We start from the raw sequence: 56,927 nt of genomic DNA on the forward strand, positions 1-56,927 counted from the left end.
CAGTCGCCGCCCTGCGCTCCGAACCGCTCGTAGCCGAGCCGCCGCATCAGCTCGGCCCAGGCGTCGGCGACCCGGCCCGCCTCCCAGCCGGTGTCCGCCGCAGGCCCGGACAGCCCGAACCCGGGGATGCTCGGTACGACGAGGTGGAAGGCGTCGGCCGGGTCGCCGCCGTGCGCCGCGGGGTGGGTGAGCGGCCCGATCACGTCCAGGAACTCCACGATCGAACCGGGCCAGCCGTGCGTGATGATCAGCGGGGTGGCGTCGGGCTCGGGGGAGCGGATGTGGGCGAAGTGGATGTTCGAGCCGTCGATGGTGGTGGTGAACTGCGGCAGCCGGTTGAGCTCCGCCTCGGCGGACCGCCAGTCGTAGGAGTGACGCCAGTACGTGACGAGTTCACGCAGATAGTCGCCGGGCACACCGTACGACCACCCCGTGCCGGGCAACTCGTCGGGCAGGCGGGTGCGGTCGAGGCGGTGGTGAAGGTCGTCGAGGGTGCTCTGCGGGATGTCGAGGCGGAAGGGCCGGATGCCGGCGGAGGGCTCTGCGTTCTCTGCTGTGTCGGCAGGCGAAGACGTCATGTGCGGAGCGTAGTTCCGGTAGGTGCCACGGCCATCCGCATTAACCGGACGTCCCACCGATGAGTTCCGTGGCAAGGATCAGTCGGTACAGGTGACCGCGTTCGGCGCCCCAGGAGGAGAACACATGACCACCGACGGATTCACCACGTGTCTCTGGTTCGACGGCCAGGCCGAGGAGGCCGCCCACTTCTACGTCTCGGTCTTCAAGAACTCCAGCATCGGCAGGGTGTCCCACTACACCGAGGGCGCCATGCAGCCGGCCGGCACGGTGCTGACCGTCGAGTTCACCGTCAACGGCCACAGGTTCGTCGCCCTGAACGGCGGCCCCCAGTTCAAGTTCACCGAGGCGATCTCCTTCCAGATGTTCTGCCAGAACCAGGAGGAGATCGACTACTACTGGGCCAAGCTCACGGAGGGCGGCGGCGAGCCCGGCCCCTGCGGCTGGCTCAAGGACCGCTACGGCGTGTCCTGGCAGGTCATCCCGGAGCGCCTCGACGAGATGATCAGCGACCCCGACACGGCGAAGTCGGCGCGCGCGATGCAGGCGATGCTCTCCATGGGCAAGCTCGACATCGCCGCCCTGGAGAAGGCTTACACGGGCGAGTGACGCCCTGCCCCCACCTCCGGGGCGTCGCCGACGGGAACCGGCTCATCGCGCGCGAACTCGTTCCGCGATCGTCTCCGTGATCGCGCGGGCGATCCGCTCGATGCCGGGGGAGCGCGCCGGGCACGGCTTCGGCGTGGGAGTCGTGGGCGCCAGGCAGAAGTGCAGGTAGTCCTTGCCGAAGTGGAGTGCGGTGCGGTCGCGGCCCGGATCGGTGCAGTAGCCGGCGTGTTCGTGCTCGTAGGCGGTGCACGGCAGGTCCTGGCTCCAGGTGTAGCGGGCCCCGGCGGGGCTCACCGTGGCGCCCGCGTCGGAGACGATGTCGCCCGAGGCGGCGGCCTGTCGCTCGTACATCTCGTTCACGCGCCGGACCCGGTCGGGCGTGATCGGGTCCGGTCCCTGGAGCACCCACACGATCTTCGGACGCCGGCTGCCGCCCGCGTCGGCGATCTGCTCGGTGAGCCTGCGCAGGTCGGCGCGGTAGCGCGTGAAGTACCGCTGCTGCGAGGCGTTGTAGGTGATCCCGTCCATGCACCAGGTGTAGCCCCACGCGTTGCCCCAGAACTGGAGCACCACGTAGTCCGGGTGCCGGGCGCGCACCAGCGCGGCGGCCTTGTCCGCGTCCGGCACGAGGGAACGCTTCCCGGTGCCTTCGAGGTAGTCGCACAGAGTGGTTCCCGAGTAGGGGGCGCTCGTGTACGTCGCCGCCAGGTGCGTGCGGAGCTGGTCTCCGAGGACGTTCTGCGCCTCCATCGCCAGCGAGTCCCCGAGATACAGCACCCGGGGCTTCACCGCCGGCACACCGGGGGAGGCGGGGGCCCGCTGGTGGGTCGTCGTGGCCGACACCTGAGGCAGCGCGGGGGAGGGCGGCGCCTCCTCCGGCCCGGACGACGGGTCGTCGCAGGCGCCCAGCAGCAGCACACCGGCCAGCAGCGACCCCACGATCCACGGCTTCCGCATACGGCGACTCCTGCACCGGCGACCGAAAACGGCTCACCAGGCAAGCACAGGTGAGCCCAACGCGGAAGACACAGAAGTGAGTTCAGGACTTGTCCAGCCGCTCCAGGAGCTCCAGCAGATCCGTCAGGGGCAGCGGTTTGGCCAGAAGGGCGTCGAACCCGGCCGCCCGGGCCAGGGCGCGGTCGGTGCCCTGGATGAACCCCGACACGGCGATCAGCCGCAGCGTGTCACCCTCCGGCCGGGCACGGATCGCACGCGCGACCGCGTACCCGTCGATGTCCGGAGGACCACGTACACCTGCACGTGCACTGCCCGCCGAAGGTCCAGCTTTCCAAGCTGGTCAACTCCCTCAGGGGCGTCTCCGCCCGACTGCTCCGCAAGGAGTACGACACGTACCTGCGCCGGTACCTGTGGGGCGGACGCTTCTGGTCCGGCTCCTACTTAGCCGGCTCATGCGGCGGGGCCCCCTGACCGTCGTGAAGCAGTACATCGACAACCAGAAGCGCCCCGTGGGCTGAGGCCAGCAGCGCGGACCCGAAAGGCCCACGGTCCAAGGGGGAGCCGCCAGGGGGAGTTCCGGCACGGGCTCGTGCGATGCGGGGATGCCACATCCATCGCGCAAGCCCGTGCCGGAACGCGCTTCACCTGGACGCGTAGGCGCCTCCGGTGTGATCCCGGTGGATCAGATCCGGTCGGCGACGATCAGCAGGTACTGGAAGCTGCCGTTCTTGTACGCCGTGAGGAACGTGTCCTCGATGCCCGTGACCAGATGCTCGGCCTGCCGGCGCAGCTCCCAGTAGGGGATGGCTTCGGCGGTGAGGTCCTGGACGTGGACGGGGACGAGGCGGTTGCGGGCCATCGCCCGGAAGTACTCCGAGCGCGGATGGATGTCGCAGATGTAGTGGGCGTTGATGAGGGACACCTCGCGGGACGCCCGGCCGTAGGCGTCGTTGTAGCAGCCGGTGATCACCGCGTAGCGTCCGCCGCGGCGCAGCAGCCGGGCGTGCTCGGCGAACAGCAGCTCCAGCTCGACGTACATGGTCGACTCGTTGTTCCACGAGGCGGCGTAGGCGCCTGTCTCGAAGCCGGTGTCGAGCATGTTGCGGTGGTGGTAGCGCACCTGGCCGTCGATGCCCCGCTTGCGGGCCTGCTCGTTGGCGAACGCGGCCTGCTTGGCCGAGATGGTCACGCCGTCCGCCTGGCAGCCGTGGCGCAGATGGGCCACGACGCTGCCGCCGCCGCGCCCGCAGCCGGCGTCGAAGACGCGGTCGGCGGGGGAGAGCGGACCGAGCCGGTCGGCGAGAAGCTCGGCCTGGGCGTGTTCCAGGCGGTGCAGTTCGGTGGTGATCCGCTCCCGCCGCCGTACGGGGTCGGCCTCGTCGAGCACGGAGCGGTCGGCGTCGCCGATGCCGTAGTGGTGGTGGTAGAGGTCGTCGAGCCTGCCGAGCTCGAGGTTGACCGGATTCTCCTCGGCGTTCCAGTAGTCGGCGACGCGGTTCTGGTACCTGGACTGGGTCGGCACCGGTGCCGCCGTGGTGTCGGCGTCGGGGGCGATGGTCAACAGATGACTCCTCGTTGTGCGTCTGACATGACGTCAGCAGTGCGGCTATTACCAGTAGTTGGGCAGGGAGTAGCGGTGGGTGTTGGTGGCGTGCCACTCGTGGTTGCCGGCCACCCAGTCGGACAGGCCCTGGGCGTAGCGCTCCACGAGCGGTGAGGTGGCGGAGAGGAGGGCGGACTCCTCCTCGAAGGCCTCCATGATCTCGTTGTGGATGTCGACGGCCTTCAGATAGGCGGCCTTCAACCCGCACCGCTCGTTGGCGGCGACGACCTGCGGCAGGTTGAGATGGGTGGGGTCGCTGGCCAGCTCCTTGGTGAAGGAGTACAGGTCGTTGACGATGGTGGTGGCGTTGCAGGCGAGGGCGGTGATGCGCTGGATCTCCGGACGGGCGTAGACCGGCTCGGGCAGTTCGTAGCCGTCCACGGCGTCGACGATCGACAGACAGGGGCGGAAGTTGTTGAACTGCCGCATCACCAGGTACTCCCACACCTGCGGCACATGCCGGGTCTCCGCCCAGGCCGCCTCGGCGAGATAGCCGAGGTGCAGCCGCGCGATGTCGTGCACGAAGCGGTCGGTCTGGCTGGGCGTGGCGACGGCGCCGTAGTCCTTGAGCGCCCAGTGGTACGAGCGCAGCGGACCGTCGGCCTGCACGCCCTGTGCCCACTGCTCCTGCAGCAGCGGCGTGCCGTGGAACGGGTCGAGTGCCGACTGGGCCAGGATCAGCCGGCCGCCGAGGCCGCTGCGGGCGCCGCCCCGGCCCTCGTCCTCCTCGCAGTAGCAGCTGTCGACCAGGTTCTCGGCCAGCAGCAGCTTGCCCGCGGCGGTCAGCCGCTCCATGTCGGCCGCCCCGGGATGCTGCAGTACGACGGCCCGGCCGAACTGGAAGCCCGAGAAGTCCCCCGACCACGCCTTCGGGAAGAGGTCCAGGCCGTGGGCCCAGGCCTCCAGCCTGTGGTCGACCTCCTCGGCCCTGGCCGGGTCGGCGGGGGCGACTGCCCGGTACCGCAGGCCGGGGATCGCCCCGGTGCGGCGTGCGCGCACGGTCCGGGCCAGGTTGGGCGGTCCCGGCAGCGAGGTCGGGTAAGCGGGCGTACTCATTGCGTGCTCCACCCTCAGTCGGCCGTCCGGCCGAGCTGGACGTTCTCCAGAATCCCCGCGGCGTCCGGCACGAGGATGGCCAGTGAGTAGTAGGCGGTCACCAGGTAGCGGATGATCGCGGCGGTGTCGATGCCCATGAACCGCACGTTCAGGCCCGGTTGGTACTCCTCCGGGATGCCCGTCTGGTACAGGCCGATCACTCCCTGGTCGCTCTCCCCGGTGCGCAGGGCGATGATGCTGCTGGTGTGCTGGGGGCTGATCGGGATCTTGTTGCAGGGGAAGATCGGGACCCCGCGCCAGGCCGGGATCTCGTGCCCCTCGACGGTGGCCGTGCCCGGCACCAGACCGCGCCGGTTGCACTGCCGGAAGAACGCGGCGATCGCCTTCGGATGGGCGAGGAACACCTTGGTCTTGCGGCGCATGGTGAGCAGTTCGTCCATGTCGTCCGGGGTGGGCGGCCCGGTGAAGGTGCTGACGCGCTGGCTGTAGTCGACGTTGGCCAGCAGCCCGAACTCCCGGTTGTTGACCAGCTCCCACTCCTGGCGCTCGCGGATCTCCTCGATGGTCAGGCGCAGTTGCTGCTCGGTCTGGTTCATCGGGTCGTTGTAGAGGTCGGCCACCCGGGTGTGCACCCGCAGCACGGTCTGGGTGAGCGACAACTCGTACTCGCGCGGGGCGAGTTCGTAGTTCACGAAGCCGCCGTCGAGCGTGTGCTCGCCGACATGGCCGGCCTGCACGGGCACGTCGGCCTCGCCCTTGCGGTTCATCGGCAGCTTCTGCCGCTCCGCGAACGCCGCCAGGTGCGCGGCGAGCGACGGCACGCGGTCGGTGAGCTCCCTGACCACGTCCCAGGGCAGCACCAGCACCACGCCGGCCGTCTCCGCGCGCACCGAGCTGAGCCACAGCGGGTCGGGCTGCCCGATGGCCTCGTCGCCCATCTGGTCGCCGTCGGCGACGACCCCGATGATCTCCTCCTCCCCGTACTTGCCGGCGGCGTAGCGGGTGAACCTGCCGTGCACGACGAGATAGGCCTCGGTGACCGGCTGCCCGGCCTCGAACAGCACCTGCCCGGCCCGCACTTCGCGCACCCGGAAGCGGGTGGCGACCTCCTTGAGGACGTCGGTCTCGGAGTAGCCGCGCAGCACCGGCAGTTCGGTGAGCGTCTCCGGGATGACCCTGATGTCGTCGGCGCCGTTCTGCTCGAACTGCACGCGCCCGCGACCGACGCGCAGTTGCAGCCGACGGTTGACCCGGTAGGTGCCGCCCTTGACGTCCACCCAGGGCAGGGACCGCAGCAGCCAGCGCGAGCTGATGGCCTGCATCTGCGGTTCGGACTTGGTCGTCGTCGTGAGCTGGCGCGCCGCCTGGGTGCTGAGACTGGTGAGCTGCGCCTGGCCGTCGGGTTCGGGGACGGGTTCCTCGGTGGCGGGACCGGAGGAGCTTACGGGGGCGGACACATTCCCTCCCTGGGGATGCACATGGCGACGTACAGGGGTGAACGCAGTGGTCGGAGAGGAAGACGGCTTCGTGGCGGCCGACGGGTACGAACCGCATGTAAAAGCCAAACAGTTGTGATCGCGACGCGGTACGGCGCGAGGGGGGCGGCTTCACGGCCCGGAGGCGCAAACTCCGCGGACGAGGCGGGGGAGGGTCGGCGAAGTGATCTCGCGCCGGTGATCTTCCCTCTCCACTCCGGCGTACAGGGCGCACGACCGCCCCACGGGCACCGCGCATCGCGCGCTCCCCCTCCGGCGCTGCGGCGCGCTCACACCAGGTCGTTCACCAGTACCGCGGCCCCGTCGAAGCGCCCTCCCTTGAGGTCCCGCAGCGCCTCGTCGGCCCGCGACAGGGGATAGGTGTGCGTGGTGGCGCGCACGCCGTGCCGGGCCGCCAGGGCCAGGAACTCCCGGGCGTCCGCACGGGTGTTGGAGGTGACGCTGCGGATCTGCTTCTCGTAGAAGAGCTCGCTCTCGTAGTGCAGCGGCGGCGTGTCGCTGAGGTGGATGCCGGCGACCGCGAGCGTCCCGCCGCGGTCCAGGGCGCGCAGCGCGACCGGCACCAGGTCGCCGACCGGCGCGAACAGGATCGCGCTGTCCAGCGGCTCGGGTGGCGTCGCGTACGCGTCCCGTGCCGAGGCCGCGCCCAGGTCGAGCGCCAGCCGCTGGGCCGCGGCCCCGCGGGTGAGGACGTGCACCGTGGCGCCCTCGGCCAGTGCCACCTGCGCGCACAGGTGCGCGCTGCCCCCGAACCCGTACAGACCGAGCCGTCCGCCCGGCGGCAGCGCCGCCCGCCGCAGCGCCCGGTATCCGATGATCCCGGCGCACAGCAACGGCGCGAGCGCCACGTCGCCGAGGGAGCCGGGCAGACGGTGGGCGAAGTCCGCGGGCACGGTCGTGTACTCCGCGTAGCCGCCGTCGGCGTCCCAGCCGGTGTACCGCGAGGACGGGCACAGGTTCTCGGCCCCGCGTGAGCAGTAGGCGCACGTGCCGTCCGTGCGCCGCAGCCATGCCACCCCCACCCGGTCACCGGTCTCGAAACCCCGTACCCCGGCCCCGAACCCGGCCACCACGCCCACCACCTCGTGTCCCGGCGTCACACCCGCCCGGCGCACCGGCAGGTCGCCCTCGGTGACATGCAGATCGGTCCGGCACACCCCGCAGGCGCGCACGTGCACGAGCAGTTCGTCGTCCGCGGGCCGCGGAACCGGCTTCTCCATGAACCGGAGCCCGCCCCTCTCCACCGGCCCGGTCGTCTGCACCGACCACGCCCGCATGGTCCCGTCCGTCATCGCGCACCCCGTCCCGTCGCCGTCCGTTTCCCACGCCGTCCGTCGCCGTCCGTTTCCCACGCCGTGGGGGCCCGTGTCCCGTGCTGCGAGGGCCCTCACCCCAGTCTGAGACGGACCACGGCGTTCGGCGCGCGCTTCGGCGGCGGGATGGCTAGCGTGAGGAAACGGACCAGATTCCACCTATTCGGGAGAGGGCCGAGTCATGGCCGTACAACCTGAGGGAACCCCCTGCTGGGCCGACGCGATGTTCGGCGACGTCGAGGGCGCCAAGACCTTCTACGGCGAGGTCCTGGGCTGGACCTTCGGCGAGTCGTTGTCGGAGTACGGCAACTACACCCAGGCCTACGCGGACGGCAAGGCGGCGGCCGCCGTCGTACCGCCGATGTCCGGGCAGGAAGGACACTCGCAGTGGTGCCTGTACTTCGCGTCGGCGGACGCCGCCGCCACCGCCGCCAAGATCCGTGACAACGGCGGCGAGGTGCTGATGGAGCCGATGCAGGTCGGCGAGTTCGGCACCATGTGCCTGAGCCGGGACCCCAGCGGCGTCGCCTTCGGCCTCTGGCAGGCGGGCACCCACGAAGGGTTCGAGGCATCGCCGCAGCAGCCCGGGGCGTACTGCTGGGCCGAGGTCTTCACCCGTGAGCCGGAGAAGTCCGACGGTTTCTTCACCTCGGTCTTCGGCTACGAGGCCAAGCAGTTGCAGGACGACGCGATCGACTTCCGCATGTTCGACCTCGGCGGGAACACCGTGCTCGGCCGGATGCGGATGACGGAGGACTTCCCTCCCGAGGTGCCGCCTTACATCAACGTGTACTTCACCGTCCCCAACTGCGACGACGCCGTCGCGGCGGCGACCAAGCTCGGCGGCGTGCTGCGGTTCGGGCCGATGGACAGCCCCTTCGGCCGGTTCGCGGCGCTCAGCGACCCGCAGGGCGCCAGCTTCTCGGTCATCGACATCACGACGACGGCCGGGGAGATGCCGCAGACCACCGACGTCTCCTGAACCCGGGCCGGGCGGCCCGCCGGTCCATGGCATGATCGGGCGCATGCGTGAACGTGTTGTGGCCGCGTGCGACGGGGCTTCGAAGGGAAATCCCGGTCCGGCGGGCTGGGCCTGGGTCGTCGCCGACGAGACGGAGACCCCGGCCCGCTGGGAGGCGGGGCCGCTCGGCAAGGCCACCAACAACGTCGCCGAACTCACCGCGCTGGAGCGGCTGCTGACGGCGACGGACCCGGGTGTCCCGCTCGAGGTCCGGATGGACTCGCAGTACGCCATGAAGGCGGTCACCACCTGGCTGCCCGGCTGGAAGCGCAACGGCTGGAAGACCTCCGCCGGCAAGCCCGTCGCCAACCAGGAACTGGTCGTGCGCATCGACGCGCTGCTGGACGGCCGCTCGGTCGACTTCCGCTACGTGCCCGCCCACCAGGTCGACGGCGACCGGCTCAACGACTTCGCCGACCGGGCCGCCAGCCAGGCGGCGAAGGCCCAGGAGCCCGCGGGCAGCGCTCTCGGATCGGCCGAGCCGCCCGCTTCCGAGGACAGCCCGAAGTCGGGCGCCGTGAAGTCGGGCGGCGCGCGCCGGCGGCCCGCCGCGTCCCGGCAGGGTGCGGGCTCCTCGCCCCGCACCATCAAGGCGAAGTTCCCCGGCCGTTGCCTGTGCGGCCGCTCGTACGGGGCGGGCGAGCCCATCGCCAAGAACGCGCAGGGCTGGGGACACCCGGAGTGCCGTACGGCGGAGGCCGCCGGCTAGGGCCCCGCCGTACACCGGAGTGCACGGCCGGGTGATCGCGCCGCGCCACTCGCCGGCTGATGTCCACGAGAACGGGAGGCACCCGCCGGTGCCCGGCAGCGGCGCGATGGCGGTCCGGTGCGCGGCGTCCCGGCGGACCGGGCCGGCCGGACGCTAGTACAGGTGCCGTTCCAGCCAGTCGGCGGCAGCCCGGCGGAACAGGCGCCGGTTCTCGGCACGCAGGAAGTCGTGGCCTTCGTCGCGCAGGGTGAGCAGTTCGGCGTCGATGCCCCGTTCACGTGCGGCGCGCACGAACTGCTGGGACTCCAACGGCGGCACGTTGGTGTCGTGTTCCCCGTGAACGGCGAGCAGCGGGACACCGAGCGCGTCGATACGGCTCATCGGGGACAGGGAGCGCAGCAGGTCCCGGTCGCGTTCCGGGTGGCCGTACTTGTGCGCCGCCGATTCGGCGATCCAGGGCTCGGTTCCGGCGAAGAAGGTGAGAAAGTCAGACATTCCGCAGACGGCGACTCCGGTGCGGAACAGTTCGGGGTGCCACACGGCGGAGGCGAACGTCAGATAGCCGCCGTAGGAGCGCCCCATGACGGCGAGACGTGTGGGGTCGGCGGGTCCTGCGACCACCGCGTGGGCCGCGCAGTCGGCGACGTCGTCGAACGCCGCGAAGCGGCCCGCGCCCAGGTCGGCGTCGACGAACGACCGGCCGTGCCCGAGGGAGCCCCGGACGTCGGGGGCGAAGATGTCCAGGCCGCGGCCGATCAGCTCGTGGTACAGCGGGTTGAAGACGGGCCGTTCCTGTTCTTCCGGACCGCCGTGCAGGTGGATCACGCACGGCGCCGGGTCGTCCGGACCCCGACCCGGGGCCCGGTAGTACCAGCCGCTCAGCGGCAGCCCGTCCCTCGCCGTGAGACGCAGGGGGACGGGCCGTACCGGTGGGCGGCCCGGCGGGACGGCGTCCTCGTCCGGGGAGGACCAGGGGGTGCGCAGCAGGGAGACGCCTTCGTGGGCCCACCAGACGCCAGGCCGGCGTTGCGACCCGGACAGCGCGAGCAGCAGGCGCCCGGTGCCGGCGGGCGTGATGCGCGTGACGACCTCGTGAGGCAGGGGGACGGGTCGCAGCGGGCCGGTGCGGTCGGGGGCCCGCGCGGCCGGGAAGGTCTCGACGAGTTCGAGTTCGCTCGCGCCCTGCACGTTCCACGCCAGCGCGGCCGTACGGCCGTCGTGCGCCAGCGCGAGGAGTTCGAGATCGCTGCCCTCGTGTTCCGCCACGACGGACACATCGCGCTGCACTCCGTCGGTGTCCAGGGCGACCGCGAGGAGCGCCGCGTACTCACGGTCGGCGTTGCTGCGCAGCCACAGGGTCCGTCCGTCGGGAGAGAACCGGCCGATCCACGGGTCGCCGTCGGCGACCGGCATCGCGAAGGTGGTCGCCGAGTCGGCGGTGCGCCGGACGACCGCCTCCCGCCGTCCGCGGGGCCCCCGGCGCAGCAGTGCGAGGCTGCCGTCGTGGCTGATGTCGCAGACGCGCAGGGAGGCGGCGTGCGTTTCGGTGGTGAGCAGTACGGGGGAGGCCAGACCGTCGGGATCGATCAGGTAGGCGGAAAGGCCGCCGTCGCGCCGGGTGGCGGGGGCCGCCGCGGACGCGGCGCCGAAGGACGTGACGACGACCGCTGCTCCGCCCGGCGGCGTCACCGGGGCGGCGTTGTACTCGGCCGGGCCGAGCAGGGTCGCGTGACCGTCCCGCTCCGGCCAGTCGGCGGCGCGTCGGGGGCCGGCGGGGTACCCGTCGGCCTGTTCCGGTGAGGCCAGGACGGTCCCGGTCGAGCCGCCGCCGTGCCCGGGGGCCGCCGGTGCCGCGACGGTGACGGCGACGGACGAGCCGTCGTGCGCCCAGCACCCCAGATAGGCGGAACTGGCCGGGTCGGCGCCCGCCAGGATGCGCCGGCCGGTGCCGTCGGGCCGTACGCACAGCACCCGTGAGTGCTCACCGCCGCCCGGCGCGGTGGTGTACGCGATCCAGCGGCCGTCGGGTGACCAGGAGACCTCCTTGACGGGATCGGGCGAGGAGTCGAGCAGCCGCACCTCGTCGCTGTGCACGGAGCCGGCCCAAAGCTGGGGAACGCCACCCCGGTCGCAGATGAAGGCCGTCTCGGTGCCCTCGGCGTCGCCCGACGGGTACCAGCAGCCGTGTGCCCGCAGCCGTGTCACGGCGTCGCGCGGGCCGCCCACCTCGGGCAGGGGCACCGGCTCCGGGGCGGCGGCGCGAGCGGCGTCGTACTGGTCCCCCGGCGGGCCGTCGGGTGGCTGCGCGGAGGTCGTGTCAAGCGCCCTGAGAGAAGCGAGCAGGGGTGAGGACGCGTGCGCCGTCCGCACGTCCCGGCCGTCGGTCACTTGATTCCGTGGGTCTGCAGCCATATCTCCAGCAAAGCCACCTGCCACAGGGCGTTGGCGCCCCGCCTCGTCCGGTGCTCGTCGGGCGCCGCGAGCAGCTCGGCCACGTACGACTCGTCGAACAGGCCGCGTCGCCTCGCCTCCGGTGCCGCGAGCGAGGCGCGCACGCGTTCCAGGACGGGTCCAGCCATGTGCCGGATGGCCGGCACCGGAAAGTAGCCCTTGGGCCGGTCGACGACCTCGCGCGGCAGGAGCTTGCGGCCCGCCTCCTTCAGCACGCCCTTGCCTCCGTCGGCCAGTTTCAGCTCCGGCGGGCAGGCGGCCGCGAGTTCGACCAGATCGTGGTCGAGGAAGGGCACCCGGGCTTCGAGCCCCCAGGACATGGTCATGTTGTCGACGCGCTTGACGGGGTCGTCCACGAGCATGACGTGCGCATCCAGCCGCAGGGCCGCGTCCAGCGCGGTCTCGGCACCCGGGACCGTCATGTGGTCGCGGACGAAGCGGCCCGAGACATCGTCGGCGGGCAGCATGTCCGGTCGCAGGATCCGGGCCAGATCGGCGTGCGACCGGTCGAAGTACGTCTCGGCGTACCGCTGCGGCTCGTCCTCGCGGGCGACCTCCGCAAGCTGCGGATACCAGTGGTAACCGGCGAAGACCTCGTCGGCACCCTGCCCGCTCTGCACGACCTTGACCTCCTTGGACACCTGCTCGGACAACAGGTAGAAGGCGACCACGTCGTGGCTGATCATCGGTTCGCTCATTGCCGCGACCGCCCCGTCCAGCGCCGCCGACACCCGGTCGGAAGGCACCAGCAGCTGTCGGTGGTCGGTCCCGAACTCCCGGGCCACCAGGTCCGAGTACCGGAACTCGTCGCCCTGCTCTCCGCCTTCCGTCTCGAACCCGATGCTGAAGGTCATCAGGTCACGCTGGCCCTCGTCGGCCAGCAACGCGACGATCAGACTTGAGTCGAGGCCGCCGGAGAGCAGGACACCGACCTCCACGTCGGACACCATCCTGCGGCGCACGGCCGTGCGCAGGGCGTCCAGTACCGCGTCACGCCACTCGTCCGCGCCCATTCCGGCGTACTCGGCCCGACGCGTGTAGGACGGCTGCCAGTAGCAGTGGTCCTGATGGGTGCCGTCGGGTTCGACGACCCGCACGGTGGCGGGCGGAAGTTTGCGCACCCCGTTGAGGACGGTGTGGGGCGCCGGAACCGTGGCGTGCCAGCTCATGTAGTGGTGGAGGGCGACCGGATCGAGTGAGGTGTCCACGTCTCCGGCGGCCAGGAGCGCGGGCAGCGTAGAGGCGAACCGCAGCCGGCCAGGTGTCCGGGCCAGGTACAGGGGTTTGATGCCGAGCCGGTCCCGGGCGAGGACGACCCGGCCGGTGCGGTGCTCGACGACGGCGAACGCGAACATGCCGTGGAAGTGCTCGACGCAGGCGGTGCCCCACTGCTGGTAGGCCTTGAGCACCACCTCGGTGTCCGACGTCGACTCGAACCGGTGCCCCAGGCTCCGCAACTCCTCGCGAAGTTCCGGATGGTTGTACACGCACCCGTTGAAGACACCGGTGACCTCCCCCCGGGCGTCGGTCATCGGCTGGGCCCCGCGCTCGGTGAGGTCGATGATCTTCAGTCGCCGGTGCCCCAGCGCGACCGGGCCGCATGCCCAGGTGCCCTGGCCGTCGGGTCCACGGCCGGCGACCCGATCGGTCATGCGTGCAACGGCCGCCAGGTCGGGTCGCCCGCCGTCGAAGCGGATCTCGCCGCTCAAGCCACACACGACGTCTCGCCTCCCATCTGCGCACCGGCAACGACGTGCGAGGGCACGGGCGTCGGAGCGCGGCCGCCGGCCGGGAGCTGGGTGGTGGTACGAGACATCACGAAAACCCTTCTGAGGACGAAACGTTTCCTCGAACGCCGTTCGTCTCAGGGGGGCGGCGACTGCACGGGTCGGCGCGGCACGCCCACCGACGACCGGGGGTCGGTGCGGGAGGGGGAACGGCCCGGTACGACGGCGGAGGTGAACCTGCGCCCCGGCGACACCGTCCTGCGGTGTCCGTGGGCGCCGCGCTCGCGGCGTACGCGTCCTCCGCGGGTCTCGGCGATCAGCATGTCCACGCAGCGCAGCAGATCCTCCCGCTGTGCCACGCGACGCATGCGATGGGCGGCGCTTCCGTCCGCGAGGGTCGCCTCGGCCAGCGCCCGGACGGTCTGCCAGTCCCCCTGGCCCTCCAGCGCGGGCCGCAGTCGCGTGAGGAGCTTCCGTACAACCCGGGGCGCGGGCGCCTCCTGGCGGGTCTCGGGGTCCACCAGCGCGCCCTCCAGGCCCGAGCGGGCCGCACGCCACGACGCACCCCGCAGCCACTCGTGCCGGCCTCCGCAGGCCGGGGCGGCGTGCCCGTCCAGCCGTTCGAGCGCCGTGGCCACCAGGGCGCGGAAGAGCCCGGCGATGAGCGCGACGGTCTCCGGGCGCGGGCAGGCGTCGCACACGCGCAGTTCCAGTGTCGGCAGATGGGCGGAGGGGCGAACGTCGTAGTAGATCATCCCGGCGTCGCTGATGACCCCGGACCGTACGAACTCGTCCACCGCCGCGTCGTACTCGGCCGCGCCGGAGTAGCAGCCGGCCGGCCCCGCCGTGGGCCAGCGCTGCCACAGCAGGGTGCGCCAGCTCGCGTATCCCGTGTCGGTGCCCTGCCAGAAGGGCGAGCTGGCGGAGACGGCCAGCAGGACGGGCAGCCACGGCGAGACCTCGCACATGACGCGTACGGCCATGTCCCGGTCGGGCACGTCCACGTGGACCTGGGCACCGCATATCAGCTGCTCGTCGGCGACCTTGCGGTACTCCTCGGCCATGTGGCTGTAGCGGGGGTCTGCGGTCAGGTGCGACGACACCCCGGGGGCCAGGGGGGCCGTGCCGGCGGCCACGACGGCCAGCCCCAGGGAGGAGGCGGCCGCGTCGAGCCGCCGTCTCATCGTGGTGAGGTCCGTGTACAGCTCGTGCAGGGACGTGTGCACTGCGCTGTTGGACTCCACCGTGCACTGATGCAGTTCGGTCTGGAAGGTCCGTCCGCCAGCCCGCCTCAGGATCGCGTCGGCTCGCGGTACGAGCAAGCCGCTCTCGACCTCAAGGATGTGGAACTCCTCCTCCACTCCGATTCGCATGGTCACGTTCACTCCTCGGAATCCGAGCGCCTGCCGCGGGGAGGTGACGACCCGGCCCCGGGCGGAGGGGCGGTATGTGATGTGCCTCTGAGTTCCCACTCTCGGCCAGGTAAGCCCGCACCGCACGTCCGCGCACGCGGCGCAGGACCGGCACGGAACTCGGCGGTGGTCGCGGGTCAGGTACGCCACCAAGGTGGACGGACGGTCTCGGAGAGGGCGCAATGGCTGCCATTGACGGTTTCTTTGCCGGAGATGTCCCAGCCCACGACGCCCGTGGCATCGCGGCTGAGTTCAATGACCCGGTCCCGCCGTGTCCTGTCTCCGTTGTTGGTGTCACAGGCCAGGACTGGCGCCCAGGAGCGTCCGTTCAGACAACTGGCCAGGGCGACAAGCGGCAGGGCTGGAGCGACACACACGACAGAACAAAGGTCGCGGTTGCGGCCTTCCGGCGCCAGTCGGCCGTCTGATCCCCGTCGGTGACCACTCTTCCCAGGCGAAGGACGCAAGCAGTCAGGGCCGTTCCCCGGCCCGATCCGTGCAGGGCACCGACGATGATGCCCACGGCCAGCGGTACGGTCAGGGCGAGGACCGCCGGCCGACCTGTGGTGAGCCATCCGCGTGCGGGCGCTTTGCGGAACCGGGCGGGGAACAGCTGCCATACGAGCACTGCCGGCACCGAGGCCGGCAGTGCATCGGTCAGGAGTATCCCGGTCAAGGCGTCGGCCCAGGCGTGGCGCTCATGGTCAAGTAGACCTCGCTGGCTGCAGTAGTGCCACCGAGTGTCCGGGCAACCTTCAGCATCGGGAAGGCCAGCACCACAGCCTCAAGCGCGGTACGGCTCACCCGGCTGTCCGTGTCGCCGTGCGCGACGGTGGGAGGGGCGGACGCACGCAGACGTCACTCCCACACAGCTCCTGGTCGCAGCCTGAAGCAGTTGGGCTGGGGCGATGTGCACCCGAATACCGGACCACTGGTCGGCGCGGCAAGTGGGGCCAGACCGCAGGCCGCGAGTCCAATGAACGCGATGGTTCACCGTCGAACACGGGCGACCGGGGATCAGAAGCGGGCCCTGGAGGGCTCCTCGGCGCGGTATCCGGCCGAGGAGGAGTGGGGAATGACTACGGCGACATGTGGAGCGCCGGGGCCCTACACGGGTTGAGGGGCGAAGGGGAGCAAGGTGTCGCCTCCGGGCCGCACAACGCCGTAGCTGCTCTCGGGGACCTCGTTCCAGACGCCGGGCAGATCGCCCAGCGGCTCGGACACGATGAGGCGGGTCTCGTCGGAGACCTCCTGCAGGAATTCCACGTCGAGGTGAAGTGCTCGTAGCGCCTCCACCTGGGTGCTGTAGTACAGCGAGCCGGAGGCTCCCTGACTGGAGTAGCGGAAGACCCACGTCTGCTGCCCGTCGGTCACGGCGACCGTCATATGCAAGGGGAACTCCACCCCGTGATCATGACCGGTCCGCTCCACCACGCCGGCCATGCGCGCGACAGCACCTGGGGGGTCCTGTTCCAGACCGAAGGTGAGGGCCAGGTAGAACATCATCTCGGAGTCCGTCGATCCCTTGATATCGAGGAAGAGTGCGGGGTCGACCGCCAGCGCGAGATCACGCCGCCTTTGGTGGAAGTCTGTGATCTCGCCGTTGTGCATCCACATCCAGCGGCCGTGGCGGAACGGGTGGCAGTTGGTCTGCTGCACCGGGGCACCGGTCGAGGCCCGGATGTGAGCGAAGAACAGCGGGGAGCGGACGTGGTCGGCGATCTCCCGCAGATTGCAGTTGCTCCATGCCGGGCCGGTGTCCCGGACGACAGCGGGGGTGTCGTTGTCCGGTGCGTACCAGCCGATGCCGAACCCGTCGCCGTTGGTCGTCTCGACGCCCATCCGGGAGTGCAGGCTCTGGTCGATCAGCGAGTGAACCGGCTTGTAGAGCACCGTGTCGAGCAGGACAGGCGTTCCTGTGTAGGCGAGCCACCGGCACATCGGCTGCCAGCTTCCTGGCGTTCGGAACCACGCCGCAAAGGTGTCGCCCCCGACGGAGGCGCGGCGACTCCTGGCTCCGTCAGGATGATCTCCACCATGGACCCAGCCGGTGCGGTTCCGCATCACCCGGGACAGGTGAGGAGGCAGCCGTCTTCCCGGCGGTCGGCGGTCCCGCGGGGAACCCGACGGCCAGGTCCGAGAACCTCGCCGCCAGCAACGAGGAGGACCACCGACAATTCCCACACTGAGGTTCCCCGCGGCACGAACGCCGACAGACCTGACGCTGTGACGATGCCGTCGAAGCCTCCTACTGCGGTGCCGGAGCTTCCCGCATGTCCAAGGATTCCAGCCCACTTGCGGTCTCGGCCACCAAGCGCCTGACGAGCAGTGGGGGCACGGTATCGAAGCCCGCGTCACCGCGTGCTCTGCGAAGATCGTCACGATCAGTCGGCGGCCATGCAGTCATGCCCCGACGGCACTGCCACCCACCGACACTCATTTCGGATTCAACTCCGTGGACGCCGGCACCGCCTGCGTCGTGCTGACCCGCAGTCCGGGGTTCGACATGATGCGGCGGTTCCGTCTGCAGTCAGACAGTGCAGGTCAAGAGCTGGCCGTTGGGCACGCAATGCAGGCAGGAGCGGACGAAAGCATAAAGGCCCATGCGGACTGCAGTGAAGTCACTTTTGCTAAGGCGTTGCGCGGTGTGCACCGGGACGCTGACCTCGATGGATTCCTCGACCCGCGACACGGGTGAACCACTCCTTCGTCGATACGTCGGCAGCGTCCGTCGCGGGTACCCCCGGCCTGCGGGGCAAACCAGTGCGTCCCGCCCGTCCCGAACCCGGCCGGCGAGCATGCGGTCCCGGTGAAACAAGTTGGGTGAATGGCCATTCACCCTATACGGTGAATGGCCATTCACCTATTCTCCACACGCACCGCTGGAGCGCCGATGGATCAGCCAGGACCGATACCCCGCACCACCGATGCGGCGGCGCCCCTGCGTGACCGGCTCACGATTCCGGTGCTGGCGTTCGGCGGCATCCTCATGGCCGTCATGCAGACCGTGGTCGTGCCGCTGCTGCCCGACCTGCCGCGGCTGACGGGTGCCTCCGCGGGGGCGGTCTCCTGGACGGTCACGGCGACCCTGCTGTCCGGCGCCGTACTCACCCCGGTGCTCGGCCGGGCCGGCGACATGTACGGCAAGCGCAGGGTGCTGGCCTCGGCGCTCGTCCTGATGACCGTCGGATCGGTGATGTGCGCGCTGTCGTCCGACATCACCGTGCTCATCACGGCGCGTGCCCTGCAGGGCGCAGCCGCCTCCGTGGTGCCGCTGTCGATCAGCATCCTGCGCGACGAACTGCCGCCCGAGCGCCGGGGTTCCGCGGTGGCGCTGATGAGCTCCACCGTCGGCATCGGCGCCGCGCTGGGCCTGCCGCTGGCCGCGCTGGTCGTGCAGTACTACGACTGGCACACCATGTTCTGGCTGACCAGCGCCCTCGGGGTGCTCGGCGTCTGCGCGGTGTGGTGGGCGGTCAGGGAGTCGCCGGTGCGCGAGCCGGGCCGGTTCGACGTGCTCGGTGCGCTGGGTCTCGCCGCGGGGCTGGTGTGCCTCCTGCTGGGCGTGTCCCAGGGCGGCCAGTGGGGCTGGGGGAGTGCCCGGGTCCTCGGCCTGTTCGCCGCCACCGCCGTGATCCTGGCCCTGTGGTGGTGGCAGCAACTGCGCACCGCGAAGCCGCTGGTCGACCTGCGCCTCGTCTCCCGGCCCCGGGTCGGCCTCTCCCACGTGGCGGCGCTGCTCACCGGCTTCGCCTTCTACGCCAACTCTCTGGTGACCGCCCAGCTGGTGCAGGCGCCGAAGGCCACCGGGTACGGCCTCGGGCTGTCGATCGTGGAGACCGGCCTGTGCCTGCTGCCGGGCGGAGTCACCATGCTGCTCTTCTCACCCCTGTCGGCCCGTATCTCCGCGTCCCGCGGCCCCCGCATCACGCTCGCCCTGGGCGCCGCCGTCATCGCCTGCGGCTACGTCGTGCGCATCGCCGACAGCCGCGACCTCTGGATGATCATCCTGGGTGCGACGGTGGTGTCGACCGGCACCACCCTCGCCTACTCGGCGCTGCCCACCCTGATCCTGCGCGCCGTCCCGGCCGAGCAGACCGCCTCCGCCAACGGCGTCAACGTCCTGATGCGCACCATCGGCCAGGCCACCTCCAGCGCCGCCGTTGCCGCGGTGCTCGTCCACCACACCAGCCCGGTCGCCGGCGCCCTCGTGCCCACCCTGCACGGCTATCTGCTCGCCTTCGGGATGGCCTGCGCGATCGCCCTGGCCGCCGGCGCCGCCGCCCTGAGCATCCCCGGCGACCCCGGGACGGGCGCGACACGTCGGGCCCGCGGCCGCACCCGCGACCGCCGCGACGAGGCGCTGGAGGGAACATGAGTGCCGTGAGCACCCCTCCCACCGCGTCCACGCCCGCCCCCGCCCGCCGCGACGCCGAGGCGACGAAGGCGGCCATCCTCCGGGCCGCCCGTTACCTGCTGGCCCGGCACGCGCACGGCGACATCACGCTCAAGGCGGTGGCCGAACGCGCCGGTGTCAGCGCGCCGTTGATCCTGAAGTACTTCGGCAACAAGGACGCCCTCTTCGCCCGCGTCATGTCCTTCGAGACGGACGCCGAGGCCCTGCTCGACGCCCCGCTGGACGAACTCGGCCGGCACATGGTGCGGCATGTCCTGGTCAGCCAGACACGGCAGGGCGCCGACCCGCTCCTGCGGATCGTGTTCGCGCCCCTGCACGGCGCCCAGGGCGACATCCTGCGCGCCAACTTCCGTACGCAGGTGACCGAACGCCTCACCGCACGGCTGGACGGCCCCGACGCGGGCCTGCGGGCGGAGCTGGCCGTCGCGGGCCTGCTCGGCCTCGGGGTGATGTTCGGCATCGCCCGCGGTACCCATGTGCGGGGCGCCGCGCTGGAGGACGTCGTGGCCCGGTACGCGCCCGCGGTGCAGGCGCAGCTCACCCCGGCCGGCGGCGGATGAAAGACTGTGGCCATGGACGAGCGCACTTTCGGTAGGTCTGATCAGCACGCATCCGTCATCGGTCTCGGCACCTGGCAGCTGGGCGCGGACTGGGGAGACGTCGACGACAAGCAGGCCCTGTCGGTCCTGGAGGCCGCGGCCGAGGCAGGGGTGACCTTCTTCGACACCGCCGACGTCTACGGCGACGGGCGCAGCGAGCAGACCATCGCCGCCTTCCTCGCCGGACGCCCCGACCTGCATGTGCTGGTCGCCACCAAGATGGGCCGCCGGGTCGAGCAGATCCCGGAGAACTACGTCCTCGACAACTTCCGCGCCTGGAACGACCGTTCCCGCCGCAACCTCGGAGTCGACCGCATCGACCTCGTGCAGCTGCACTGCCCGCCCACCGCCGTCTATGCCACGGACGCGGTCTTCGACGCCCTGGACACCCTGGTCGAGGAGGAGCGCGTCGCGGCGTACGGAGTGAGCGTGGAGACCTGCGCGGAGGCGCTGGCCGCGATCGCGCGGCCGAACGTGGCGAGCGTGCAGATCATCCTCAACCCGTTCCGCATGAAGCCGCTGCGCGAGGTGCTCCCGGCCGCACGGGAGGCCGGCGTCGGCATCATCGCCCGCGTCCCGCTGGCCTCCGGCCTGCTGACGGGCAAGTACACCAAGGACACCGTCTTCGCCGACAACGACCACCGCAACTTCAACCGGCACGGCGAGTCCTTCGACGTCGGCGAGACCTTCTCCGGCGTGGACTACACGAGCGGCGTCGAGGCCGCCGCGGAGTTCGCCGCCCTCGCGCCCGAGGGGTACACCCCCGCCCAGCTCGCCCTGCGCTGGATCGTCGAGCAGCCCGGCGTGACCACCGTCATCCCCGGCGCCCGCTCGCCCGAGCAGGCCCGCGCCAACACGGACGCCGCCAGGCTGCCCGGGCTCGACGACGCCACCCACGGGGCGATCCGCGACCTCTACGACCGCCGTATCAAGGACCAGGTCGAGGCCCGCTGGTAACTCGGCGGCCCGCTCACGGCTCCAGGAGCAGCTGGCACTCCTGCTCCTGGTCGCCGGAGACCGAGCCCTGGTCCTGCGTGGTGAAGGCATGGGCGAGCGTCTCGCGCGCCGTCGCCACCGCCTGGGGCGCCCCCTGCACGGTCAGCGTCACCGCGCCGGACAGATGACCGGCGACGGAATGCTCGGACCCGGACGGCCCGTGCGCCGGATCGTGCGCGAACCGCGCCGTGTGGACCGTGACGTCGTCACTGGCCGGAAGGTCCTCCTTGGGGCTGCCGAAGGCGGGCTCCAGGACCTGCACGACCGCACGCGCGTCGGCGACCGTGCCGCCGCTGACGGTGACAGTGAGCTCGGTACCGGACATGTCCGTCTGACTCCTCGGATGGTCGTCGTACACCATGCCGCTCCGTGTAACCCCCCGCTCATCGCCCAAACAGCGGCCTCTTCGCGCACGGCCCGCTCAATTCGGCGCGAAGGGGGAACACGGTCGGGGAAGGTGTCCGGGTCGAGAGCCGGGAGGAACCGTGCCGGCCACGAAGAGCGGTGAAGAGGTCAACGAGTGGGGGCGGCACGAGACCGAGGAGGAGAGAGCCGACCGGAAGTGGGGCGAGCTGATCCAGGAGGTCAGGGTCGCCCAGACCGGGGTGCAGATCCTCTTCGGCTTCCTGCTCACCGTGGTGTTCCAGCAGAAGTACGACTCGCTGGCACAGACGGACAAGACCATCTACATCGTTACGGTCGTCCTCGGCGCCGCGACGACCGGCGCGCTCATCGGGCCCGTCTCCCTGCACCGCCTGGTGTCCGGGCGGCGGGTCAAGCCACAGGCCGTCGCGTGGGCCTCCCGGATGACCTTCGTCGGCCTGGCGCTCCTCCTCGCCACCATGACCTCCTCGCTGGTGCTGATCCTGCGGGTCGCGACCCACAACGGGGCGGTGCCCTGGATCGTCGCGGGAGTGGTCGCGTGGTACGCGCTGTGCTGGTACGTCATCCCGCTGTGGACCCGGAACCGCCATACGACGAAGTGACATTCAGTGCGTCGAGCTGCCGGTCGTGCGGACGGGAGAGGACGAGCACCGAGACCGTGGCGCCGATCAGCGCGCAGAACATGTCCCACTGGGTGTCCCACACATCGCCCTGCGTGGCCAGGAACGCGTCCGCGGAATGCCCGCCGACCACCGCGGCCAGCCACTCCAGCATCTCGAAGACGGCACTGAAGGCGAGGCACGCGCACACGGTCAGCGGGGCCAGCCAGCGGCTCCCGCTCAGCGGGGAGGTACGGCTGAGCAACTCCCGTACCAGCACGGCCGGGACGAAGCCCTGCATGAGGTGGCCGAAGCGGTCGTAGGGGTTGCGGGACAGGCCGAAGGTGTCGCGCACCCAGTCGCCCAGGGGAACCTGCGCGTAGGTGTAGTGGCCGCCCACCGCCAGGACGAGCGCGTGCGCCGCCAGCAGGCAGCACAGCAGGTTCGTCAGCGGGAAGCGCCGCCGGGTGAGCACCACCAGCGGCAGCCCGACCAGGACCCACACGGTCTCCAGGAACCAGGTCGTACGGTCGCGGGCACCCCAGGCCGAGACGGCCATGCCCGCGACCACGACGGCGACGAGTACGGCGGGCAGATGCCGGCGCGGTGCGGTGGCATGCACAACAGCGGTCATGGGGGCTCCTTCTCGTGAGAGCCCCCATGCTGGCCGAGCGGGTGGGCGGCGGCATGAGTACGGCTACTCAGCCCCGCCCGGGTACCGCGACGATCAGTCCTGCCTGCCGCGCAGCGCGGTCAGGCAGGTGGCGACGGCCTGCTGGAGCTCCTCCAGGCGCTGCACCATGTCGTCCTCGACGAAGTCCTGCACGTCGTCGAAGGTCAGCTCCTCGAACGCCTTCGTCGCCCGCTGGAGGCTGCTGTAGAACTTCGTGCGCCGCTCCTGGACGCGCAGTTCGGGATCGGCGTCCACCGTCTCGGCGACGAGCGACTTCATGGTGTTGTAGGCCTCGCCGGCCCATTCACCGGCGTCCTCGTCCTCGTCGAGTTCGTCGATGAGCGACAGATGCCGCTCGGCCTCCTGGCGTACGTCGGCGGGCGCGTCGATGGTCTGCCCGGCGGGGGTCTTGACCTGCCCCGACTCGGCGATCTGGCGCACGTATCCGATCCGGTCGGCCGCGCGGCTCTCGGTGGCGACGGCCTTCTTCAGATCGTCGGTGCGCACGACGTCGCGCGCCAACTCCGACTGGAGTTCCGGGTCTTCACGCACGCGGTCCAGGAGCGCCTGACGCGCCGCCCGCGCGGTGGAGGGGTCGGCGAGGATCGCGGCGCGCAGGGCGGTGGGGTTCTCGGCGACCTCCAGCGCCTTCGTCGGCCGGATGCCCTCCGCCTCGGCGGCCTCGGCGATCGCGGTGCCGCGCTCGGAGGTGGCGCTGTTGCGGGAGACGTAGTAGCTCAGCCACACGTCGGCGTCCGGCAGCTCCACGTCCTGGCCGGGGGCCAGCGCCTCGAAGAGCGGCACGAGTCCGTCGTCGGCGGCGCGGTCCCAGGCCTTGTAGTAGCGCATGACGCGCTCGGGGGAGCAGCCGGCCAGTTCCGCGAACTCCTTCGCCGACACCTTCGGCGTCTCGTCCGCGCCCTGGCCCCCGGGCCGTACGCTGCGCGCCACCATCAGGCCGAAGGCCCATCCTCCGGTCCGCGCATAGACCCCGAACTCGCGAGCGTCCCGCGCGACCAGGTCGGACGACGGGGCGGGGGACGGCTCGGACGGGACGATCGCTAGGGTCACGGACGACTCTCCTGTGCGGGGCTGGTCGGACTGCAGTGGCTCGGACTGCGAAAGCGCAGACAGGCAGCCTATACGGACCGCCGGCGATGCTCAGGCGAAGGCCTCGCGCAGCGCCGGCAGCAGTGTCTTCTCGGCCCAGTCCAGATACGCCGGCTGCGACTCGCCGCCGATCTGCACGAGCGCGATCTCACCGAACCCGGCCTCGGCGTACGGGCGCACGGCTTCGACGAAGTCGTCGGGGTCGTCGCCGCAGGGGATCGACGCCGCGACGTCGTCCGGGGTGACGAACTGGGTCGCCGCCTCGAACGCATCGGGGTGCGGGAGCTCGGAGTTGACCTTCCAGCCGCTGCCGAACCAGCGGAACTGCGCGTGGGCGCGCTTGACGGCGGTGTCGCGGTCGGGGTCGTAGCAGACGGGCAACTGGCCCACGCGGGGCTTGCCCTGGCCGCCGTGCCGGTCGAAGGCGTCCAGCAGCTCCGGCTTGGGTTCCGTGGCGATGACGAGGTCCGCGAGGTGGCCCGCGAGCGTGCAGGACTGCTCGCCGGAGACGGCGATGCCGATCGGCGGCGGCTCGTCGGGCAGATCCCACAGCCGGGCCGACTCGACGTCGTAGTGGGTGCCGCGATGGTTGACGTGGCCGCCCTCGAACAGGGCGCGAATGATCTGCACCGCCTCCTCGAGCATCTCGTGGCGTACGTCGACCGAGGGCCAACCGCCGCCCACCACATGCTCGTTGAGGTTCTCCCCGGAGCCGAGGCCGAGCCGGAAGCGGCCCTCGGAGAGCAGTTGCATCGTCGCGGCCTTCTGGGCTACGACCGCCGGGTGGTAGCGGCGGGTCGGGCAGGTCACGTAGGTCATCAGGGGGATGCGCGAGGTGGCCTGGGCCGCCGCGCCCAGCACGCTCCACGCGTACGGCGAGTGTCCCTGCGCGCGCAGCCACGGAAAGTAGTGGTCCGACGTCACCGAGAAGTCGTAACCGGCCTCCTCGGCCCGCACCAGATGGCCGACCAGCTCACGGGGGCCGGCCTGCTCGGTCATCATCGTGTATCCGATTTGCACCATAACGGCCGGGTCCCCGGCCCGGGAGGCGGGAAACGGCCTCATGCGCCTTGGATCACCGGGGCAGGATGCCTGCATGAGTGCCCGCCCGCTGCCCTCCAGCGACCCCGCAGCCCAGGGTGTCGACGCCGCCGGCGTCCACGCCTTCCTCGACGCCCTCGAAGCGGCCCCGGACATCGAGCCGCACAGCCTGATGATTCTGCGGCACGGCCGTCTGGTGGCGTCCGGCTGGTGGGGGCCGTACACCGCAGAGCGCCCGCACCTGCTGTACTCGCTCAGCAAGAGCTTCACGGCGACGGCCGCGGCGATCGCCGCCGGTGAGGGGCTGCTCCGCTTCGACGACCCGGTGATCTCCTACTTCCCGGAGTTCGAGGCCGACATCACCGACCCGCGCAGCCGCGCGATGCTGGTGCGGCACGTGGCGTCCATGGCCAGCGGACATGAGGCCGAGACCCTCCCGCGGGCGCTCGCCACCGACCGCGCGGACATGGTGCGCGGCTTTCTGCTGATTCCGCCGGAGCGCGACCCGGGCACCGTGTTCGCCTACAACCAGCCCACGACGTACAGCCTGGCCGCGATCGTGCAGCGCGTCACGGGGCAGCCGCTGACCCGGTACCTGCGCCCGCGCCTGCTGGACCCGCTCGGGATCGGGAAGGCGGCCTGGCTGCGCGACCGGGCCGGCCGGGAACTCGGCTTCAGCGGGCTCCATGCCGCCACCGACGCCGTCGCCCGGCTCGGGCAGCTCTATCTGCAGGACGGCGTGTGGGAGGGCGAGCGGCTGCTGCCCGAAGGCTGGGTGGCCGAGGCCACCCGTCCGCACATCGGCAACGGCGACGGTACGGCGGAGGGCGCCCTGTCGGACTGGCAGCAGGGCTACGGCTTCCAGTTCTGGAACTCCCGGCACGGCTACCGCGGCGACGGCGCCTACGGCCAGTTCTGCCTGGTGCTGCCCGAGCACGACGCCGTGATCGCCACGACCGCGGCGACCGAACGGATGCAGGAGCTGCTGAACCTGGTGTGGCGGCACCTGCTGCCGGCGTTCGGGCCCGAGCCGCTGCCGCAGCGGCAGGACGCGGACCGGGCGCTGCGGGAACGGATGGCGGGCCTCACCCTGGCCCCGTCGCCGGGCAAGCCCGCGCCGCCGGAGCGGGCGCGGGACTGGTCCGGGGCCGGGTTCACCCCGTACGGAGGCGTCTGCGCGGCGCAGCCCAAGCTGACCGGAGCCGCGGTGGCCTCCGGTGACGGCGGCTGGACGCTGCGGCTCACCGAGGACGGACACCACCTCGACGTGCCGGTCGGGCAAGCGGGTTGGGCCGTCACCGACGAGCCGCTGCCCATCGCGGTGAGCGGCGGCTGGGCGGACGCGGACACCCTCGCCGTGGACATCCAGTTCCTGGAGACACCGCACCGCCTGAGCGTGACCTGCTCGCTGCCGGAGGGGACGTTCAGCGCGAAGTGGCACACGACTCCGCTGCACAACCCTCCGCTGCGGGCGATGCGCGCACCCCGCCACTCAGCCTGACGGGGTGCGGAAGGTCCGCAAGAAGGTCTGCAGGGCCTGCTGGTTCGCGGAGTCGTTCCAGTCGGCGGCCGGGGTCGTCCAGCGCAGCGAGAATCCCCGGCCGCCGCCCAGCAGGAAACCGCGTCCGAAGGTGCGCACCTTGGTGCCGTCGGCCTCGGTGAGCCACTGCATGTCGGCGGCCTTGTGGCCCTGGTACGTCGTCGCCCGGATCGTGCCGATCCGCTGGAACCCGTCCTCCTTCTCCAGCACGGGCTGTACGTCGTCGCGCCAGACGGCGACGGGATCGGGGCCCACGACGGTGCTGTAGGTGACGGCGAGCGCGCGGGGATCGCCGTCAGCGCTGAAAGTCACGCGGTACGACTTGTCGCCGGCGCGCCGGGTGTCCACCCGGCCCCAGTCCTTGGGAAGGGCGATCGAGAAGCCCTCTGGCGCCGTGTAGCGGCGAAATCCCTGCGGCAGCACGTTACTTGAGGCAGAGGCGGTCGGGGACGCGGTGGGCGTGGGCGATGCGGACGGGGTGGCGCTGCGGCCGTCGGTCCGGCTGACCGGCGGGGTGACGGACACCGACGGCCGGGACGCGGCGCCGGTCCCGGACTTACCGGTGCCGGTGCCGGGCAGCAGGCCGGTTGCGGCGAGCGTGGCGACCACCACGGTGACGACCGCCAGGGCCGTCCCGGCGGCCATGGTGCGCCGGGTCCAGGTGGGGGCGGAGTGCCAGGCGGCGGTGGAGACGCCCCGCAGCCGGGGCCGGGGTGCGGCGTTCACCGTCGTGTCGGGATCCTCGGTGACGGCACGGGTGAGGGCCTCGCGGACCACCTGGCGGGTCAGCCGCTCCCGGGAGTTCTTGCGGAGCAGTCCCTGCACGGTCTGGGTGAGCGGGCCCGCCCGTACCGGTGTGCGCAGCGGCAGCCGGTCCACGCCCTTCAGCGTGGCCTCGGGCCGGTCCCGGTCCCTGAAGGGCGGCCGGCCCTCGAGCATCGTGTAGAGGATCGCGCCCAGCGCCCACAGGTCCGCCGCGGGTCCGATGCGCTCGTCGCGGGCCTGCTCGGGGGAGGCGAACGACGGTGCGGTGAGCCGCGGTGCCAAGGTCGCGCCGGCCAGGCCGAAGCCGGTGATCACGACCGAGCCCCGGTCCCGCACGAAGATCTGGCCGGGGCTGAGCTCGCAGTGGGTGATCCCCTCGCGGTGCGCCGCCTCCAGCACGTCGAGCAGCCCCAGGCCGATCCGGGCGGCCCGCACGTAGTTGAACGTGCCCTGTTCGGCGATGAGTTCACCGAGCGGTCTCCCGTCGATCCACTCGGTGACGATCCACAGGGTGCCGTCCTGCTCCACGGCGTCCACGACCGTCGCGACCGCGCCGGGGCACATCAGCCCCAGGGTCTCGGACATGCGGATGATGCGGGCGGCCGCGCGGGGCGCGGCCTCACCGTCGGGGTCGTACGGAAGGGCGATCTGGGTGAGGAGATAGGGGCGTTGGGCGTCGACGTCCTTGCCGTACCAGCTGATGCGGTTGGTCTCCTGGTGGACGACGTCGACGAGCCGGTACCTTCCGGCGACCAACTCGTGTGTGAAGACATGCGCCTTGACCATGGTCATCCCTCGTCGAAACCCTGCGTCTCACCTTTCACAGAGGTACGGGGGGTACGGTGGGATGTGTTCAAAGGATCCGCAAATCAATGGCACCCGTGCCCATTTGTTCATGCGCCGTCGGGTGAATTCGGTGAAGTCACCTTTGGCTGACCGGAATTCAAACGGCCGCATTCCGCGGACGGCCGCACGAAATCAACGCAACCCGAAGCGCTCCGCCCAGCCCATGACGTCACCGGTCGTCGCGTTGCCCCCGCACACGACCAGCCCGAGCCGCACGTCCTCGCCGACCCGGTCCAGGACCTGCCGGGCCGCCGGCAGCAGACAGCCGGCCGCGGGCTCGGCCCAGACCTTGGCGTGGTCGGCCAGGTCGAGCGTGCCCCGCACCGCCTCCCGGTCCGGCACCACGAGCACCTCGTGGACCAGCGCGGACACATGGTCGTACGTCAACTGCGACGCGGCGGGTGCGCAGAGCGTGGACACGATGGACGACAGATCGACCGGTACCGGGCCGCCCGCCGCGAGCGCCTCCGACATGGCCTGGGCGCCCTCGGTCTCCACGCCCCAGATCCGCACGTCCGGCCGCAGCGCCCGCAGCGCCGCCGCGACACCGGCGATGAGGCCCCCGCCGCCGATGCTGACGAGGACGTCGGTGAGCTCGCCCGCGTCGGCGGCGAACTCCAGGCCGACGGTGCCCTGCGCGGCGATGACCAGCGGGTCGTCGAAGGGGTGGACCAGCGTCAGCCCCTCGTCCTGCAACCGCGTCATGAGCGCGAACGCCCCGGCCATGTCGTCCGTCACCCGCACCGACGCACCGGCGGCCTCCGCGATCTCGACGGCACGCGCGGGTGCCGAGCGCGGCATGACCACCGTGGCCTTCACATGGAGGGCGGCGGCCATGACCGCGAGGGCGATCCCGTGGTTGCCGCCGCTGACCGCCACGACGCCCGCGGCCCGCTCCCTGTCGCTCAGCGAGAGCAGCTTCGCCGTCGCCCCGCGCGCCTTGAACGAGCCGGTGCGCTGGAGCAGTTCGAGCTTGACGGTGACCGGGGCGCCGAGCAGCGTGGTCAGGCCCGGGCTCGGCAGCGTCGGCGTCCGCACGACATGCCCGGCGATGATCTCGGCCGCGGCTTCGACTTCGGAGATCCCGATCAAGACACTCACCCTTTCGGCGCGGGTGACGGTCCGCACCGCTTCGCACCCTTACGCGGGAGAGCGCCCAGGTCAAACTGTTTCGGACGGCGGGGCGGGGGAGCACGGTCCGGATCCGCCCCCGCCCGTCACAGGTCCCGCCGCACCAGGTACTCCAGAAGTGCCCGCAGCTCGTCCACCGCCCGCGTCTCCAGGGCGACTTCGGCGAGCGCCGCCTCCACCGCGGCGAGGTGGCGCCGTGCCTCGGCCATGGCCGCCGACCGGCCTCCCACGGTCTCGATCAGGGCGGCCGCCTCCTCGGGGTCCTCGCCGGTCTCCAGGAGCGCGGCGAGCCGCCGGGTGGCGCGACTGCCGGCGTCGAGGGCGGCCAGCACCGGGTACGTCTTCTTCCGCTCGCGCAGATCGCCGTGCACGGGCTTGCCGGTCACCGCGGGGTCGCCCCAGATGCCCAGGACGTCGTCGACGACCTGGAAGGCGATCCCGAGGTGGCGCCCCGCGCGGTCGAGGGCGCCGACGACCGAGGGCGTCGTGCCGCCGAGCAGGGCGCCGAGCGCGGCGGCGCAGCCGAGCAGCGCGCCCGTCTTGTGCTCGGCCATCACCCGGTACTCCTCCGGCCGCACCCGCCGCGGTCCCGTCCACGGGCGGGCGGCGAACAGCAGGTCGTCGGCCTGGCCGCGCACCAGGTCGCCCAGCGCGACCGACAGCACCCGCACGGCCTGCGGCCCGCCCGGCCCGGTGGCGAGGGTCTCGACGGCCAGCGCGAACAGCGCGTCGCCCGCGAGGACCGCGGGCCCGGTGCCGTAGGCCTTCCAGACGGTGGGGCGGCGGCGCCGCGACGCGTCCCCGTCCATGATGTCGTCGTGGAGGAGCGAGAAGGTGTGCACCAGCTCCACCGCCACCGCCGCGGGCACCCCGGCCCGCCCGGGCGCGCCCGCGGCCTCCGCCCCGAGCACGGCCAGTGCCTGCCGTACGCCCTTCCCGCCCGACGCGACGGCCGGCGTACCGCCCACCTCGCACCAGCCGAAGGAGTAGGCGGCCATCTCGCCCACCCACGGGTGCATCCGTGCGACGGCCTCCGTCAGCGCGGGCCGCACCAACTCGCGGCAGCGGGCGAGCACGTGAGAGGCATCGGCCGGCGCCCGCAGCGCCGAGGGAAGCGCCGTCACCGTGCCACCTCCGCGACGAGACCGAACTCCTCCTGCGCACGGGCCACCATCTCCCGCGCGTGCCGCAGCCCGATACGCTCCAACTCGCCCGCCAGTGCGGTGAATTCGGCCGCGGTCTCGGCGCGGTCGCGGCCCAGCCGGGCCAGCGACTTGGCCAGCCCGAGCCGGGCCAGCGCCTCCCCGCGCGGCTCGCTCATCGCACGGAACTCCGCGAGCGCCTGCTCGTACAGGCCGCGGGCCTCGGCATAACGCCCCGCGCGGTACAGGACGTTGCCGCGCATCTTGTGGTTGTAGGCCAGCGCGCTGGACAGCTTCATCGCCCGGCAGCTCGTCTCCGCCTCGGACAGCAGCCCGAGCGCCCGCTCGGCGTCCCCGTCCCGCACGGACACGATGTCGGCGAGTCCGCGCAGCGCCCAGGCGTGCCCCCGCCGGTCCTCGGCCCGTGCGGCTATCTCGGCCGCCTCCTCGAACAGGGCGAACGCGGTGTCGTACGCGCCGGTGTTGCGATGGATCTGCGCGATGCCCTCCAGCGCCCACACCGTGTGCCGCGCCTCGCCGCGCCGCCGGGCCTCGGCCAGCAGCTGCTCGTGCAGCTTGCGGACGGCCTCGTAGTCGCCCTGGATCCGGCCGGTCTCGGCGAGTCCCGCGAGCGAGTAGCCGCGCACGACGACGTCGCCGCCCCGCTCGCCGAGTTCGGCCGCGAGCCCCAGCAGCCGCCAGGCCAGCGGGAAGGAGCCCCGCTGCCGGGCCAGGGTGCCGCCGCTCCACAGCGCCCACGCCATCGCCGCCGTGTCCCCGGCCTCCCGGGCCGCGCGGTAGCTCGCCTTCCATGCCTGCTCGGCCTCCCCGACCTGCCCCAGCCTGCGGTGCGCCTCGGCGACCGCGAGCCCGGAGCGGGCCGCCTCCCCGTGCCGTCCGGCCCGCTCCGCCGCTCTCAACTCCTGTGTGCCGGCCGCCAGTACGTCCGTCAGCGAGGAGTTCACGGAGAGTGTGGTGAGCGCGCCCTGGTACTCCGGGGCGAATGCCTTGCCGTACATGGATCCCTTTCGGTCCGTATGCATGCCGTGTATACGCTCGATGTATAGGTGATGGGTATACATCCTTTGTATACGCAGTGTGTATAGTGCGTCGAAAATGCGCCCCGGCCCGGAGGGCCAGGGCATCACCCGTTGCGGATCAAGACGTCATGGCCGCCACAGAGGTTGCTCCTGAGGCGCAGATCACTTCCTGGTGTCAGTGCTGCTGGGCCCGCTGCGGCGTCGCCTCGCTCGGCCGTACGACGACGTAGCCCTCGCCCTGGAGCATCAGCTGCACGGCCTCGCCGGAGCCGCCGCGCAGCATCGATCCGATGGACTGCGAACGGTGCAGCGAGGTCTGCAGACCGGCGGTCCAGCCGACCACGGCGTCCGTGTCGACGTAGACCGGGAACTGTGCCGAGACCGGGATCACCAGCGGGTTGCCCTCGCACACCAGGCCCAGCCTGCCGTGCCCGGTGAAGACGCTGTTGAACAGGCCGCCGCCGGTGATGCCCGCGCCCTTCACCGTCGAGATCCGGTACGACAACGAGGCGTCGAAACAAAGGACGTTGCGGCCGTTGACGGTGAACTCGTCGCCGGGGTCGACCTCGACGATGAAACAGTTCTGCGCCTCGTGCGCGAACCAGGCCTCGCCCTGTCCGCGCACCGCCATCAGCGGCAGCCCCTCCCCGGTCATCGCGCGCTTGAGCATGCCGCCCATGCCCTGGCCCTTGCGCTCGAACTGGAGGTTGCCGCGGTAGGCGACCATCGCGCCCTGGCGGGCGAGCATCTCGCCGTTCACCGCGTACTTGATGCACTTGGCGTTCTCGACGGTCATGCCCGCTTCGGTGGCCGGCTGGACCATGTGGTCGCTGGAAAACAGGGAACCCTTCATGCGGGCATCCTGTCCCGGACGATTGCGTTCCGCCAAGATCGCGGGTCAAGCGATCTCCGCGCGGTTGCGGACGGTCAGGCGCCGAACAACTGGGTCCAGTACGTGCCTGCCGCGCCGCCGCCCGCGAGACCGATCCCTATGTGCGTGAAGTCGGGTTTGAGAATGTTGGCCCGGTGGCCGGGACTGTTCATCCATCCGTCGACCACCTCGGCGGGGGAGCGCTGGCCGCAGGCGATGTTCTCGCCGATCGAGTGCCGGCGGGCACCCGCGGCCGCGGCCCGGTCCCAGGGCCGGCTGCCGTCCGGCGAGGTGTGCGAGTAGAAGGCGCGCGCCACCATGTCCGCGCTGTGCGCCTGCGCGGCGGTGGTCAGCAGGGCGTCCGCGGCCAGCGCGGGCAGACCGGCCCTGGCGCGCTCCCGGTTGGTCAGGTCGACGACCTCGGCCGCCGTCCGCGCCAGGTCGCCCGGCGTGAACGGCCTCGCCCACAGCGCGGTCCAGTACATGTCCCCGAAGCGGCCGTCACCCACGTACCCCAGGCCCGCGTGCGTATAGGCCGGGTCGCGGAGCGTGCGGCTCGCCTTCTCGTCGCCCAGGCAGTACGCGACGAAGTCGGCGGGCGTGTGCGGGCCGGAGACCAGGTGCTCGCCGACCGTGAGATACGCGTATCCGGTGGCTGTCAGGCGCTGGTAGACGGAGACACCGTCCGCGCCCTCCACGCCGAGCTGCCCCGCGGCGGCCATGGCGGAGGCGTGCGCCCGGGCCGCGGACGCCAGACGCGTGTCGAGCGAGACGGGCGGTGAACCGGCTCTGGTGCGGGCGGAGTTGACCAGAGCGAGGAAGCCGTCGGGGTCGGGGGCGGGTGCCGTGCCGGAGGGGTGGAGGTCGACGAGGGTCGGCGTGGGGAAGACGGTTCGGCTCGTGGGCGCCCGGGGAGCCGGCGAGGCAGGCGCGTGGGCGGGCGGCGGACCGGGCACGTGCGCATCCGGCGTCGGCGTCGCCCCGGCAGCCGTGTCGTCGATGACGTCCACGCCGAAGTCCCTTGCCAGACCGGCGAGTCCGTCGGCGTACCCCTGTCCGAGGGCCCTCAGCTTCCAGCCGCCGGCGCGCCGGTAGATCTCCGCGAGCAGCAGCACCGTCTCCTGCCGCGGGCGCGGTGGGGCGAACCGGGCCAGGAGGCGGCCGCCCGGAGCCGAGACCTGAAAGGTGGGGGAGGGGAGCCGGCCCAGGGGAGTGCCGGGGTCGGCCGGGCTGACGACGACCGTGACTTTCGTAGCCCCGGGGCGGAGTCTCGGCGGGTCGACGGTGAGCGTGTCACCGTCCAGCCGGGCACCCGGGGCGGACGGCTGGTTGTAGAACACGAAGTCGGCGTCGCCCCGCACCTTGCCGCCGTCGTCCGTGATGAGCGCGGACACGTCGAAGGGGCCGGGCACCCGGACGGTCACGGCGCCGTCCGGAAGGGGCATGTTGCCCCCGGGGGCCAACTCGCTCATCGCGCCGCCCTGGTGTCGTCGTCCCACCTCGGTGGGCTCGTCCGGACAACGTCCGCCAGGGCGGCCGGGTTCCCGCCGGTCAGTTCCGGGCGAGTCGAGGCGCGACGGCCTCCTGGCGTTCGTCGGCGGCCGCGGTGGGCCGCACGTCCTTCGCCTTCTTGCCGCAGAACGCGGACTCCAGCGTGCCCAGCATCGTGTTGAGCACGCGGCCGTTGTTGGACACGTTGGCGAGCGCCGAGAGACTGCGCCTGCCGTCCTTCGTGGCGAACGCGTACGTGTAGTAGCCCTGGACGGCGCCCGTGTGCCCGTAGACCGAGACGCCGCACGACAGGTGGCGGCTGCGCAGTCCGAGCCCGTAGGACTGGCTGCCGTTGACGGGCACCATGCGCTCCATCTCCTTCAGCTGCGCGGGCGACATCAGCCGGCCGCCGAGCAGGGCGGAGAGGAACGTGTTCAGGTCCCGCGTGCTGGAGATGACCGCGCCCGCGCTCTGCGCCCAGGACGCCGTCTGCTCGGTCGCGTCGACCAGGGGTGCGCCAGCCTTGTCCGGGGTGAGGTAGCCGTCGGCGTGGCGGCCGGGGATCTTCTTGTCCGGGTGGACGTAGAAGGTGTCGCGCAGTTTCAGCGGCTTGATGATGCGGCTCTGGTACTCCGTCTTCACGGAGTGGCCGGTCAGCTTCTCGATGAGCATGCCGGCGACGACGAAGTTGGTGTTGGAGTACGCGTACGCGGCGCCCGGAGCGTTGGTGCGCTTGTGCCGCAGCGAACGGTCCACCAGCTGGCGGTAGGTGAAGACCTGGGAGCGTACCGCCTCGAAGCCGGGGACCGCGTTCGCGAACATGTCGTTGGAGTAGTCGTACAGGCCGCTGCGGTGGCCCAGCAGCTGGCGCACGGTGATCTTGGAGTCGGGCAGCAGGCCCGGCAGATAGTGGTCGACCGAGGTGTCGAGCCTGAGCCTTCCCTCGTCGGCCAGCTGCATCAGCACCACGGCGGAGAAGGTCTTGGTGACGCTGCCGATGCGGAACCGGTCGGCGTTGCTGATGGTCCGTCCGCTCTTGCGGTCGGCGACGCCCGCGGCGGCCCAGGCGACCGAGCCGTGGTCGTCGATCCGGGCGATCGCACCGGGTGCGCCCTGTTTGAGCGCGGTGCGCAGCACGTCTCTGAGGCCGTTCAGGTCGGGCTTCGGCATCGTCCCGGCCGGCGCGGCGTGCGCGGGGGCTGCGAGGAGGGAGAGCACGACCGTTCCGAGCAGCGCGCTCTTGGATGCGAGATGGGTCACATTCATGCGAGGCAACTTTCTTCCGTCCCGTCACATCTCCACGATCGACGCACGGTTGGTCACTCACTGATCACCGAGCGGCATGGATTTGCGAAGTATTGCCATGTATCGCACGGAAACTGGCTTTTTAGTCTTTACATGGACATGACGCGTCCGAAAGGGTTTCGACCGGGGGCCCGACCAGCCCCCATGGCGCTCAACGGCGCCATGCGTCAGGGCGGTTGGCGAACCCGGCCGCCTTGCAAGGAAGGACCCTCAACTGTGCGTAGGCCGCACATACGCAACGTGGCGGTCGCCGTCGCCGTGACGACGGCCGCCACGAGCCTTGCGGGCACCGCTTTCGCGGGCCCCGCCACGGGGACGAGCCATGCCGCCACCGCCGACGCCTCCGCCGCGTCCGTGGTGTCCGCAGCGAGAGCCGCCGCCGTCGCCCACTCCTCGGCGACCGGCGTCGCCCAGGGTGACGAACTGCAGGCCGAGGACGTCATGATCGACCCGGAGGGCGCCCGGCACGTCCGGTTCACCCGCACCCACCAGGGCATGCCGGTCCTCGGCGGCGACCTCGTCGTCCACCTCACCGGGAAGCTGGCGTACGCGGGTGTCACCCGGGCCGCCGGCCACGCCGTGCAGCCCACCGCCGCCACCTCCGCCAAGCTGTCGGCGGACCAGGCCCAGCAGAAGGCGGCCACGGCCGCCAAGGGCGACGCCGGTACCGCCGAACTCGTCGTGGACGCCCGGGACGGCGGGTCCGCGCTCGCCTACCAGGTGCGCGTGAGCGACAGCGGTACAGCCGAGAGCGGCGGCTCCAGCACTGTCGTCATCGACGCCGTCACCGGCAAGGTGCGCAGCAACACGCCCGACAGCGACGCGTTCATGTCGCCGGGACTGCTCGACAAATTGCGCAAGCACGGCGAGAAGCTCGACCCCGCCGTCGGCGCCGGCTCGCAGGCCGCCGGAGCTCTGGCGTCGTCGTCGGCCTCCGCCGCCGCCCGCTACCCGTCGACGGCCCACGGCACCGGCAAGTCCCTCTTCGTCGGCCAGATACCGCTGACCACGACCCGGACGGCGCGCACCAGTTACCTCCTCAAGGACCCCACCCACTGGGGCACCGAGACCCGGGACGCCAAGGGCCAGGAGCTGGAGAGCTTCGGCCGCGGCAAGAAGATATCCACCGCCAACGACGTCTTCGGCAACGGCGCCACCACCAGCAGGAACAGTGCCGCCGCCGACGCCCAGTACGGCGTCACCAAGACCCTGGACTTCTACAAGAAGACCTTCGGGCGCAAGGGCATCGAGAACAACGGCAAGGGCGCCCACGCCATGGTCCACTTCGGCAAGAAGGTGGCCAACGCGTTCTGGGACTCCACCTGCGACTGCATGCTCTACGGCGACGGCGACGGCGACATGTTCAAGAAGCCGCTCGTCGTCCTCGACGTCACCGGCCACGAACTCACCCACGGCGTCGTGGACGCCACCGCCAAGCTGGAGCCCACCCGCGTCGACGCGCAGGGCAACCAGTACGGCGAACCGGGCGCGCTCAACGAGTCGCTGGCGGACATCTTCGGCTCCAACGTCGAGTTCGCCACCAACAACGCCAAGGACAAGCCGGACTACCTCATCGGCGAGAAGCTCGGCCTGGACCAGAAGTTCCTGCGCCGTCTCGACCACCCGTCGCTGGACAAGCTCGAGGGCACGATCGACTACTGGTCGCCCCAGGTCTACGACGCCGAGGTGCACGCCGGCTCCGGTGTCTCCTCGCACGCGTACTACCTGCTCGCCGAGGGCAGCGGCCAGAAGACGATCGGCGGGGTCAAGTACGACTCGCCGACCTTCGACGGCTCCACGGTGAAGGGCATCGGCCGCACCAAGGCCACCGCCATCTTCTACCGCGCCCTGACCCGCTACATGGTCTCCACGACCGACTTCCACGGCGCGCGCGTCGCGACGCTGAAGGCGGCCAAGGACCTCTACGGCCAGAACAGCACCGAGTACAAGACGGTCGACCTGGCCTGGTCCGCGGTCGACGTGACCGCCGCCAACACCCCGGCCGCGCACCACTGACCGGACGGCAGCCGACTCCTGCGGCACGGTGTGCTCCGTGCCGCAGGAGGGCTGGTGGGACCGCTGTTCACGTGCCGCGCAAGGCAGTTGACGGCACGGGAAGGCCACCGGAACCTCACAGGCAGCCTTCAGGCGATTCCTGTCTCTTTTATTGACAGCGGAAATTAAGGGCCCTAGGTTCCCGAGCCATGCGCTCGATCCCGCCTGCCGAGACGTTCCCGGCGCACACGCCGGCCGCCTCGCAGATCTTCACCACGGTCCTGTCCCAGGGCCCGCTGACCCGGCTGGAGGCCGCCCGGCGGGCCGGGTTGTCGGCGGCCGCCGTCACCAAGGCGGTCCGCCCGCTGCTGGCGGCCGGCTACCTGGTGGAGACCGCCGACGAGGAGGCGCCCCCGGCCCTCGGGCGGCCCGCGAACCTGGTCCAAGTGGACGGCGGCCGGGCCCTGTTCATCGGTGTCAAGGTCACCGCGACCGAGCTCATCGGCGTGCTGACCGACCTGCGCTGCCGCATCCGCCTCGCCCGGCGCACCCCCTTGACGGACCGCCAGGACACCTCCGTGCTGGCCTCGTTGACGGACCTTGTGCACGAACTGCACACCGGTGCCGAGGAGTTCGGCGCACCGGTCCTCGGTCTCGGAATCGCCGTCTCCGGCGACGTCGACCGCGCCGAAGGGGCCGTACGCTATTCGCCCTTCCTCGGCTGGCGGGACGTCTCCCTCGCCGAACTCGCCGCCAAGTCGACCGGGTTGCCGGTCACCGTCGACAACGACGTCCGCGCCCTGACCGTCGCCGAGCAGTGGTTCGGGGCCGGCGTGGGCCTGTCCGACTTCGCCGTGGTGACCGTCGGCGCGGGCATCGGCTGCGGACTGGTGGTGCACGGCCGCGTGGTCGCCGGTGCGCACGGCGTGGCCGGCGAGATCGGCCATGTCACCGTCGACCCGGCCGGACCGCCCTGCCACTGCGGCAACCGCGGTTGCGTGGAGGCGATCGCGGGGGACGCCGCGATCGTCCGCCGGATCCGCGAGACCACGGGGGCCGAGGTCGCCGGCACCGCCGAGGCCGCGGCGCTGGCCCACCGGGGAGTCGCCGGAGCCCGCGAGGCGTACGCCAGGGCGGGTGAGGCGATCGGCCGCGGCATCGCCACCGTGGCCAACCTGTTCGGCCCGCAACGCGTGATCATCTCCGGCGAGGGCCTCGCCGCCTACGACCTGTTCGCCGAGCAGATCCGCGACTCCTTCGCGGCGTCCGCCTTCGGCTCCGCCGCCCACTGTGACGTCCAGACCCGCCCGCTCGCCTTCGAGGAGTGGGCACGCGGGGCCGCCGCCACCGCGATCCAGTCCTTCATCACCCCCGACGACCCGCCCCCGAGCCGCTGAACCGACTCCCCTGGAGGTACGACCCATGCGGTCATCCTCGTACTCCGTCATGCCCGCACGCACCCTGAGAGCCGTTGTGGTCCTGGCTCTCGCCGCCGGTGCCGTGGCCGCCGTCCCCACGGCCCACGCCGAGAACGCCGCTTCCTCGGCGCGCACCGCGACGACCACGCCCACGGCACCCGCCGTCGCGGCCAAGCCCTATATGGGCTGGTCGAGTTGGAGCATGCAGTCGTCCAAGTACCCCGGCCTCAACCCGGACGGCGACTACAGCTACCTCACCGAGGCCAACGTCACCAAGCAGACGGACGCCCTGGCCGCCAAGCTGAAGAAGTACGGCTACGAGTACGTCAACATCGACGCCGGCTGGTGGCGCGACAACGGCTGGAAGCCCGAATACGACGAGTACGGCCGCCAGAAGGCCGACCCGAAGCGCTTCCCCGACGGCATGAAGGCCGTCGCCGACCGCATCCACGCCAAGGGCCTCAAGGCCGGCATCTACCTGCCCGCCGGTCTGGAGAAGGAGGCGTACAACGACGGCAAGTCGCCGATCTGGAACGCGGACGGCTGCACCACCGCCGACATCGTCTACGGCGACCTGCGCACCACCAACGGCTGGGACAGCTCCTACAAGCTCGACTTCTCCCGCCCCTGCACGCAGAAGTACATAGATTCCCAGGCGCAGTTGATAGCCGGCTGGGGCTACGACTTCCTCAAGCTCGACGGCGTCGGCCCCGGCTCCGGAAAGAGCGGTGACCAGTACGACAACGTTGCCGACGTGGCCGCCTGGAACAAGGCGATCGCCGCCACCGGCCGCCCGATCCACCTGGAACTGTCCTGGTCCCTGGACATCGGCCACGCCGCCGACTGGAAGAAGTACTCCAACGGCTGGCGCATCGACACCGACGTCGAGTGCTACTGCAACACCCTCGTCAGCTGGGAGAACTCCGTCGACGACCGCTGGGACGACACCCCCGGCTGGACCCGGCACGCAGGCCCCGGCGGCTGGAACGACCTCGACTCCCTCGACGTCGGCAACGGAGAGATGGACGGCCTGACGAAGGCCGAGCGGCAGAGCTACGCCACCCTGTGGGCCATCGCCAAGTCCCCCCTCTTCACCGGCGACGACCTCACCCGCCTCGACTCCTACGGCCTGTCCCTCCTCACCAACAAGGAGGTCATCGCCGTCAACCAGGGCGACACCCCGCCCGCACGCCCGATCACGCCCTCGGACGCGCAGCAGGTGTGGGCCGCGAAGAACCCCGACGGCGGCTACACCGTCGCCCTGTTCAACCTCGCCGACAAGCCCGCCGCCGTCTCCGCCTCCTGGGCCTCCCTCGGCTTCACCGGCAAGGCCGCCGTGCGCGACCTGTGGAACCACGAGAGCCTCGGCACCCTCAAGGACAAGGTCACCGAGGCGCTGCCCGCCCACGGCTCGCGCCTGTTCACCGTCACCCCGCGCGGCCAGGCCCTCGCGTTCACGGGTTACGAGGCCGAGTCCCCGGCCAACACCCTCGCGGGCAACGCCTCCGTCGCCGACTGCGCCGCCTGCTCCGGAGCCAAGAAGGTCGGCAACCTCTACCTCGGCGGCAAGCTCACCTTCAACGACATCGCCGTTCCCAAGGCCGGCACCTACCAGGTGAAGATCGCCTACGTCAGCGGCGACGCCCGCTCCGTGGCCGTCTCGGCCGACGGCGGTGGCGGGGCGAACCACAAGTTCCCCTCGACCGGTGACTGGGGGACCGTGGAGACGGTGAGCATTCCGCTGACCCTCAAGGCCGGCTCCAACACGATCACCTTCGACAGCGGCAACGGCTACGCGCCGGACATCGACCGGATCGACGTACCGAAGTCCTCCTGACCCCCTTCGTAGGAGCCGCCATGAACACCGATCCGTCCCACCTGCTGCCCAGACGCGACCTGCTCGCCCTCGCCACGACCGCCGGCGTCGCGCTGGCCGGCCTCCCCGCCTTCACGGCCCACGCCGCACCGGAGCGCCCCGGCAACCCGGCCTCGAACGAGAGCAGTTCACGCGACACGCTCTGGTGGCAGGCGCCCGCCGACGGCAACTCCATGATCGAACAGGGGCTCCCCGTCGGCAACGGCCGCCTCGGCGCCCTCGCGAGCAACGACTCCGGACGCGAGCTGCTGCTCATCACCGACGCCACCATGTGGACCGGCGGCCTAAACGACGAGTTGGACGCGGACGGCCAATTCCCCTACGGCCGCGACGACTTCGGGTCCTTCACGCTGCTGGGCCGGCTGACGGTGGACATCCCCGACCACGACCTCGGTGCCGTCTCCGGCTACCGCCGCACCCTCGACCTCGCGCGAGGCGTGGTGACCACCTCGTACGTCCGCTCAGGCGCGACGTACGAGCGGCAGATCTTCGCCAGCCGCCCCGACGACGTGATCGTCCTGCACTTCACGCAGAGCGGCGGCGGCCACTACACCGGGACCGTCACGCTGGAGGGCATGCACGGTGAGGGCGCCGCGACCGCGTTCGGTGCCGCGCTGCCCAACGGGCTGAAGTACGGAGCCGCCGTCACCGCCCACGGCACGGGCGGCCGCTTGACGGTCGCCGGCTCGCAGATCAGCTTCGCCGGCTGCAAGGACCTCACCGTGGTGGTGAGCGGCGGCACCAACTACGCGCCGGACGCGGCCAAGGGCTTCCGCGATCCCTCGCTCGACCCCCGGCAGCTGGCGCGCACGAAGGTCCGCGACGCCGCCGCCCACTCGGCGGACACCCTGCTGCGCACCCATGTCGCCGACCACCGCGCCCTGTTCGGGCAGTTCGGCATCGAGCTCGGCACGTCGTCCGCCGGACAGCGTGCCCTGGACACCTGGGAGCGGATCAGGTCACGCACGGAGACGGGAGATCCCGACCCCGAACTCGAGGCCGCCTACGTTCAGTTCGGCCGCTACCTCATGATCTCCGGCTCGCGCGGCAGCCTGCCGCTCGGCCTCCAGGGGCTCTGGCTCGACGGCAACGACCCGGCCTGGATGGGCGACTACCACACCGACATCAACATCCAGATGAACTACTGGATGGCCGACCGGGCCGGCCTGCCCTCCTGCTTCGACGCGCTCACCGACTACTGCGTGGCCCAGCTCCCGTCCTGGACCGACCTGACCCGCCGCCTGTTCAACGACTCCCGCAACCGCTACCGCAACTCCAGCGGCAGGAACGCCGGCTGGACCCTCGCCATCTCCACCAACCCCTATGGCGGAGGCGGCTGGTGGTGGCACCCCGCGGGCAACGCCTGGCTGTGCAACACCTTGTGGGAGCACTACGAGTACACGCAGTCACGAGCCCATCTGAAGAGGATCTACCCCCTCCTCAAGGGCGCCTGCGAGTTCTGGGAGGCGCGGCTGCTCACCACCACCCTCCCGGGCACCTCCCGCGAGGTCCTGATCGCCGACAGCGACTGGTCGCCGGAACAGGGCCCGCTCGACGCCAAGGGCATCACCTACGCCCAGGAACTCGTGTGGGCGCTGTTCGGCCACTTCTGCACTGCGGCAGCAGAGCTGAAATGTGACAATAGGTACGCGGCGACGGTTTCCGGCCTCCGCAAGCGGTTGTACCTTCCGCAGGTGAGCCCGAAGACCGGCTGGCTGGAGGAGTGGATGAGCCCCGACAACCTCGGTGAGACCACCCACCGTCACCTCTCGCCCCTGGTAGGGCTCTTCCCGGGAGACCGCATCCGCCCCGACGGCTCCACCCCGGACGACATCGTGGCCGGCGCCACCTCACTGCTCACCGCGCGCGGCATGAACAGCTTCGGCTGGGCCAACGCCTGGCGCAGCCTGTGCTGGGCCCGCCTCAAGGACGCCGACAAGGCCTACCAGCTCATCGTGAACAACCTGCGCCCCTCGTCCGACGGGAGCAACGGCACCGCCCCCAACCTGTTCGACATCTACGAACTGGGACCGGGCGACGGCGTCTTCCAGATCGACGCCAACTTCGGCACACCGGCGGCCGTGACCGAGATGCTCCTGTACTCGCGCCCGGGCCACATCGAACTCCTGCCGGCGCTGCCCGGCGCCTGGGCGGCGTCGGGCTCGGTGCGGGGCGTCGGGGCCCGCGGCGGCTTCGTCGTCGACCTGAGCTGGCGGGACGGGAAGCCCACCGAGGCGCGTATCCGCAGCGTGGGCGGCCGCACCACGACCGTCGCCCACGGCGGCACCTCGAGATCCGTGACCTTGGAAACCGGCGGCTCCGTCACGCTGAGGGACTTCGCCCGGTGACGGCCCGAATCGCCCGTGCCGGCCGCCTCGGCGCCCTCCTGCTGCTGGCCGGCGCCGTCCAGGCCACCCCGGTGCACGCGTCCGCCGATCAGCCCAGGTTCGTGGTGACCGGTGCGCCCGTGGACCGGCGTGACGTCGTCACCTGGGCCGCGAGCGCCGACCGCATGGGCGAGGCGGTCGCCGGCCGCGCCTACCGCCTCGTCGTGCACACCAGCGCGGCGGGCAGGGACATGCGGATCCGGCTCTCCAACGCCTTCGGGGACCGGCCGGTGACCTTCGACAGCGTCTACGCGGGCGTACAGAAGCAGGGCGCCGAACTGGTCCACGGCAGCAACCGCCCACTGACCTTCGACGGCGCCCGCTCCGTCACCGTCCCCGCGGGCGGCGCCACCCTGAGCGACCCCCTGCCCGGCCGGCTCCCCGCCGCGACCAACCTCGTCGTCAGCATCCACTCACCCGACGCGGCGGGACCCGCGACCGGACACTGGATGGCCATGCAGACGTCGTACGCCGCCCAGGGCGACCACACCGCGGAGGAGGGCGGCGAACCCTGGACGGAGGTGCTCGGCTCCTGGTTCTACCTGGACGCCGTCTCCGTGCGCACGCTCGCGGGCACCGGAGCCGTCGCCACCCTCGGAGACTCCATCACCGACGGCTGGGCGTCCTCCAGCGACCTCAACCGCCGCTGGCCCGACTACCTCGCCCGCCGGCTCCAGGCTGCCGACACCGATGTGCAGGGCGTGGCGAACGAGGGGATCTCCGGCAACAAGGTCCTGGCGGACGGCGGCGGTCCGAGCGCACTGAAACGCCTCCAGCGCGACGTGCTGTCCCAGCCGGGCGTGCGTACCGTCTTCCTCTTCGAGGGGGTCAACGACATCAAGGCCCACCCCGGGGCCACCGCCCAGGACCTGATCGCCGGCTACCGGCAGATCGCCGAGCGGGTCCACGCGGCCGGCAAGTGCGTCGTCGCCGCCACCGTCGGCCCGTACAAGGGCTGGTCGGAATGGGACGCGGCCGGCGAGAAGGTACGCCAGGACGTGAACCAATTCATCCGCACCAGCGCGGACTTCGACGCCGTCACCGACCTCGATCACATCCTGCGCAGCCCCTACGACCCCGAGCGCATGCTGCCCGCCCTGGACAGCGGCGACCATCTGCACCCCGACGACAAGGGCATGCAGGCGATGGCCGACGCCGTCGACCTCAAGAGTCTCGACTGCGCCGGACGCTGAGGTCAGCCCGAAGTCGTCGGCTCCGGTGCGATCAGCCCCTGCCGGTAGGCGATGGCCACCGCCTCCGTACGGCTGGCGGCGCCCAGCTTGCCCAGGATGTTGGAGACGTGGACGCTGGCCGTCTTGCCCGAGATGAACAGCTCCTCGCCGATCTGCCGGTTGCTGCGGCCGCGCGCGAGCAGCCGGAGCACATCCTGCTCGCGGGCGGTCAGCGGTGAGGGGCGCCCCCGGTCCGGCGAGGCGTCGGCGAGGCGGCCGCGGCGTATCAGACCGTCGATCCGCTCCAGGAGGGGAGTCGCGCCGAGCCGCTCGGCCACCGCTCTCGCCTCGCGCGCCTGGACGGCCGCCTCCTCGCGCCGCTCGGCCACCAACAGAGCCTCGGCGAACCGCGCCTGGCTCCGCACGTGCTCGTACACATCGCCGTAGCCGAACGCGGCCACCGCCTTCTCCCAGGCCGCCGCGTCCGGCCCGGACACCGCGCGCAGCCACTCCGCCTCGGCGCGGGCCAGCCAGGCCAGTCCCTCGGGGCCCTGCGGGGTGCCGTCGTCATCGCGCAGGGCCGTCTCCCGGGCCAGCTCTACCAGTTCGTCCGCGGTGTCCTTCCAGCGGCCGGGCTCGCCGCCGGCCGCCCGCAGCTCCACGGCCGCGTCGGCGACCGCCGACAGGGCGAGCGCCGCCAGCCGGACCGAGAGGTCGGGCCGGTGGCCCGCGTCGTCGGTCAGGGCGTCCACCGTGGCCCGCGTCCGTTCCACGGCCGCCTCCGGCTCACCCCGCAGCACGGCGGCCTCGGTCAGCGCGATGCCCGCGATCAGCGTGGCCATCCAGTCGAAGGGACCGTCCAGCAGGTGCCGCGCCCGCTCGACGGCGCGCAGGTCGCCGCGGGCCAGTGCCACGTACAGTGCGGGCCCCATGGTGTATCCGCCCGCGGTGGGCAGCACGGCCTCGTCGGCCGCCGCGGCCCGCGCGCACTCGTCCCAGCGGCCCAGCGTGTACAGCACCAGGAGATGCAGATAGCGCATCTCCAGCGGATACGGCGACGACAGCAGCCCGGCGCGGCGGGCGCGGTCCAGGCCCTCGGTCACCCAGGGCAGACAGCCCTCGAGATCGCCGGCCTCGAAGGAGCCGACGGCGAGGTTGAACAGGGCGCGCATCTCCACCGGTGCGTTCCCCGCCTGTCTCGCCAGCTCCCGGGCCTCCCTCAGCCGCTCCTGGCCCCGGGCGCCGCGCCGGCCGCCGCTCTCCAGGATGGCCAGGGAGATCAGGAGATCGGCCTGCGCGTCCGTGACCCGCAACCGCTCGGCGACACGCAGGGCCTGCTGGGCGACCCGGCGTGCCGTCTCGTTCTCCCCGATGTGGCGGGCCGCGAGGACATGGGTGGCCGCCGCCCACACCCATGTCCGGGTCGGCGGATCGGCGGGGATCATCGCGAGCGCCTCGCTGCTGTAGGCGAACGCGGCCGTCAGGCTGTCGACGCTCATGAGGTTGCCGGCCAGGGTGTACCGGACGCGGGCCGCGAGCTCGGAGTCGGTGTCCTGGCCGGTGCTCGCGAGGGCGGACCGGGTCAGGGACACCGCCCGGTGCGACTCACCGGCATGCGCGGCCGCCGCCGACGCGCGCAGCGTGAGCGTCACCCGGTCGGTGCCGTCGCCCGAGGGCCGCGCCGCCGGATCCACCGACGCCCACAGGTCGAGCGCGGTCTCCAGGTGCCGCAGCTCCTCGGCGGGCGCGCCCACCCGCTGGGCGTAGTCGGCCGCCTCCAGGGATGCGGCGAGCGCCTCGGGCAGGTCGTGGCTCTCGCGGTAGTGGTGGGCGCGCTCGGCCGCGCTCTCGGCGGAACGGCCGCGCTCGGCGAGCAGCCGGGCGAACGCGCCGTGCAACCGGGCCCGCTCGCCCGGCAGCAGGTCCGCGTACACCGCCTCCCTGGCCAGGGCGTGCCTGAAGGCGTACGTGTCCCCGCTTCCGGGGACGAGGAGCTGGCGGCCGATCGCCTCGCGCAGCGCCGATTCCAGCTCGTCCTCCGGGAGGCGGACCGCGTCCCGCAGCAGGTCGTGCTCCACGCGCCGCCCGGCGACCGCCGCCGTACGCAGCACCTGCTGCGCCGTCTCGGACAACTGCTCCACGCGGATGAGCAGTACGTCGGCCAGCCCGCTGGGCACGCCGCCCGCGGCCGGGTCGGTGGCGGCGAGCAACTCCTCGGCGTAGAAGGCGTTGCCCTCGGCGCGCTCGACGATGCGCCGGACCGTGAGGTCCGGCAGCGGGCGGTCCTGGAGGGCCCGCACCAGCCGGGTGACCTCCGGATCGGCCAGCGGCCGCAGTTCGAGCCGCTCCACGGCGGGCAGACGCACCAGCTCGGCCAGCAGCGGGCGCAGCGGATGACGGCGGTGCAGGTCGTCCGCGCGGTAGGAGGCGAGGACGGCCAGACGGTGGGTGGGGGCGCCGCCCGCAGGCCGCTGGAGGACGCCGCGGCTGAGCAGGAAGCGCAGCAGGTCCCGGGAGGACTGGTCGGCCCAGTGCAGGTCCTCGAGGACCAGCAGCAGCGGTGCGGTGTCCGCGACGTCGGCCAGCAGCCCGGCCATGCCCTCGAAGAGCCGCAACCGTCCGCCCGGGTCCCGCGCGGCGTCCGTCCCCGAGCCGAGCAGCCGGTCCACCACGGGGTGTGCGGCCAGCACCGGGGCGAACCGCTCGTCGCCCATCAGCAGACCGAGGATCTCGGTGAACGGCAGATACGGCAGGCCCACGTCCCCGAGGTCGACGCAGTGCCCGGTCAGCACGGTCATGCCGGCGTCCGCGGCCCGCCCGGCCACCTCGTCCAGCAGGCGCGTCTTGCCCACCCCCGCGTCCCCCGCCACCAGCACGGCTCCCGCCTCGCCGCCGCGGGCACGCTCCAGGACGTCGGCAAGGCGGGCGAGGTCCTCGCGGCGGCCGACCAGAGGGCTGGTGAAGGGAGTTTCGGACACGCGTCCATCCTTCCACGGACCACTGACAGCGCCGTCGGCACGCGTCACCGGGCGGTGCGGGGGTCCCGCACCGCCCGGTGACTCACCCTGCCGGTCAGCCCCTCAGGACCGCAGCGTCTTCGTCCAGTCGGCCGGTACCCGCCCGGCCGGGCCGGGTACCGGCTGGTCCGCCGGATGGCTCTCGGGCGGCGCGAGGCCGGGGCCGGACTCGTAGAGCTGTGAGCTGTCGAAGTCCCAGAACCAGCCCTCGCCCGGCTCGTAGCTCTGGATCACGGGGTGGCCGGTGGCCCGGTAGTGGGCGGTGGCGTGCTTGGCGGGGGAGTCGTCGCAGCAGCCGATGTGCCCGCACTGGGCGCACCGGCGCAGATGGAACCACCAGCCGCCGGCCTCGTCGCACTCGACGCATCCGGCGCCGCTCGGCGCAACGCTGGGGTCGATTCCGTTGGCGCTGGTCATGCGGGCTCCTCGGGGGTCTCGTCGGCCGGGGCGGTCAGCGGGAGCAGGACCTGGAAGCGGGTGTCGCCGGGTTCGGACTCGACCTGGAGGGTGCCGTGGTGCTTGTTGACGACGATCCGCCACGAGATGTCCAGCCCGAGCCCGGTGCCCTCGCCCACCGGCTTGGTGGTGAAGAACGGGTCGAAGATACGGCCGCGGATCTCCTTCGGCACGCCGGGTCCGGTGTCGCGGAACTCGACGAGCAGCATGTCCCGCTCCAGCGCCGTGCGGACCGTCAACGTGCCTTCCCCGCCGATGCTGTTGACGGCCGCGACCGCGTTGTCGATGAGGTTGGTCCACACCTGGTTGAGCTCCGCCGGGTAGCCCGGGATCTTCGGCAGCGTGCGGTCGTAGTCCTTGACGACCTTGATGCGTGAGCCGATCTTGCCGGACAGCATCAGCAGGGTGCTGTCGAGGAGTTCGTGGACGTCCGCGTTCTGATAGGGGGCGCGGTCGAGCTGCGAGTACTGCTTGGCGGCGTCGACCAGGTTCGAGATCCGGGTGGTGGAGTCGTCGATCTCGTCCATCAACAGCTCGGTCTCGACCGTGTAGTTGAGCCAGCCGATCGCCCCGGGCAGGATCTCCGGGTCGACGTCGGCCGCCACCTGGTCCAGCCAGTCGAGGTCCAGGCCCGCCTGCACGAACGTGGGCGCGAGCCGCCAGCCGTCGGGGATGTCGTGGTCCTCGAGCCAGTCGGTGACCGTGTCCTCGCGGTCCGAGGCTTCCAGCGGGCTCAACGTCGGCGCCTTGGCGACGAGTTCGGCGGTGCGCTCCTGGATCTCGATCAGCTTGGTGATGGCCTCGCGGGAGAACGCGCCGGAGGAGATGACGCCGAGCTTGTGCCGCATCTTCGCGACCCGCTCGCGCAGCGTGGCCGTGGCGCGCACGGCGGCGGCAGCGGGGTTGTTGAGCTCGTGCGTGAGCCCGGCGGACAACGAGCCGAGCGCCAGCAGCCGTTCACGCTGCCCGATGGCCCGCTGGGTGTTCTTCGAGCCGAAGAACAGTCCTTCCAGCAGATGCACCGCCATCGGGAACCACTCCTGCATGATCCCCGCGAACGTGTCCGCGGGCAGCACGAAGAACCGGGTCGGCTCCGTGACGCGCATCGAGTTGTTGTAGACCTGCCGGACCCGGTCCCCGATGTAGGCCTGCATGGCACCGGCGTAGACCCCGGGCTGAGACGTACGGGTCACCTCGACGTCGTCGCCGCCGACCCGGCGGGAGAGCACCACCGTGCCCTCGACCATCACGTAGAAGCAGGTGGCCGGGTCACCCTCCGTGTACACGGGCCCGGGCTCGAACCGCTCCACCCGTCCCTCGCTGCACAGCCGTCCGAGCTGCTCGGGCGTGAGCTTCTCGAACAGGAACAGCGAACTGATCTCCTGCGGGCTGCAGGGCATCAACTGCCCGCTCACGACTGCTCCAGATACCGGTGGACGAGCATCACGGCCATGGCTCCCTCTCCGACGGCGGACGCGACGCGCTTGGCGGACTCGGCGCGTGCGTCGCCCGCCACGAACACGCCGGGAATGTTGGTCTCAAGGTGATAAGGCGGCCGGTCCAGCTCCCATTCCGCGGGCGGCCGCCCGTCCGCGGTGAGGTCGGGCCCGGCCAGGATGAACCCGTGCTCGTCGCGCAGCACCGTGCCGTCCAGCCAGTGGGTCAGCGGGGCCGCGCCGATGAACACGAACATCCACTGCGCGTCGACGAGTTCGGTCTCCCCGGTGTCCATGTCGCGCAGGGTGAGCTGCTCCAGATGGTCGGAGCCGTGCGCGGACTCGACGACGGTGCGCGTGCGGACCGAGATGTTGGGCGCCTCGCCGATCTGCTGGATCAGGTAGTACGACATCGACGCGGACAGGTCGGAGGCCCGCACCAGCAGCGTCACCGACTTCGCGCCCCGGGACAGGTACATCGCCGCCTGTCCCGCGGAGTTGGCGCCGCCGACGATGTAGACGTCCTGCCCCTGGCAGGAGGACGCCTCCGTGAGCGCCGATCCGTAGAACACCCCGCACCCGGTCAGATCGTTGCAGCCCGGGGCCTCCAACTGCCGGTAGGAGACGCCCGTCGCGAGGATCACGCTGTGCGCGGCGACCGCTGAGCCGTCGGAGAACCGCACCGTCCGCGCGGCTCCGTTGACCTCCAGCCCCGTCACCTCGCGCGCGGTGAGGACCTCGGCGCCGAACTTCGCCGCCTGCCGCCGGGCCCGCTCGGTGAGCTGCGCCCCGGACACGCCGTCCGGGAATCCGAGGTAGTTCTCGATCCGCGAGCTCTGCCCCGCCTGACCGCCGGTCGCGGAGCGCTCCACGAGCACGGTCCGCAGTCCCTCCGACGCCCCGTACACCGCGGCGCCGAGCCCGGCGGGGCCGCCGCCGATCACGACGAGGTCGTAGAAGTCCGCGGCGGGCGTCGTCGCGAGGCCCACGCGCGCGGCGAGTTCGGGTGCCTCGGGCTCGACCAGCGGCGACCCGTCCGGCGTGATCACCAGCGGCAGCCGCTGCCCGTCCTGCCCGGCGGCGGCCAGCAGCCGCTGCCCCTCGGGCTCCTCGGCGGAGTACCAGCGGTAGGGCACCTGGTTGCGGGCCAGGAACTCCCGTACGTCCGAGGAACGCGCCGACCAGCGGTGCCCGACCACCTTGGTGCTGGGCACCGGCCGGAAGTCGCTGCACCGCCACGCCTCCAGCAGGTCGTCCAGGACGGGGTAGAGCTTCTCCTCGGGCGGGTCCCAGGGCTTGAGCAGGTAGTGGTCGAGGTCGACGACGTTGATCGCGTCGATCGCCGCGCTGGTGTCCGCGTACGCGGTCAGCAGCACCCGCCGCGCGCCCGGATGGACGTCGAGGGCCTGCTCCAGGAACTCGATGCCGTTCATCTGCGGCATGCGGTAGTCGGCCAGGATCACGGCCACGAGATCACCGCGCAGCTTCAGCTCCCGCAGTGCCTCCAGCGCCGACTCCCCGGACTCCGCGCGGACGATCCGGTACGACTCGCCGTAGCGGCGCCGCAGGTCGCGGGCGACGGCCCGGGACACCCCCGGGTCGTCGTCCACGGTCATGATGACGGTCCGCGCTGCGTCGGACGCCTGTGCCATACGTCTCCCACCCCGAGTGGTCGGACCGACGGCATGGCGAGCCCTGTCGCTGAGGGGTCGCCGCGCCGGCTCCCGCCCATCGTATGTTCGATCGTCCCGGTTCGCTCCGCCATAAGGCAGGTGCCCCGTCAGGGGCGGCGTGAGGAGAGCACGCAGAACTCGTTGCCCTCGGGGTCCGCGAGCACGACCCATGTCACCTCGTCGCTCTGCCCGACGTCCACGTGCCGCGCGCCGAGCGCGAGGAGCCGGGCGACCTCCGCCTCCTGGTCGTCGGGGCGGAGGTCGAGGTGGAGGCGGTTCTTGATCGTCTTGCCCTCCGGGACCGGGGCGAAGAGGAGTCCCGGCAGGCGGTCCTTCGCCGGCCGGATCTCGTACTCGTCGGCCGCGTCGTTCACCACGACCCAGCCGAGCGCCTCGGTCCACCAGCGGCCCAGGGCGACCGGGTCGGCGGCGTCGACGTTGAGTTGCTCCCATTCCAAGGCCATGGCAGCAGCGTAGTGAAGACTGATCCCGAGCGACGTGACCACGACACTGGGAGGCACCCACCATGACGCGCCCGATCACCGCGGGAGTCGACGGGACCGAGGAGAGCCTCGCCGCGCTGGACTGGGCGGCCCGCGAGGCGGTCCGCCGGGACCGCACGCTGCGCGTGGTGCAGGCCTGGCGCTTCCAGCCGTACGAGGCGATCGACGCGGCGGACCCGGACACCCAGGCGGGATGGGTGCGCGACGGGCTCGACGAGGCGGTCCGCGGCGTCACCGCGCGCCATCCGCACCTGGACGTCGTCTCCGAGGTCGTGGCGGGGGACTCGGCCGAGACGCTGGTCGCCGCGGCCGCGGAGGCGGAGATGCTGGTGCTCGGCTCGCGCGGGCACGGGCCCGTCGTGGGCTTCCTGCTCGGCTCCGTCGGCCAGCAGGTGATCGCCGGGGCGACGCGGCCGGTGGTGCTCGTGCGCGCCGGGGACCAGCCGACGGCCGAGGCGGCCGGCCGCGAGATCGTCGTCGGTCAGCAGGGCGACGCGGAGGACAGCGCCGACGCCCTGCGGTTCGCGTTCGAGACGGCGGCCGCCCGCGGCGCCGGCGTGCGGGTGGTACGGGCCTGGACGGTGCCGCCGGTGTTCGCCTACAGCCCGGGTTCGATGGCCCTGCTCGACGAGGCGGGCGGTCTGGAGCCGTTCGAGAAGAAGTCGCTCGCCGCCGCGCTGCAGCCGTGGCGGGAGCAGTTCCCCGACGTGCCCGTGATCGAGCACGTGGAGATCGGCAGCGCGGGCCAGGTGCTGCTGTCGATGGCCGCGCGGGCTCAGCTGATGGTCGTCGGCCGGCGCGCGCACCGTACGTCCGTGGGGGCGCGCATCGGGTCGGTCGCGCACGGCGTGCTGCACCACGCGCCCTGCCCGGTGGCCGTGGTCCCGCACACCTGAGTCACTCGGCCACGGTGGGCTGAAGCGTCTCGCGGGCCGTGGGCAGGATGTTCTCGATGTAGTCCTCGACCGCCGTGTCCAGCCCGATGTCGTGCTGCGCGCGCTCGGAGAGGTACCAGCGGTGCTCCAGCAGCTCGTGGTAGATCTCCGCCGGGTCCATCGACCCGCGCAGCCCGGCGGGTACGGCGCGCACGGTGGGCCGGAAGACGTCCCGGACCCACCGGTGCGCCAGCACCTCGGGGCGGGCGGCCAGGGGGTCGCCGGGCGCGTAGTCGTCCTGGGTGGCCATCCAGCTCTCCAGGTCGTTCAGCAGCCGCCGGGCCTGGTTCTCCTCGGCGTCCAGCCCGGTCAGGCGCAGGAGCTGGCGCTGATGGTGGCCGGCGTCGACGACCTTGGGCACGAAGGTGACGGTGTCGCCGTTGGAGGAGTGGGCGATCTGCATCTCGGCCACGTCGAAGCCGAGGTCGTTCAGACGGCGTATCCGGCGCTCGATGTACTGGTACTTGCCCGCCGGATACACCGAGGTCCGGGTCAGCTCCTCCCACAGGCCGCGGTAGCGCGCGCAGATCTCCATGCCGAACTCGATCGGGTCCACGGACGGGTGCAGCGCCCCGGACGCCTCCAGGTCCAGCAGCTCGCCGCTGATGTTCACCCGGGCCAGATCGAGGTCGTACTCCCGCTGCCCGGTGCTGAGTTGGGGGTGCAGGTCGCCGGTCTCGGCGTCCACCAGGTAGGCGGCGTAGGCGCCCGCGTCGCGCCGGAAGAGGGTGTTGGACAGCGAGCAGTCGCCCCAGGCGAACCCGGCCAGGTGCAGGCGGACCAGCAGCACGGCCAGGGCGTCCATGAGGCGGTGCATGGTGGCCGGCCGCATCGTCGTCTCGAACATCGAGCGGTACGGCTGCGAGCCGCGCAGATGCCGGGTGATCAGCACCGGTTCCAGCGGCTGGCCCGCGCCGTCGACGCGGCCGGTGACCACCGCGAGCGGGTCGACCGCGGGGATGCCGAGCCGGTCCAGGTCACGCAGCAGCTCGTACTCGCGCAGGGCGGGCCGTTCGGCGAGTTCCTTGACGGCGATCACCTCCTCGCCGGCGCGGGCGTAGCGCACGACGTGACGGGATATGCCGCGCGGCAGCGGGACCAGGTACTCGTCCGGCCACTGCTCCAGGGGCAGCTGCCACGGCAGGGCCAGCAGGAGCGCGGGATGCTCCGGGTTCGTCGCGCTGATCTGCAGTGCCATGGCTCGCGTGTCCTCGCCCTCGCGGTGATCGTCACCTCACCTTAAAGGGCGCGCTCCTTGGCCAGAAGTGCCGCCTCACCCACCGGACCGCGGTGTGCGGGGCCGTGCCCGGGCAGCATCAGATCGCCGTCGAGCGCGGCCAGGACGTCCAACGAGGCCACGGCGCGGGCGCGTTCGTGGTGGAACATGTCGGGCAGCAGCTGCGGGCCCTCGATCCGTGAGGTGGGGTGACCGCTGACCAGGGCGTCGCCCGAGATCAGCACGCCGGCGTCCGGCAGATGGAAGGCCGCGTGCCCGTCGGTGTGGCCGGGGGTGTGCACCGGTACGGGCCGGCCGGGCAGGTCCAGCGGCCCCGAGGTGGGGAAGGGCTCGGGCGAGGCGACCGGCACATGGGCCGTGCCGCCGGAGCGCAGGGCGTGCACCGACCAGGGCAGCACGCCGGGCCGCCAGCTGTTCCTCAGGACCTGCCCGATGCTCACCTGGTGCAGGAACTCCCGCCGCGCGTGCGGTACTTCGGCCGGGTGGAGGTAGATGGGCGTGCCGTAGGTGGAGCGCAGGAACTCGGCCGAGCCGAGGTGGTCGTTGTGCGCGTGGGTGATCAGCACCGCCGCGACCGCCTCCGGCGCACCGCCCACCGCCTCCAGGGAGGCGAGCAGTTGCTCGCGGTCGCCCGGGTAGCCGGTGTCGATGAGGGTGATCTCGTTCCCCTCGGTGAGGATCACCCAGTTGGTGTTGCTGCCGTGCACCAGGTGGATGCTGTCCGCGACTTGCCGCACGTTTGCCCGCATGATTGCCCCGCCTGGTGATGTGGTCCCTGCCCGACGGCACCAGCAAAGCAGATCCGGCCCGCACCGGAAGCGGTGGGTCCGCGCCAATGTGCGAGCTCAGGGGCGCAATCCGAACGGTAAGCGCGTGCCGTGCACCGTGCGCGGAGGGAAGGGCTGCCTCCGGCACCGTCCGCCGGAGGCAGCCCCCTGCGCGCAGCCGAAGCGGCCGCCTCTCCGCCTCACTGCACGCCGTGCGGGCGGAACTGGACGCTGATGCGCGGTCCCGTGGCGCGAGTGGTCTTCGGTACGCAGTGCTCCCAGGTCCGCTGGCAGGAGCCGCCCATCACGATCAGGTCGCCGTGCCCCAGCGGGCGCCGCACGCTCTCTCCGCCCCGCACCGGACGCAGCAGCAGATCGCGGGGCGCGCCCACGGACACGATCGCGACCATCGTGTCCTCGCGGGCGCCCCGCCCGATCCGGTCGCCGTGCCAGGCGACGCTGTCACGTCCGTCGCGGTAGTAGCAGAGTCCGGCCGTGGTGAACGGCTCGCCCAGTTCGCGGGCGTAGTGCGCGGACAGCGCGGCGCGGGCCTCGTCCAGGACGGGGTGCGGCAGGACGTCGCCCGCGCCGTAGAAGGCCAGCAGCCGGGGCACGTCGACGACCTGGTCGTACATCGTGCGTCGCTCCGCACGCCACGGCACCTCGGCCGCCAGCTGTTCGAACAGGCCGTCCGAGCCGCCGAGCCACCCGGGCAGGACGTCGATCCAGGCACCGAGGCCGAGCTGAGTCCGGCGGATCCCGTCGAGGGACCCGAGCCGCAGCTGGTCGGTCTGGTCGAAGAGCGAGCCCTGGAGGTGCGTGGTCATGAGACCAGCGTACTCCTCTAATCGAAAATCTGTTCCCATTCGATCGGGGCCGGTCCGGTCACTCGGTGAGCTCTTTCGATACATCGCTGTATCGGATACATTCGCGTATCGAACCAGCGGCGGTGAGGGAGCGGTGATGGCGGTCGAGGAACGAACGGAACGGCGCGTGACGCGGCGCCGGGTCCGTACCCGGGTCAACCTCCTCGACGCCGCCTTCGCCGTCTTCGCCGCCAAGGGCTTCGGCCGGGTCTCGATCGAGGAGGTCTGCGTCGCCGCCGGCTACAGCAGGGGTGCCTTCTACTCCAACTTCGACAGCCTCGACGAGCTGTTCTTCGCCCTCTACCGGCAGCGCGCCGACCTGATCGCGGACCAGGTCGCCGGGGCCCTCGCGCAGGACGGTCCCGACCTCGACGTGCCGGCCGCCGTCGACCGTGTCACCGAGGTGCTGCTCCTCGACCTGGACTGGCTCCTGGTGAAGACCGACTTCCTCGTGCACGCCGCCCGCGACGAGCGGGTCGCCGGGACACTGCTGGAGCACCGGGCGCGGCTGCGTTCGGCGATCGCCCAACGGCTCGGCCGGGCACGGGGGTTCGGCACGTTGCCTGCCGTGCTCGGCGACGTCGACGGCGCGGCCCACGCCGTGGTCGCCGCGTACGACGGAGTCACCACCCAACTGCTGCTGGACAAGGACGTCGAGGGCGCCCGCGCCTGGCTCAAGCAACTGCTCACGGCGCTGCTGACCGACGGCAGCTCCCCCCAACCCTGACCCTCACTGAGAGAAGGATCGGTCGCCATGGATGCGGACGTCATCGTCGTCGGAGCGGGCCTCGCGGGCCTGGTCGCCGCGCATGAGATCACCAGCCGGGGCCGGCGGGTCGCGCTGGTCGACCAGGAGAACGCCGCCAACCTCGGCGGGCAGGCGTTCTGGTCCTTCGGCGGCCTCTTCCTCGTCGACACCCCGGAGCAGCGGCGCCTGGGCATCAAGGACTCCTTCGCCCTGGCCTGGAACGACTGGCAGGGCAGCGCCCGCTTCGACCGCACGGACGACGAGGACTCCTGGGCGGTGCGCTGGGCGCGGGCGTACGTCGAGTGGGCGGCGGGGGAGAAGCGGTCCTGGCTGGAGGGGCACGGCATCAAGCTGCTGCCGACGGTCGGCTGGGCCGAGCGCGGCGACCTCAGGGCCGACGGTCACGGCAACTCGGTGCCCCGCTTCCACGTCGCCTGGGGCACCGGCACGGGCGTCGTCGAGCCGTTCGTGGACCATGCGAAGAAGGCCGCGCGCGACGGGCTGCTGACCTTCTATCACCGCCACCAGGTCGACGAGCTCGTCATCGAGGAGGGCGCGGCGCGCGGGGTGCGCGGCACGGTCCTCGCCGACGACTCCTCCGCCCGCGGCGTCGCCTCCAACCGCGACGGCGTCGGCGAGTTCGAGCTCACCGCCCAGGCCGTCGTCGTCACCACCGGCGGCATCGGCGCCAATCACGACATCGTCCGCCGCTACTGGCCCGAGCGCCTGGGCACCCCGCCCGCCGAGATGGTCACCGGCGTCCCCGCGTACGTCGACGGCCGCATGCTCGACATCAGCGCCGGGGCGGGCGTGCGGCTGGTCAACCGCGACCGTATGTGGCACTACACCGAGGGCCTGCGCAACTGGGACCCGATCTGGCCCGGCCACGGCATCCGCATCCTGCCCGGCCCGTCCTCGCTGTGGTTCGACGCCCTCGGCCGCCGGCTGCCCGACCCCTGTCTGCCGGGCTACGACACCCTGGGCACCCTCAAGTACCTGCGCACTACCGAGGACATCGCCGGTTACGACCACTCCTGGTTCATCCTCACCCGGAAGATCATCGAGAAGGAGTTCGCGCTGTCGGGCTCCGAGCAGAACCCGGACATCACCGCCAAGGACAAGGCCGCGGTGCTGAAGAACCGCCTCGGCAAGGGCGCTCCGGGCCCGGTCGACGCCTTCCTGCGCAAGGGCGCGGACTTCGTGACCGCGCCGACGCTGGAGCAACTGGTCACGAAGATGAACGAGTTGACGGACAAGCCGCTCCTCGACGCGGCCGAACTGCGCCGCCAGATCGAGGCCCGCGACCTCCAGATCGCCAACCCGTACACCAAGGACTCCCAGATCCAGGGCATCCGCAACGCCCGCCGCTACATCGGCGACCGCCTCGGCCGCGTCGCCACCCCGCACCGCATCCTCGACCCGGCGGCGGGCCCGCTCATCGGCGTCAAGCTCAACATCCTCACCCGCAAGACGCTCGGCGGCATCCAGACCGACCTCGACTCCCGCGCCCTGGGCGCTGACGGCGACCCGATCGACGGTCTCTACGCGGCGGGCGAGGTCG

Annotated in this window: 46 protein-coding genes and 1 pseudogene (2 of these 47 only partly in view); 17 read left to right on the plus strand and 30 right to left on the minus strand. The window is 71.6% G+C overall.

Annotation, left to right across the window (positions count from 1 at the left end):
- A protein-coding gene (locus ACIBN2_RS05220) for an epoxide hydrolase family protein (protein ID WP_399132768.1) crosses the window boundary here: on the minus strand, window positions 1–578 show its 5' portion. Its footprint begins 649 nt before the window's first position; the window shows 578 of its 1,227 coding nt (coding positions 1–578); its start codon is at window positions 576–578; the stop codon falls past the left edge of the window.
- Window positions 579–702: 124 nt separating this feature from the next.
- On the opposite strand from ACIBN2_RS05220, the gene ACIBN2_RS05225 reads away from it, so the two are divergent.
- Window positions 703–1,185: a VOC family protein gene (locus ACIBN2_RS05225; RefSeq protein WP_399132769.1), complete on the plus strand. Its 483-nt coding sequence runs from the start codon at window positions 703–705 to the stop codon at window positions 1,183–1,185.
- Window positions 1,186–1,227: 42 nt separating this feature from the next.
- Here ACIBN2_RS05225 and ACIBN2_RS05230 read toward each other — a convergent pair whose 3' ends face one another.
- Both ACIBN2_RS05230 and ACIBN2_RS05235 read right to left on the minus strand, forming a co-directional pair.
- Window positions 1,228–2,142: an SGNH/GDSL hydrolase family protein gene (locus ACIBN2_RS05230; RefSeq protein ID WP_399132770.1), complete on the minus strand. Its 915-nt coding sequence runs from the start codon at window positions 2,140–2,142 to the stop codon at window positions 1,228–1,230.
- Window positions 2,143–2,224: 82 nt separating this feature from the next.
- Window positions 2,225–2,350, minus strand: coding sequence for a hypothetical protein (locus ACIBN2_RS05235; RefSeq protein ID WP_399132771.1), 126 nt, complete (start codon window positions 2,348–2,350; stop codon window positions 2,225–2,227).
- A 74-nt stretch (window positions 2,351–2,424) separates the two neighbouring features.
- On the opposite strand from ACIBN2_RS05235, the pseudogene tnpA reads away from it, so the two are divergent.
- Window positions 2,425–2,660: pseudogene (gene tnpA / locus ACIBN2_RS05240) on the plus strand (IS200/IS605 family transposase); the annotation flags it as partial.
- A gap of 164 nt (window positions 2,661–2,824) precedes the next feature.
- On the opposite strand, the gene ACIBN2_RS05245 reads toward tnpA, so the two are convergent.
- The 4 genes from ACIBN2_RS05245 to ACIBN2_RS05260 form a co-directional block, all read right to left on the minus strand.
- Window positions 2,825–3,703 carry a geranyl diphosphate 2-C-methyltransferase gene (locus ACIBN2_RS05245; RefSeq protein WP_399132772.1) on the minus strand — a complete coding sequence of 293 codons (879 nt, stop codon included), beginning with the start codon at window positions 3,701–3,703 and terminating at the stop codon, window positions 2,825–2,827.
- Window positions 3,704–3,751: 48 nt separating this feature from the next.
- Entirely contained in the window at window positions 3,752–4,801 is a 1,050-nt protein-coding gene (locus tag ACIBN2_RS05250) for a family 2 encapsulin nanocompartment cargo protein terpene cyclase (protein WP_399132773.1), read from the minus strand.
- A gap of 14 nt (window positions 4,802–4,815) precedes the next feature.
- Window positions 4,816–6,258, minus strand: a complete 1,443-nt coding sequence (locus ACIBN2_RS05255; RefSeq protein WP_399132774.1) for a family 2B encapsulin nanocompartment shell protein — start codon at window positions 6,256–6,258, stop codon at window positions 4,816–4,818.
- A 308-nt stretch (window positions 6,259–6,566) separates the two neighbouring features.
- Window positions 6,567–7,574, minus strand: coding sequence for a zinc-binding alcohol dehydrogenase family protein (locus ACIBN2_RS05260; protein WP_399132894.1), 1,008 nt, complete (start codon window positions 7,572–7,574; stop codon window positions 6,567–6,569).
- Between the two features lie 217 nt (window positions 7,575–7,791).
- Between ACIBN2_RS05260 and ACIBN2_RS05265 the strand changes: the two genes are divergently transcribed.
- Window positions 7,792–8,592, plus strand: coding sequence for a VOC family protein (locus ACIBN2_RS05265; protein WP_399132775.1), 801 nt, complete (start codon window positions 7,792–7,794; stop codon window positions 8,590–8,592).
- Between the two features lie 31 nt (window positions 8,593–8,623).
- Window positions 8,624–9,340, plus strand: coding sequence for a ribonuclease H (locus ACIBN2_RS05270; RefSeq protein ID WP_399132776.1), 717 nt, complete (start codon window positions 8,624–8,626; stop codon window positions 9,338–9,340).
- A gap of 153 nt (window positions 9,341–9,493) precedes the next feature.
- On the opposite strand, the gene ACIBN2_RS05275 is transcribed toward ACIBN2_RS05270, so the two are convergent.
- From ACIBN2_RS05275 to ACIBN2_RS05290, 4 genes are all read right to left on the minus strand, one after another.
- Complete coding sequence (locus ACIBN2_RS05275; protein WP_399132777.1) at window positions 9,494–11,752, minus strand: S9 family peptidase; 2,259 nt, start codon at window positions 11,750–11,752, stop codon at window positions 9,494–9,496.
- Window positions 11,725–13,509: an N-acetylglutaminylglutamine amidotransferase gene (locus tag ACIBN2_RS05280; protein WP_399132778.1), complete on the minus strand. Its 1,785-nt coding sequence runs from the start codon at window positions 13,507–13,509 to the stop codon at window positions 11,725–11,727. The genes ACIBN2_RS05275 and ACIBN2_RS05280 overlap by 28 nt, the downstream gene beginning before the upstream one ends.
- A gap of 146 nt (window positions 13,510–13,655) precedes the next feature.
- Window positions 13,656–14,891, minus strand: coding sequence for a glutamate--cysteine ligase (locus ACIBN2_RS05285; RefSeq protein ID WP_399132895.1), 1,236 nt, complete (start codon window positions 14,889–14,891; stop codon window positions 13,656–13,658).
- Window positions 14,892–16,037: 1,146 nt separating this feature from the next.
- A complete protein-coding gene (locus tag ACIBN2_RS05290; protein ID WP_399132779.1) occupies window positions 16,038–16,871 on the minus strand; it encodes a class II glutamine amidotransferase in 834 nt (277 codons plus the stop codon).
- Between the two features lie 952 nt (window positions 16,872–17,823).
- Between ACIBN2_RS05290 and ACIBN2_RS05295 the strand changes: the two genes are divergently transcribed.
- The 3 genes from ACIBN2_RS05295 to ACIBN2_RS05305 are packed head-to-tail and all read left to right on the plus strand — an operon-like array spanning window position 17,824 to window position 20,903.
- Window positions 17,824–19,308 carry an MFS transporter gene (locus ACIBN2_RS05295; protein WP_399132780.1) on the plus strand — a complete coding sequence of 495 codons (1,485 nt, stop codon included), beginning with the start codon at window positions 17,824–17,826 and terminating at the stop codon, window positions 19,306–19,308.
- Entirely contained in the window at window positions 19,305–19,907 is a 603-nt protein-coding gene (locus ACIBN2_RS05300; RefSeq protein ID WP_399132781.1) for a TetR family transcriptional regulator, read from the plus strand. Before ACIBN2_RS05295 ends, ACIBN2_RS05300 begins: the two co-directional genes overlap by 4 nt.
- Window positions 19,908–19,919: 12 nt before the next feature.
- On the plus strand, window positions 19,920–20,903 hold the full coding sequence (locus tag ACIBN2_RS05305) for an aldo/keto reductase (RefSeq protein WP_399132782.1): 984 nt from the start codon (window positions 19,920–19,922) through the stop codon (window positions 20,901–20,903).
- A 13-nt stretch (window positions 20,904–20,916) separates the two neighbouring features.
- Here the strand turns inward: ACIBN2_RS05305 and ACIBN2_RS05310 are convergent, their stop codons facing one another.
- Window positions 20,917–21,267 carry a hypothetical protein gene (locus ACIBN2_RS05310; protein WP_399132783.1) on the minus strand — a complete coding sequence of 117 codons (351 nt, stop codon included), beginning with the start codon at window positions 21,265–21,267 and terminating at the stop codon, window positions 20,917–20,919.
- Window positions 21,268–21,427: 160 nt separating this feature from the next.
- Between ACIBN2_RS05310 and ACIBN2_RS05315 the strand changes: the two genes are divergently transcribed.
- Window positions 21,428–21,928 (plus strand): DUF6328 family protein, encoded by a 501-nt coding sequence (locus ACIBN2_RS05315; protein WP_399132784.1) that lies wholly within the window; start codon window positions 21,428–21,430, stop codon window positions 21,926–21,928.
- Here ACIBN2_RS05315 and ACIBN2_RS05320 read toward each other — a convergent pair.
- The 3 genes from ACIBN2_RS05320 to ACIBN2_RS05330 form a co-directional block, all read right to left on the minus strand.
- Window positions 21,888–22,559 (minus strand): DUF2238 domain-containing protein, encoded by a 672-nt coding sequence (locus ACIBN2_RS05320; protein ID WP_399132785.1) that lies wholly within the window; start codon window positions 22,557–22,559, stop codon window positions 21,888–21,890. The genes ACIBN2_RS05315 and ACIBN2_RS05320 overlap by 41 nt on opposite strands.
- Before the next feature lie 93 nt (window positions 22,560–22,652).
- Window positions 22,653–23,669, minus strand: coding sequence for a hypothetical protein (locus ACIBN2_RS05325; protein WP_399132786.1), 1,017 nt, complete (start codon window positions 23,667–23,669; stop codon window positions 22,653–22,655).
- Window positions 23,670–23,759: 90 nt separating this feature from the next.
- The gene (locus ACIBN2_RS05330; RefSeq protein ID WP_399132787.1) at window positions 23,760–24,731 is read right to left on the minus strand and encodes an LLM class F420-dependent oxidoreductase; all 972 of its coding nucleotides are present in this window, start codon (window positions 24,729–24,731) and stop codon (window positions 23,760–23,762) included.
- A gap of 73 nt (window positions 24,732–24,804) precedes the next feature.
- On the opposite strand from ACIBN2_RS05330, the gene ACIBN2_RS05335 reads away from it, so the two are divergent.
- On the plus strand, window positions 24,805–26,250 hold the full coding sequence (locus ACIBN2_RS05335; protein WP_399132788.1) for a serine hydrolase domain-containing protein: 1,446 nt from the start codon (window positions 24,805–24,807) through the stop codon (window positions 26,248–26,250).
- Here ACIBN2_RS05335 and ACIBN2_RS05340 read toward each other — a convergent pair.
- The 7 genes from ACIBN2_RS05340 to ACIBN2_RS05370 form a co-directional block, all read right to left on the minus strand.
- A complete protein-coding gene (locus tag ACIBN2_RS05340) occupies window positions 26,242–27,840 on the minus strand; it encodes a serine/threonine protein kinase (protein ID WP_399132896.1) in 1,599 nt (532 codons plus the stop codon). The genes ACIBN2_RS05335 and ACIBN2_RS05340 overlap by 9 nt on opposite strands.
- Before the next feature lie 192 nt (window positions 27,841–28,032).
- Window positions 28,033–28,992 carry a threonine/serine dehydratase gene (locus tag ACIBN2_RS05345; RefSeq protein ID WP_399132789.1) on the minus strand — a complete coding sequence of 320 codons (960 nt, stop codon included), beginning with the start codon at window positions 28,990–28,992 and terminating at the stop codon, window positions 28,033–28,035.
- Between the two features lie 125 nt (window positions 28,993–29,117).
- Window positions 29,118–30,155: a polyprenyl synthetase family protein gene (locus ACIBN2_RS05350; protein WP_399132790.1), complete on the minus strand. Its 1,038-nt coding sequence runs from the start codon at window positions 30,153–30,155 to the stop codon at window positions 29,118–29,120.
- Window positions 30,152–31,192: a tetratricopeptide repeat protein gene (locus tag ACIBN2_RS05355; RefSeq protein ID WP_399132791.1), complete on the minus strand. Its 1,041-nt coding sequence runs from the start codon at window positions 31,190–31,192 to the stop codon at window positions 30,152–30,154. The genes ACIBN2_RS05350 and ACIBN2_RS05355 overlap by 4 nt, the downstream gene beginning before the upstream one ends.
- A 196-nt stretch (window positions 31,193–31,388) precedes the next feature.
- Window positions 31,389–32,066, minus strand: coding sequence for an AIM24 family protein (locus tag ACIBN2_RS05360; RefSeq protein ID WP_399132792.1), 678 nt, complete (start codon window positions 32,064–32,066; stop codon window positions 31,389–31,391).
- Between the two features lie 74 nt (window positions 32,067–32,140).
- A complete protein-coding gene (locus ACIBN2_RS05365) occupies window positions 32,141–33,556 on the minus strand; it encodes a CAP domain-containing protein (protein ID WP_399132793.1) in 1,416 nt (471 codons plus the stop codon).
- A gap of 79 nt (window positions 33,557–33,635) precedes the next feature.
- On the minus strand, window positions 33,636–34,841 hold the full coding sequence (locus ACIBN2_RS05370; protein WP_399132794.1) for a serine hydrolase domain-containing protein: 1,206 nt from the start codon (window positions 34,839–34,841) through the stop codon (window positions 33,636–33,638).
- A 255-nt stretch (window positions 34,842–35,096) separates the two neighbouring features.
- Between ACIBN2_RS05370 and ACIBN2_RS05375 the strand changes: the two genes are divergently transcribed.
- The 5 genes from ACIBN2_RS05375 (at window position 35,097) to ACIBN2_RS05395 (ending at window position 43,749) form a co-directional block, all read left to right on the plus strand.
- Window positions 35,097–36,896, plus strand: a complete 1,800-nt coding sequence (locus ACIBN2_RS05375) for a M4 family metallopeptidase (protein WP_399132795.1) — start codon at window positions 35,097–35,099, stop codon at window positions 36,894–36,896.
- Window positions 36,897–37,084: 188 nt separating this feature from the next.
- Window positions 37,085–38,272, plus strand: a complete 1,188-nt coding sequence (locus ACIBN2_RS05380) for an ROK family protein (protein ID WP_399132796.1) — start codon at window positions 37,085–37,087, stop codon at window positions 38,270–38,272.
- A gap of 25 nt (window positions 38,273–38,297) precedes the next feature.
- Window positions 38,298–40,130, plus strand: a complete 1,833-nt coding sequence (locus tag ACIBN2_RS05385; RefSeq protein WP_399132797.1) for an alpha-galactosidase D — start codon at window positions 38,298–38,300, stop codon at window positions 40,128–40,130.
- 20 nt (window positions 40,131–40,150) lie between these two features.
- Entirely contained in the window at window positions 40,151–42,517 is a 2,367-nt protein-coding gene (locus ACIBN2_RS05390; RefSeq protein ID WP_399132799.1) for a glycosyl hydrolase family 95 catalytic domain-containing protein, read from the plus strand.
- Entirely contained in the window at window positions 42,514–43,749 is a 1,236-nt protein-coding gene (locus tag ACIBN2_RS05395) for an SGNH/GDSL hydrolase family protein (protein ID WP_399132800.1), read from the plus strand. Before ACIBN2_RS05390 ends, ACIBN2_RS05395 begins: the two co-directional genes overlap by 4 nt.
- Window positions 43,750–43,751: 2 nt before the next feature.
- On the opposite strand, the gene ACIBN2_RS05400 is transcribed toward ACIBN2_RS05395, so the two are convergent.
- From ACIBN2_RS05400 to ACIBN2_RS05420, 5 genes are all read right to left on the minus strand, one after another.
- A complete protein-coding gene (locus ACIBN2_RS05400; RefSeq protein ID WP_399132801.1) occupies window positions 43,752–46,706 on the minus strand; it encodes an AAA family ATPase in 2,955 nt (984 codons plus the stop codon).
- 102 nt (window positions 46,707–46,808) lie between these two features.
- Window positions 46,809–47,162 carry a UBP-type zinc finger domain-containing protein gene (locus tag ACIBN2_RS05405; protein ID WP_399132802.1) on the minus strand — a complete coding sequence of 118 codons (354 nt, stop codon included), beginning with the start codon at window positions 47,160–47,162 and terminating at the stop codon, window positions 46,809–46,811.
- On the minus strand, window positions 47,159–48,616 hold the full coding sequence (locus ACIBN2_RS05410) for an ATP-binding protein (RefSeq protein ID WP_399132803.1): 1,458 nt from the start codon (window positions 48,614–48,616) through the stop codon (window positions 47,159–47,161). The genes ACIBN2_RS05405 and ACIBN2_RS05410 overlap by 4 nt, the downstream gene beginning before the upstream one ends.
- Window positions 48,613–50,289, minus strand: a complete 1,677-nt coding sequence (locus ACIBN2_RS05415) for an FAD-dependent oxidoreductase (protein WP_399132804.1) — start codon at window positions 50,287–50,289, stop codon at window positions 48,613–48,615. Before ACIBN2_RS05415 ends, ACIBN2_RS05410 begins: the two co-directional genes overlap by 4 nt.
- Window positions 50,290–50,417: 128 nt before the next feature.
- Window positions 50,418–50,774 (minus strand): VOC family protein, encoded by a 357-nt coding sequence (locus tag ACIBN2_RS05420; RefSeq protein WP_399132805.1) that lies wholly within the window; start codon window positions 50,772–50,774, stop codon window positions 50,418–50,420.
- Between the two features lie 62 nt (window positions 50,775–50,836).
- Between ACIBN2_RS05420 and ACIBN2_RS05425 the strand changes: the two genes are divergently transcribed.
- Window positions 50,837–51,709 carry a universal stress protein gene (locus ACIBN2_RS05425; protein ID WP_399132806.1) on the plus strand — a complete coding sequence of 291 codons (873 nt, stop codon included), beginning with the start codon at window positions 50,837–50,839 and terminating at the stop codon, window positions 51,707–51,709.
- A 1-nt stretch (window position 51,710) separates the two neighbouring features.
- Here ACIBN2_RS05425 and ACIBN2_RS05430 read toward each other — a convergent pair whose 3' ends face one another.
- The 3 genes from ACIBN2_RS05430 to ACIBN2_RS05440 all read right to left on the minus strand — a co-directional run bounded on the left by ACIBN2_RS05430 (window position 51,711) and on the right by ACIBN2_RS05440 (window position 54,579).
- Window positions 51,711–52,946, minus strand: a complete 1,236-nt coding sequence (locus ACIBN2_RS05430) for a DUF4032 domain-containing protein (protein WP_399132807.1) — start codon at window positions 52,944–52,946, stop codon at window positions 51,711–51,713.
- Window positions 52,947–52,987: 41 nt separating this feature from the next.
- Window positions 52,988–53,734 (minus strand): MBL fold metallo-hydrolase, encoded by a 747-nt coding sequence (locus ACIBN2_RS05435; protein WP_399132808.1) that lies wholly within the window; start codon window positions 53,732–53,734, stop codon window positions 52,988–52,990.
- A 218-nt stretch (window positions 53,735–53,952) separates the two neighbouring features.
- Window positions 53,953–54,579, minus strand: a complete 627-nt coding sequence (locus tag ACIBN2_RS05440) for an alpha-ketoglutarate-dependent dioxygenase AlkB (protein ID WP_399132809.1) — start codon at window positions 54,577–54,579, stop codon at window positions 53,953–53,955.
- 136 nt (window positions 54,580–54,715) lie between these two features.
- Here ACIBN2_RS05440 and ACIBN2_RS05445 point away from each other — a divergent pair, with 136 nt between their 5' ends.
- Together ACIBN2_RS05445 and ACIBN2_RS05450 are read left to right on the plus strand one after the other, a co-directional pair.
- Window positions 54,716–55,345, plus strand: coding sequence for a TetR/AcrR family transcriptional regulator (locus tag ACIBN2_RS05445; protein ID WP_399132810.1), 630 nt, complete (start codon window positions 54,716–54,718; stop codon window positions 55,343–55,345).
- A gap of 27 nt (window positions 55,346–55,372) precedes the next feature.
- A protein-coding gene (locus ACIBN2_RS05450; RefSeq protein ID WP_399132811.1) for an FAD-binding dehydrogenase crosses the window boundary here: on the plus strand, window positions 55,373–56,927 show its 5' portion. 116 nt of this gene lie beyond the right edge of the window; 1,555 of the gene's 1,671 nt are visible here — the first part of the coding sequence; it begins with the start codon at window positions 55,373–55,375; its stop codon lies off the right edge, out of view.

Origin of the sequence: Streptomyces sp. NPDC050534 (assembly GCF_044457745.1) — a bacterium.
Lineage (GTDB): Bacteria > Actinomycetota > Actinomycetes > Streptomycetales > Streptomycetaceae > Streptomyces.

What these genes read in the sequence shown, in the direction of transcription:
- ACIBN2_RS05225 (WP_399132769.1), top strand. Translation starts at nt 703, where the DNA reads ATGACCACCGACGGATTCACCACGTGTCTCTGGTTCGACGGCCAGGCC.
- ACIBN2_RS05230 (WP_399132770.1), bottom strand. Translation starts at nt 2,142, where the DNA reads ATGCGGAAGCCGTGGATCGTGGGGTCGCTGCTGGCCGGTGTGCTGCTG.
- ACIBN2_RS05250 (WP_399132773.1), bottom strand. Translation starts at nt 4,801, where the DNA reads ATGAGTACGCCCGCTTACCCGACCTCGCTGCCGGGACCGCCCAACCTG.
- ACIBN2_RS05260 (WP_399132894.1), bottom strand. Translation starts at nt 7,574, where the DNA reads ATGCGGGCGTGGTCGGTGCAGACGACCGGGCCGGTGGAGAGGGGCGGG.
- ACIBN2_RS05265 (WP_399132775.1), top strand. Translation starts at nt 7,792, where the DNA reads ATGGCCGTACAACCTGAGGGAACCCCCTGCTGGGCCGACGCGATGTTC.
- ACIBN2_RS05270 (WP_399132776.1), top strand. Translation starts at nt 8,624, where the DNA reads ATGATCGGGCGCATGCGTGAACGTGTTGTGGCCGCGTGCGACGGGGCT.
- ACIBN2_RS05275 (WP_399132777.1), bottom strand. Translation starts at nt 11,752, where the DNA reads ATGGCTGCAGACCCACGGAATCAAGTGACCGACGGCCGGGACGTGCGG.
- ACIBN2_RS05285 (WP_399132895.1), bottom strand. Translation starts at nt 14,891, where the DNA reads ATGCGAATCGGAGTGGAGGAGGAGTTCCACATCCTTGAGGTCGAGAGC.
- ACIBN2_RS05290 (WP_399132779.1), bottom strand. Translation starts at nt 16,871, where the DNA reads ATGTGCCGGTGGCTCGCCTACACAGGAACGCCTGTCCTGCTCGACACG.
- ACIBN2_RS05295 (WP_399132780.1), top strand. Translation starts at nt 17,824, where the DNA reads ATGGATCAGCCAGGACCGATACCCCGCACCACCGATGCGGCGGCGCCC.
- ACIBN2_RS05300 (WP_399132781.1), top strand. Translation starts at nt 19,305, where the DNA reads ATGAGTGCCGTGAGCACCCCTCCCACCGCGTCCACGCCCGCCCCCGCC.
- ACIBN2_RS05305 (WP_399132782.1), top strand. Translation starts at nt 19,920, where the DNA reads ATGGACGAGCGCACTTTCGGTAGGTCTGATCAGCACGCATCCGTCATC.
- ACIBN2_RS05310 (WP_399132783.1), bottom strand. Translation starts at nt 21,267, where the DNA reads ATGTCCGGTACCGAGCTCACTGTCACCGTCAGCGGCGGCACGGTCGCC.
- ACIBN2_RS05320 (WP_399132785.1), bottom strand. Translation starts at nt 22,559, where the DNA reads ATGACCGCTGTTGTGCATGCCACCGCACCGCGCCGGCATCTGCCCGCC.
- ACIBN2_RS05330 (WP_399132787.1), bottom strand. Translation starts at nt 24,731, where the DNA reads ATGGTGCAAATCGGATACACGATGATGACCGAGCAGGCCGGCCCCCGT.
- ACIBN2_RS05335 (WP_399132788.1), top strand. Translation starts at nt 24,805, where the DNA reads ATGAGTGCCCGCCCGCTGCCCTCCAGCGACCCCGCAGCCCAGGGTGTC.
- ACIBN2_RS05340 (WP_399132896.1), bottom strand. Translation starts at nt 27,840, where the DNA reads ATGGTCAAGGCGCATGTCTTCACACACGAGTTGGTCGCCGGAAGGTAC.
- ACIBN2_RS05355 (WP_399132791.1), bottom strand. Translation starts at nt 31,192, where the DNA reads ATGTACGGCAAGGCATTCGCCCCGGAGTACCAGGGCGCGCTCACCACA.
- ACIBN2_RS05360 (WP_399132792.1), bottom strand. Translation starts at nt 32,066, where the DNA reads ATGAAGGGTTCCCTGTTTTCCAGCGACCACATGGTCCAGCCGGCCACC.
- ACIBN2_RS05365 (WP_399132793.1), bottom strand. Translation starts at nt 33,556, where the DNA reads ATGAGCGAGTTGGCCCCCGGGGGCAACATGCCCCTTCCGGACGGCGCC.
- ACIBN2_RS05370 (WP_399132794.1), bottom strand. Translation starts at nt 34,841, where the DNA reads ATGAATGTGACCCATCTCGCATCCAAGAGCGCGCTGCTCGGAACGGTC.
- ACIBN2_RS05380 (WP_399132796.1), top strand. Translation starts at nt 37,085, where the DNA reads ATGCGCTCGATCCCGCCTGCCGAGACGTTCCCGGCGCACACGCCGGCC.
- ACIBN2_RS05385 (WP_399132797.1), top strand. Translation starts at nt 38,298, where the DNA reads ATGCGGTCATCCTCGTACTCCGTCATGCCCGCACGCACCCTGAGAGCC.
- ACIBN2_RS05390 (WP_399132799.1), top strand. Translation starts at nt 40,151, where the DNA reads ATGAACACCGATCCGTCCCACCTGCTGCCCAGACGCGACCTGCTCGCC.
- ACIBN2_RS05405 (WP_399132802.1), bottom strand. Translation starts at nt 47,162, where the DNA reads ATGACCAGCGCCAACGGAATCGACCCCAGCGTTGCGCCGAGCGGCGCC.
- ACIBN2_RS05415 (WP_399132804.1), bottom strand. Translation starts at nt 50,289, where the DNA reads ATGGCACAGGCGTCCGACGCAGCGCGGACCGTCATCATGACCGTGGAC.
- ACIBN2_RS05420 (WP_399132805.1), bottom strand. Translation starts at nt 50,774, where the DNA reads ATGGCCTTGGAATGGGAGCAACTCAACGTCGACGCCGCCGACCCGGTC.
- ACIBN2_RS05425 (WP_399132806.1), top strand. Translation starts at nt 50,837, where the DNA reads ATGACGCGCCCGATCACCGCGGGAGTCGACGGGACCGAGGAGAGCCTC.
- ACIBN2_RS05430 (WP_399132807.1), bottom strand. Translation starts at nt 52,946, where the DNA reads ATGGCACTGCAGATCAGCGCGACGAACCCGGAGCATCCCGCGCTCCTG.
- ACIBN2_RS05435 (WP_399132808.1), bottom strand. Translation starts at nt 53,734, where the DNA reads ATGCGGGCAAACGTGCGGCAAGTCGCGGACAGCATCCACCTGGTGCAC.
- ACIBN2_RS05440 (WP_399132809.1), bottom strand. Translation starts at nt 54,579, where the DNA reads ATGACCACGCACCTCCAGGGCTCGCTCTTCGACCAGACCGACCAGCTG.
- ACIBN2_RS05445 (WP_399132810.1), top strand. Translation starts at nt 54,716, where the DNA reads ATGGCGGTCGAGGAACGAACGGAACGGCGCGTGACGCGGCGCCGGGTC.